Genomic DNA, 54,943 nt, shown 5'->3' on the forward strand with positions numbered 1-54,943 from the left:
GATCATGACCTTGCCCGGGCTTGGCCAGGTCGAGGCGAATGTGCTGCTGTCGGAGGAGCGGCTGCCGGGGCCGCTTGGCTGATTTTCAAATTGCCCGCTTTGTGGGCATGGCGCCATTCTGGCGGGCATTACGGCCTCGTGCCTTCGCCAGGGCAGAGGGTGCCGCAGGGCGCGGGATGGACCTTCCCGCACGCCGGGGATTGGATCGGGGCGAGAGGAAATGATGTTCGACACAGCCGGCCAGTCCCGCATGCAGCGCAGCCATGGCGAGGCCGCCGTGGCCTTTGATGGCGTGCGCCTGACCGGGTTGCGGCAGAAGGGCTCGGGCAAGGCGCTGCTGCCGCGGGTGCGCGGCGTGCCGGAGGTGGTGTTTCTCAACACCTCGGGCGGGCTGACCTCGGGCGATACGCTCTCCTATGCCGTGACACTCGAGGGCGGCGCGCGCGCCGTGACCACCACCCAGGCGGCCGAGCGCGCCTATCGCGCCAACGCCGGCCCCGCCCGTGTCACCGTGCACCACAAGGTCGGTCCGGGCGGATCGCTCGACTGGGTGCCGCAGGAGACGATCCTGTTCGAGGCGGCGAACCTTGCCCGCGAGACGGTGATCGAGCTTGCCCCCGATGCCTCCTGCCTGCTGCTCGAGGCGGTGGTCCTAGGCCGGGCTGCGATGGGCGAGACGGTAGAGACCTTGCAGTTTTCCGACCATCGCACCATCCTGCGGGCCGGAAAACCGGTGTTTTTCGAGCCTTTCGCGCTGAATTCGAACATTCTGGCCCGTGGGCCGCGTGCGGCGATCCTGGGTCCCGCCCGTGCCTTCGCGACGCTGGTGCTCTGCGCCCCGGGGGGCGAGGATGCGGTCGCGGCCGCCCGCGCGGCGCTGGCCGAACCCGGGGTTGAAGGCGCTGCCTCGGGCTTTGACGGCAAATGCGTGGTGCGGCTGCTGGCCCGTGACGGCTGGCCGCTGCGCCGACAGATCCTGAAGCTGATGGATGCGCTGCGCCGGGGTGCTGCCCCGCCGCGCGTCTGGCAATTGTAAGAGGGAACGATGAACCTGACCCCCCGTGAAAAGGACAAGCTGCTGATCAGCCTTGCCGCCATCGTGGCGCGCAACCGGCTCGAGCGCGGCGTGAAGCTCAACCACCCCGAGGCGATCGCGATCATCTCGGACTTCGTGGTCGAGGGCGCGCGCGCCGGCGTCTCGGTCGCCGAGCTGATGGAGACCGGCGCCCAGGTGCTGACCCGTGAGCAGTGCATGGAGGGCATCCCCGAGATGATCCACTCGATCCAGGTCGAGGCGACCTTCCCCGACGGCACCAAGCTCGTCACCGTTCACCATCCGATCCGCTGAGGTGCCGCGATGATCCCCGGAGAAATCTTCCCCGCCGAAGGCGTGATCACCCTGAACGAGGGGCTCGAGGCGATCACCCTCACCGTCTCGAACACCGGCGACCGGCCGGTGCAGGTGGGCTCGCATTACCATTTCGCCGAAACCAACCCGGGCCTCAGCTTCGACCGCGCCGCCGCGCGCGGCTATCGGCTGGACATCGCCGCGGGCACCGCGGTGCGCTTCGAGCCGGGCCAGACCCGCGAAGTGCGGCTGGTGCCCTATCGGGGCGCGCGCAAGGTGTTCGGCTTCAACCAGACCGTGATGGGGGACCTCTGATGCCCGCAACGATTTCCCGCGCCACCTATGCCGACATGTTCGGCCCCACCACCGGCGACCGGCTGCGCCTGGCCGATACCGACCTGATCATCGAGGTCGAGAAGGATCTCACCACCTATGGCGAGGAGGTGAAATTCGGCGGCGGCAAGGTGATCCGCGACGGCATGGGGCAAAGCCAGATCAGCCGTGCCGCGGGGGCGATGGACACGGTGATCACCAATGCGCTGATCGTCGACTATACCGGCATCTACAAGGCCGATGTCGGGCTGCGCTCGGGCCGGATCGCCGGCATCGGCAAGGCGGGCAACCCCGACACCCAGCCCGGCGTCACGCTGATCATCGGGCCGGGCACCGAGATCATCGCGGGCGAGGGCAAGATCCTGACCGCGGGCGGCATGGATGCGCATATCCATTTCATCTGCCCGCAGCAGATCGAGGATGCGCTGGCCTCGGGCGTGACGACGATGCTCGGCGGCGGCACCGGACCCGCGCATGGCACGCTTGCCACCACCTGCACCCCGGGGCCGTGGCACATCGGCCGGATGCTGCAAAGCTTCGAGGCCTTCCCGATGAACCTTGCCCTGGCCGGCAAGGGCAACGCCTCGCTGCCCGAGGCGCTCGAGGAGATGGTGAAGGCGGGGGCAAGCTCGCTCAAGCTGCACGAGGACTGGGGCACAACGCCCGCGGCGATCGACTGCTGCCTGTCGGTGGCCGATGCGATGGACGTGCAGGTGATGATCCACACCGACACGCTGAACGAAAGCGGCTTTGTCGAGAACACACTCGCCGCCTTCAAGGGCCGCACCATCCACGCCTTCCACACCGAGGGCGCGGGCGGCGGCCATGCCCCCGACATCCTGCGCGTCGTCTCGGCGCCGAACGTGATCCCGTCCTCGACCAACCCGACGCGGCCCTACACCAAGAACACGATCGAGGAACACCTCGACATGCTGATGGTGTGCCACCACCTCGACAACAAGGTGCCCGAGGACGTCGCCTTCGCCGAAAGCCGGATCCGCAAGGAGACGATCGCCGCCGAGGACATCCTGCACGACATGGGCGCGATGTCGATCATCAGCTCGGACAGTCAGGCGATGGGGCGCGTGGGCGAGGTCATCATCCGCTGCTGGCAGACCGCCGACAAGATGAAGAAGCAGCGCGGGCGGCTGGCCGAGGAAACCGGCGCCAACGACAACTTCCGGGTCCGCCGCTATGTCGCGAAATACACGATCAACCCGGCGATCACCCATGGCATCGCGGCACATATCGGCTCGGTCGAGGTCGGCAAGCGCGCGGATCTGGTGCTGTGGGATCCGGCCTTCTTCGGCGCCAAGCCCGAGATGGTGCTGATGGGCGGCATGATCGTCGCGGCGCAGATGGGCGACCCGAACGGCTCGATTCCGGCGCAGCCCTTCTACACCCGGCCGATGTTCGGCGCCTTCGGCAAGGCGCTGTCCGCGAGCTGCGCCACCTTCGTCTCCGAGGCGGCGGTGGCCGAGGGGGTGAGCGGGCGGCTTGGCCTCGAGAAGGACGTGATCGCGGTCAAGGGCACGCGCGGCATCGGCAAGGCGGACATGATGCTGAACACCGCGACGCCGATGATCGAGGTGAACCCCGAAACCTACGAGGTGCGCGCCGATGGCGAGCTGCTTGTCTGCGAGCCGGCGGAAAGCCTGCCGCTTGCGCAGCGCTACTTCCTGTACTGAGCGATCAGGTCAGGCTGAACCGGGTGAACAGCCTTGCGCGCGGCAATGTGCGCAGGGCGCCGGCAAGGTCGGGCAGGGCGATCGCCGGTCCCCGTTCCTCGGCCGTGCGGCGCGACGAGCGCAGCACGCGCGAGACCTTCTCGCGGGTATAGCCGGGGTCGAGGCGGATCTCGTCGGGCAGAAGCCGCGGGTCGAAGACCTGGCTGCGCTGCGTCACCACCTCGATCTTGTGCCAGCGGCCGACGGTCGGCAGGTCGGGACGGGTGAGGAACGCGGCGCGCAGTTCGGCCTCGCGTCGGCGCAGACGGGCAATCTCGGTCCGAATGGCGACCAGCTCGTCGGCAGGGGGTGTCAAATGCATCTTCGCCTCCCTCGCGAAGTTAAAGCACCAGCCTGCCCCGCCATCTTTAAGAAACGTCTAACAGCGAAGGTCCGAGATGACAGAACTTCCCCATGCGCAGTCCGTGGTGCCGAAGGGCCACTGGCAGGGCGCGGCCGATCACGTCGCGCTGGACTACGAAGGCCGTTTCCTGCGCCGCAAGCGGCTGGTGTCGGCGGGGGGGATCGCCTTCCTTATCGACCTGCCCGAGGTGGTGAACCTGACCGGCGGCGAGGCGTTCCGGCTTGATGACGGGCGGCTGGTCGAGGTGCGTTGCGGGCTCGAGCCGGTGCTGAGCATCTCGGGCGACCTGGCGCGCCTCGCCTGGCATATCGGCAACCGCCACACGCCCTGCCAGATCGAGCCCACGCGGCTGGTGATCCGCGCCGACCACGTGCTCGAGGCGATGCTGCGCCAGCTTGGCGCGCGGGTCACCGCGACGGTCGAGCCCTTCGCCCCCGAGGGCGGCGCCTATGGCATGGGGCGGACGATGGGCCATGACCACGGCCATGCGCACGGGGCGGGGCATTCGCACGGGCCGGGGCAGTTCCATGTCCACCCCTGAGGCGCTTGGCCTGCTCAGTCTCGTGCAATGGCTGTCGCCGGCCTTCCCAACCGGCGCCTTTGCCTATAGTCACGGGCTTGAACAGGCGGTGGCGGAGGGCGACGTGCGCGACGCGCCGGCGCTGGCGGACTGGCTTGCCGACATCCTCGCCCATGGCGCAGGCTGGAACGACGCGGTGCTTCTGGCCTGCGCGCTGCGCGGCGAGGATCTGGCGCCGCTCGCCGATCTGGCCCGCGCGCTTGCCGGCAGTGCCGAGCGGCTGCATGAGACCGAGGCGCAGGGCGCGGCCTTCACCCGGGCGCAGGCCGAGATGACCGGCGTGCCGCTTGCCCCCCTGCCACTGCCGCTTGCGGTGGCCCGGGCGGCGCGCGGACTGGCCCTTCCGGCCGGGCAAGTGATTGCACTTTTCCAACATTCCTTCGCCTCGAACCTCGTCTCGGCGGGGGTCAGATTTATCCCTTTGGGACAATCGGCGGGGCAGGCGGTGCTGGCCGGCCTGCACCCGATGATCGCTGCGCTCGCCGCCCGCGCAGTCACGGCCGCGCGCGCCGATCTGGCCAGCGCGGCCTTCCGCGCCGAGCTGCAGGCGGCGGCGCATGAAACGCTTGACGTGAGGATCTTCAAGACATGACGAACGGACCGCTTCGCGTCGGCATCGGGGGCCCGGTGGGCGTGGGCAAGACCACGCTGACCGAACAGCTGTGCCGCGCCCTCGCCGGCCGCTGCTCGATGGCGGTGGTGACGAATGACATCTACACCCGCGAGGATGCCGAGGCGCTGATGCGCGCGCAGGTGCTGCCGGCCGAGCGCATCCGCGGCGTCGAGACCGGCGGCTGCCCGCATACCGCGATCCGCGAGGATGCCTCGATCAACCTCGCCGCCATCGCCGAGCTGAACGCGGCTTTCCCCGATCTCGACCTCGTGCTGATCGAATCGGGCGGCGACAATCTGGCCGCCACCTTCAGCCCGGAGCTGGCCGATCTGACGATCTATGTGATCGACACCGCGGCGGGGCAGGACATCCCGCGCAAGCGCGGCCCGGGGGTGACCCGCTCGGACCTGCTGGTGGTGAACAAGACCGACCTTGCGCCCTATGTCGGCGTCGATCCGGTGCTGCTTGAATCCGACACGCAGCGCGCCCGCGGCGCCCGGCCCTATGTCATGGCGCAGCTGCGCCAGGGCCGGGGCATCGCCGAGATCGTCGCCTTCCTCGAGCGCGAAGGGGGGCTCGAACTGGCGGCGATTCCGACCTGATTGGCAGAAAAACCGACAAATTGATCAAAATGGTGCCCGGGCGTTGCGCGACGCCCGGGCATTCGCCCAATTTTTGGCCGTAATTCACGAATTCGTGCGGGGGACGTGATCCTCCCGTGCGCCGCCGCTTGCCGCAGCGCGGCGTGCTGCGCTCTGCTGTCCTCAGCGGCACCGGAACCGGGCCGCGCCGCCGCAACCGGCGGCCGACAATCTGCCCGCGCATCGAACGACGGGCCGGAACAGGGGGATTTTCACGATGATGCGGTTTGGGACGCGGTTTGGGAGCCTGATGGCGGGCGCGGCGCTGGCCACGCTGTTCGCGGCGGGCGGTGCGCTCGCCGAGGGCGACACGATCAAGGTCGGCGTGCTGCATTCGCTGTCGGGCACGATGGCGATCTCGGAGACGACGCTGAAGGACACCGTCCTGATGCTGATCGACGAACAGAACAAGAAGGGCGGCCTTCTGGGCAAGAAGATCGAGCCGGTGGTGGTCGACCCGGCCTCCGACTGGCCGCTGTTCGCCGAGAAGGCGCGCGAGCTGATCACCGTCGACAAGGTGGACGTGATCTTCGGCTGCTGGACCTCGGTCAGCCGCAAGTCGGTGCTGCCGGTGCTCGAGGAGCTGAACGGGCTGCTGTTCTACCCGGTGCAATACGAGGGCGAGGAAAGCTCCTACAACGTCTTCTACACCGGCGCCGCGCCGAACCAGCAGGCGATCCCGGCGGTGGACTATTTCCTGAACGAGCTCGGCGTGCAGAAATTTGCGCTGCTTGGCACCGACTATGTCTATCCGCGCACCACGAACAACATCCTGACCGCCTATCTGAAGTCGAAGGGCATCGCCGAGAGCGACATCTTCGTCAACTACACCCCCTTCGGGCAGTCGGACTGGTCGAAGATCGTGGCCGACGTCAAGGCGCTTGGCGCCGATGGCAAGAAGGTGGGCGTGATCTCGACGATCAACGGCGACGCGAACATCGGCTTCTACAAGGAACTCGCGGCCTCGGGGATCACCGCCGAGGACATCCCCGTCGTCGCCTTCTCGGTGGGCGAAGAGGAGCTTTCGGGGCTCGGCGAGGGTGATCTGAAGAACCTCGTCGGCCAGCTGGCCGCCTGGAACTATTTCGAAAGCGCCGACACGCCCGAGAACAAGGCCTTCATCGAGGGCTGGCACAAGTATACCGGCAACGACAAGCGCGTCACCAACGACCCGATGGAGGCCACCTATATCGGCTTCAACATGTGGGTGAACGCGGTGACCGAGGCCGGCACCACCAATGTCGACAAGGTCGAGGATGCGATGATCGGGCAGAAATTCCCGAACCTCACCGGCACCACGGCCGAGATGCTGCCGAACCACCACCTGACGAAGCCGGTGCTGATCGGCGAGATTCAGGCCGACGGCCAGTTCGACATCATCTCGCAGACCGACCCGGTGCCGGGCGATGCCTGGACCGACTTCCTGCCCGAATCCGCCGTGCTCTCGTCGGACTGGAAGACGCTCAAATGCGGCATGTACAACACCGACACCAAGACCTGCGTTCAGTTGAAGTCGAATTACTGATCGGCTTCGGCACCCAGGAGGGGGCGTTCGCGCCCCCTCCGACGACCCTTGCAGGGAAACCGAGATGCGCAAATTCCTTCTGGCGCTGAGTGCCTCGCTGTGCCTCGCGTTGCCCGCCCTCGCGCAGGAAAGCGCTGCCCCCGCTCCATCCGAAACGACGATTGCCGCGCCGGCCCTCACCGGCCTCGCCGCGGTGATCGCCGGGAATGCCGAGGCGATCGCCAGGCCCTCGCGCCAGACCATCGGGCCTGTTGTGGCGGCGATCGTGGCCGCAGGGGAGGGCGCGCCCGCCTTCCTCGCCGCCTGGGCCGACAAGCGGCTGGGGCAACGCAAGTCCGACGGGGCGATCTTCGTGGTCGAGAAGCAGGGCGCCGGTTATGCGCTGAGCGACCCGGTCAGCGGCGCCCTGGCCGGCACCGCGGCGAAAGCCGAGATCGCCGAGATCAAGCCGAATTCCGGCGTGCGCGGGCTGATCGCCGGTGCGCTGGTGCAGTTCCAGCTCTCCGACCCCGACCCGGCCCAGCGTCGCGCCGCGCTCGAGGCGCTGGCCCGCGAGGGCGGGGCCGAGCATCTCGCCCCGCTCGCCGCCGCGATCGAGGGCGAAAGCGACCCGGTGATCCGGGCGCAGAAGGAGCGCCTGCTGGGCCTTCTGACCATCCGCTTCGGCGCGACGCCCGCCGCGCGCGTTGCCGCGATCGAAGGGTTCGGCGCCGACATGGGGCTTGATTTCCGCGCGGCGCTGAACCCGATCCTCGCCACCGCGCGCGCGGCCTTCGACGGCGCCCCTGCGGGCAATGTGGCGAAAGAGCTGCGCCCGGGGCAAGGCGGCTTCACCGCCGAGGAAGCCTATGCGCTGCTTGTCGCCCAGGGGCTCGCGCCGAAACGGCTCATCCGCGCCGACCTGCGCGCCGCGCTCGAGGCGCATGTGGAGAACGGCGCGGTCGGCGGCGTGCCGCTGGCCGCGCTCGACGACCCGGCAAAGCGCGACGCCGCCTATACTGCGCTCGAAGCGGCCGGTGCCGTTCCCGCCGCCGCCACCGATGACGAGGTCGCAAACGCCGTCGCCGCACACCGCTATGCCGAGATCTACGCCGAGCCCGAGGCCGCCGTCACCACGGCCGCCGCCGCGGCGCTGCAATCGGTCTCGCTCAAGGTCGACGCGATGCAGGGGATCGACCTCGGCCTCGACGCACTGTCGCTCGCCTCGATCTATTTCCTCGCGGCGATCGGCCTTGCCATCACCTTCGGCGTGATGGGCGTCATCAACATGGCGCATGGCGAGTTCATCACCATGGGCGCCTATACGGGCTATGTCGTGCAGCTCTGGATCCACGATTACACCGCCTCGATCCTCGTGGCCCTTCCCCTCGCCTTCGCCGTTACCTTCACCGCCGGCGTGGCGATGGAGCGGCTGGTGATCCGCCATCTCTACAAGCGCCCGCTGGAAACGCTGCTCGCCACCTTCGGTATCTCGATTGCGCTGCAGCAGCTCTTCAAGAACATCTTCGGCACCCAGGCCCGGCCGCTCACCGCGCCCGACTGGCTCGACGGCGCCTGGGTGCTGAACGACATCGTCGGCATCTCCTACATCCGCATCGCGATCTTCGTGCTGGCGCTGATCTTCCTCGGCCTCTACCTCTTCGTGATGAAGCGCACCCGGCTCGGCCTCGAGGTCCGCGCGGTGACGCAGAACCCCTCGATGGCGGCTTCGATGGGGATCAACCCCGACCGCATCAACATGCTGGCCTTCGGGCTTGGCTCGGGCATCGCGGGCATCGCGGGCGTCGCCATCGGCCTCTTCGCCAAGGTCACCTCGGAACTCGGCTCCGATTACATCGTGCAGAGCTTCATGACCGTGGTCGTCGGCGGCGTCGGCAATATCTGGGGCACGCTCGCGGGCGCCACCCTCGTCGGCTTCCTGCAAAAGGGGATCGAGGCGCTGAACCCCTCGAACACGCTGGCCGCGCAGACCTACATGATCCTCTTCATCATCATCTTCATCCAGTTCCGGCCGCGGGGCATCATCGCCCTCAAGGGCCGCGCGGCGGGGGATTGAGCATGACCCGGCACGCATCCCTCGCTCTGCATTCATCTTGCCCGAAATACCTCGGGGGGCCCGGGGGGTTGGCCCCCCGGCACGCCGCCGCAATCCGGGAGGCCCAGAGATGAAACCCGGCTTTCTCGCAAAGAACCCCTCGGTTCTCGCCTTCCTCGCGCTGCTTGCGCTCTTCACCCTCGCGGTGACGCTGCTCTCGACCGCCTACGGGGCCGAGATCGTCTCGACCTCGATGGTCAAGACGCTGGGCAAGACGCTCTGCCTGTGCCTCATCGCAATCGCGATGGATCTGGTCTGGGGCTATACCGGCATCCTCAGCCTCGGCCATTTCGCCTTCTTCGGGCTTGGCGGCTACATGATCGGCATGTGGCTGATGGTCGCCCGCACCCGCGAGATCGTGCTCGCCTCGGCCGCGGGCGTGCTGCCGATGACGGCGCAGGAGCTGAGCGACGCGATCGCCACACAGATCTTCGGCGTCGTGGGCTCCTCCGAGCTGCCGGCGATCTGGCATTTCGCCGGATCGCTGCCGATGCAGCTCCTGTTCGTCGTGCTGGTGCCGGGGCTCCTCGCCTTCCTCTTCGGCTGGCTCGCGTTTCGCTCGCGCGTCACCGGCGTCTATCTCTCGATCCTGACACAGGCAATGACGCTCGCGCTGTCGCTCTACCTGTTCCAGAACGACTCCGGCCTGCGCGGCAACAACGGGCTTTCCGGGCTGCAGAACATTCCGGGGCTTGCCGCCGATCAGGATCACCTGTCGGTGTGGTTTCTCTGGGCCTCGGCCGCGGCGCTCGGGCTCGGCTATCTGCTCGCCAGCTTCGTCACCTCGGGCAAGTTCGGCTCGGTGATGCGTGGCATCCGCGACGACGAGGCGCGGGTGCGCTTCCTCGGCTATTCGGTCGAGAGCTACAAGCTCTTCGTCTTCACCCTGACCGCGGTGATCGCCGCGATCGCCGGCGCGCTCTACTACCCGCAGGCGGGCATCATCAACCCGGCCGAGATGGCGCCGATCGCCTCGATCTATCTCGCGGTCTGGGTGGCGATCGGGGGCCGGGGCCGGCTTTACGGCGCGGTGATGGGGGCGGCCTTCGTCTCGCTCGTCTCGACCTGGTTCACCGGCGGGCGTGCGCCCGACCTGACCCTCGGGATCTACACGGTGAAATGGGTCGACTGGTGGCAGGTGCTCTTGGGCCTCAGCTTCGTCCTTGTCACGCTCTTCGCGCCGAAGGGGCTCTCGGGGCTTGTCGACCTGCTTGCCGGGCTGCGGACACCCTGGCGTGGCGGCACCCCGCTCGGCCCCGATGACGGCTCGCTGCGCGAAGAGGAGGCGGTGGAATGAAGGCGCTGCTCGAAGTCTCCGGCATCTCCGTCTCCTTCGACGGCTTCCGCGCGATCAACAACCTGTCCTTCTCGATCGGCCCGGCCGAGCTGCGCGCGGTGATCGGCCCGAACGGGGCGGGCAAGACCACCTTCATGGACATCGTCACCGGCAAGACCCGCCCCGACGAGGGCCGCGTGCTCTGGGGCGAGAAATCGGTCAACCTGCTGCGGATGAACGAGGCCCAGATCGCCCGCGCCGGCATCGGCCGCAAGTTCCAGCGCCCGACGGTGTTCGAGGACCAGTCGGTGGCCGAGAACCTGATGATGGCGCTGAAGGCGGCGCGCGCGCCCTGGAAGGTGCTGGTCTGGCGCCCGGGGCCGGCCGATCACGCCCGCGTCGCGGCGCTGGCGGCGCAGGTCGGGCTTGCCGACAGTCTGACGCGGAAATCCGGGGAATTGTCGCACGGTCAGAAACAATGGCTCGAGATCGGCATGCTGCTGGCGCAGGAGCCGCGGCTTTTGCTGGTCGACGAACCCGCGGCCGGGATGACCTTGGCCGAGCGCGAGCAGACCACCGCGCTGCTGGTCGATCTGGCGAAGACCCGCGCCGTGGTGGTGGTCGAACACGACATGGATTTCGTGCGCCGGCTGAACTGCCGGGTCACCGTGCTGCATGAGGGATCGGTGCTCGCCGAAGGCTCGCTCGATCACGTCACCGCCGACCGGCAGGTCATCGAAGTCTATCTGGGGCGCTGAAGATGCTGGAAACCAAGGGGCTTACGCTTCACTACGGCGGATCGCAGATCCTTTACGGCATCGACATGGTGGCGAAGGCGGGCGAGGTGACCTGCATCATGGGCACCAATGGCGTGGGCAAGACCTCGCTTCTGAAGGCGATCTCGGGCACCCATCCGCGCTCGGGCGGCACGCTTGTCCTTGATGGCGAGGAGGTGCCGCGGGTGGCGCCGCAGGGCATGGCGCGGCGCGGCCTCGGCTATGTGCCGCAGGGGCGGATGATCTTCCCGCTGCTCACCGTGCGCGAGAACATGGAAACCGCCTTCGCCGTGCTGCCGAAATCCGAACGCTTCATCCCCGACGAGATCTATGATCTGTTTCCGATCCTGAAGGAATTCCTGCATCGGCGCGGCGGCGATCTGTCCGGCGGGCAGCAGCAGCAGCTGGCGATTGCGCGGGCGATGCTGATGAAGCCGAAGATCCTGCTGCTCGACGAGCCGACCGAAGGGATCCAGCCCAACATCATCCAGCAGATCGGCCGCGTCATCGCCTATCTGCGCGCGCGCGGCGATATCGCGATCATCCTTGTCGAGCAGTATTTCGACTTCGCCCATGACCTCGGCGACCGCTTCTATGTGCTCAAGCGCGGCGCGGTGGCGATGGAGGGCACCAAGGTGTCGCTGACCCGCGAGGCGCTGCGCGAGGTGGTGAGCGTGTGAGGGGCGCTGCCCCTCTTGCCCCTGCGGGGCAATTCACCCCGGGATATTTGCGGCAATTGGAAGCCGGGAGCCGTCCTGTGCTTCCAATTGCGCCAAATATCCCGGGGGGTGAGGCCGCAGGCCGAGGGGGGCAGCGCCCCCCTTTTTCTTCAGCGCACGCCAAGCCCCGCCCGCATCAGCGTCTTGCGCACCGGCTTGAGCGAATAGAGCGCGCCCAGAACCCCCGCGCGCAGGTCGCGCAGCGGTTGCGGCGCGACCATCGAGGCGCGGTTGAGGAAGTCGATGCCGATCTCGCGCGCCTTCACCTCGGGCCAGCGCCGGCGGTTATAGGCGGCAAGCATCGCCGGTTCGCCGAGATGCGCCGGGTCCTTCTCGGCCAGCCGCAGCAGGCAGGTCAGATCGGCAAGCGACATGTTCAGCCCCTGCGCCCCGATCGGCGGGATCACATGCGCGGCCTCGGCAATGAGCGCGACGCGCTCGGCCGCGAAGCGCGCGGCGATCTGCGTCATCATCGGCCAGACCGAGCGGCGGGTGACGAGGGTGAGCGGGCCCAGAAGCCCGGTCGAGCGCGCGTTCATCGCCGCCTCGAACTCCGGCACCGGCAGGGCGGCCAGACGCTCGGCCTCGGCGCCGCGTTCCATCCAGACGATGGCCGAGCTGTGCAGCCCGTCGCGGTCGGGCAGCGGGATCAGCGTGAAGGGGCCGCCCGAGCGGTGGATCTCGGTCGAGACATCATTGTGCGGCAGCGGGTGGGTGACGGCGAAGGCGAGCGCCTTCTGGCCATAGCGGGTGGTCTTCACCGGGATGCCCGCGGCCTCGCGGATGAAGGAGTTGCGGCCGTCGGCGGCCACCACCAGCTTCGCGCGCACCCGGCTGCCGTCCGACAGCGTCACCTCGGCCCCGCTTTCGCGGGTGACGAGGCCGGTCGTGGCGACGCCCGGGCGGAAATCGACGAGCGGCAGTTCGGCGAGCCGCGCCACCATCTCGCGCCGCAACAGCCAGTTCGGGAAGTTCCAGCCGAAGGGCTCGTCCGACAGATCGGCCGCGTCGAAATCGCGGGTGAGGCGGGCGACGGGCTCGGCCCCGCCCGCGTCGATGATGCGCATGATCTGCAGGGGGGCCGCATAGGGGGCGAGCCGCGCCCAGAGCCCCGCGCCCTCGAGCACGGCGCGCGAGGGGTGCAGGAAGGCGGTGGTGCGCATGTCGGCGCCGGCCTCGCCCTCGGCGGTGACGGGCGGCTGCGGGTCGACGCAGATCGTGGTGAAACCGGCCGCCCCGAAGGCCGCCGCGGCAGTCAGGCCGGCGACACCGCCGCCCGAGATCAGGATGTCGGTCGTGCGCAGGGTCTGTTGCTCCATCTCGGGCCTCCGTTACAGCGCGCCCAAGATGCCCCGGCGGGCGGCGCGTTGCAATCGGGTGCGGCGATCGGTCCGCGCCGCGGAAGCGATCGGCCTTGCACATAACCGGAAACGGCCCGGAGCCGGGGGCTCGGGCCGTGTGGGCCGTGTCGGTCGTGCCGTGCCGGCTCAGCCGCCCGCGGTCATCACCACGAGGAAGGCCAGCATGATCCAGGTGGCCACAACGGCCCAGAGGATCAGCCCGCCGAGCCCCATGAAGGCGACGAGGCCAACGGCGATGCCGATGATCACGAGCGCCAGAAGGTACATCTGGGCGGAATTGTCTTTGGTGTCCGCGTGCTCGGCGGTCATGGCAGAATCTCCCTTGGCTGTCTCCCTGACAGTCCGGCCTGCATAGCGGCTGGCGTCGCGCATGGGAACCGCGCCACGTTGTCGCAGGGGCAAAATGGCTCAGCTGTGACGCGGATGCCGCAGCGCGGCAAGGAATCCCGTGAGGTCGTTGGTGTGATGCTGGATATGCGCCGCGGGGGCGGGATCGGCCGCCACATGCACGGTGCGCATCCCCATCGCATGGGGCGCGGCAAGGTTGCGCGGGTCATCCTCGAACATCGCGGCCTGCGGCGGGCGGATGCCGGCCTTGGCAAAGACCGTCTCGAAGGCCTGCGGCTCGGGCTTGGGGTGGAACTCGGCATCCTCGACGCCGAACACCCCGTCGAAAAGCCCGCTCAGCCCGCGCGCCGACAGCACCCGCTGCGCATAGGGGGCCGAGCCGTTGGTGAAGACGATCTTGCGCCCGGGCAGGTCGTCGATGGCGCTGCGCAGCGCCGGGTCGGGGCTGAGCGAGTCGAAGGAGATGTCGTGCACCTCGGCCAGATAGGGCATCGGGTCGAGCCCGTGCTCGTGCATCAGCCCGGCGAGCGTGGTGCCGTAGAGCCGCCAGTAATGGTCGCGCAGCCGGTTCGCCTCGCCGCGGTCGACGCCGAGCGTGCGCATGACATATTCGGTCATCTTCACCTCGATCTGGGCAAAGAGACGGGCTTCGGGCGGGTACAGGGTGTTGTCGAGGTCGAACACCCAGTCGGTGACATGTGCGAAATCTGCGGCTGACATGGCGCGGACCCTATCCCGCCCGTCGGGCGGGGGAAAGGGGGAGGGATCCTTTTGTCGGCTTGTCAGGCGGCGGATGCGCTCTTAAGTCTTGTGCGCAACCGAGAGAGGGCCAATGCAGAAAGACGCTTACACGCTGATCCTCGAGGCGATCGACGCCGGGGTCTACCGGCCGGGCGACCGGCTGGTGGAATCGGAACTCGCCGAGCGGTTCGGCGTATCGCGCACGCCCGTGCGCGAGGCGCTGCAACGGCTCGAGACGCAATCCATGCTGGCGCGCGATGGCCGCTCGCTGATCGTCGCCTCGCTCGATCACAACCAGCTGGCCGAGCTTTACGTCGTGCGCTCGGAACTCGAGGCGCTGGCGGCGGCGCTGGCGGCCAAGCATGCCGCGCCCGAGGAGGTGCGGGTGCTGCAGGAGATGGTCGACGAGGATCGCGCCCGCACCCGCGACCCGATCGCGCTGTCACAGGCGAACAAGCGCTTCCACCGGCAGATCCATCTGGCCTCGCACAACCGCTATCTGGTGCAGCAGCTCGATCTCGTGCACCGCTCGATGGCGCTTCTGGCGACCACATCGCTGGCGGCCGAGGGGCGGGGCGAGACGGCGCTTGCCGAGCATCAGGCGATCGTGGACGCGATCCGCAAGGGTGACGAGGACGGGGCCGCGGCGGCGCTGCGGGCGCATATCTCGAAGGCCTTCGAGACGCGGCTGAAGCTCGATGCCCAAGGCGGGCACAAGGGCGTGGCCGAGGGGCGCTAGTCGATCTGCGGCGCCCGTGGCGGCCGGGCGGGCTCGACGGGGGCCGGGGCGAGGGCCGGGGCCGGCGTTGCCGGCGCCGCGACGCCGTGCAGCGCATCGAACAGCCCGTGCGCGGTCTTGTCCCAGTAGAACGGCCGGGTGATGACCTCGTAGATCGCCTTCCAGCCGGCGAGCGCGCCGAGCGGGAAATAGAAGTGCAGCGTCGGCACCCAGGGCAGCAGGTGGCGATGGCGGGGGCCGCGCACCGCCCAGATCCCGACCGCGAGATTGACGATCTCGGCCAGCGCGAAGACGCTCAGCAGCGCCGTTTCGCTTCCGGCCGAGAGCAGGTCGCGCACCGGATGCCAGACCCCGAGGAAGATGAGCCAGCAGCTCCACAGCAGCGGCGCCAGCAGGTATTGCGAGAGCGCGCCGAGGAACATCACCTGCAGGCCGAGAAAGCGCCAGGCGCCCAGCTCGCGCCACAGCTGACCAGGCGCGCGCATGTGCACCCCCCAGGTCATCGCATAGCCCTTGAGCCAGCGCGAGCGCTGCTTGACCCAGGGCAGGGGGCGGCAGTTCGCCTCTTCGCGGGTCACGGTGGCGAGCAGCTCGGTGCGCAGGCCGCGTCGCGCGAGGCGGATGCCCAGATCGGCATCCTCGGTGACGTTGAAGGCATCCCAGGCGCCGACCGCCTCAAGGAGGTCGCGGCGGAAGAACAGCGTGGTGCCACCCAGCGGCACGGCCAGGCCGAGCCGCGCGACGCCGGGCAGGACGGCGCGGAACCAGACCGCATATTCGACGGTGAAGCAGCGCGCGAGCCAGTTCGTGCGCGGGTTGTAGTAATCGAGCACCCCCTGCAGGCAGGCGACCTCGGGCGGGGCCTCGGCAAAGCGGCGGGCGACGGCGTGCAGCTGGTCGGGGTCGGGCATGTCCTCGGCATCCCAGACCCCGACGATCGAGCCGCGACAGAAGTTCAGCGCGAAGTTCAGCGCCCGCGGCTTCGTCCGGATCGGCCCGTCGGGCACGGTCACGACGCGCAGCCAGCGTGGCAGCGTCGCCCCGGCCAGCGCGTCGCGGGTGGTGCTGTCCTCCTCCTCGACCACCAGCAGCACGTCGAGCAGCTCGCGCGGGTAGGTCAGCCGGCCGAGCCGGCGGACCAGCCGCTCGGCGATGTCGTGTTCGCGAAACAGCGGCACCATCACCGAGATCACCGGCAGGCGGATCGGCGCCGTGACCCGGGCCGGCGGCAGGGTCGAGGCAAAGCGCTGCAGCTCGGCAAGCCAGGCCAGAAGCTTGAGCGCCATGCTCAGCACGAGCGTGGCGACGGCCCAGCCGAAAAGCAGCGCGAAGACCGCCACCGGGGCCAGCAGCAGCCCGAGCGCCATCCCGGCCATCATTCCGAGCGCGAGGCGCGAGGCGCGCTCGCCGTCGTGGCTGCGGCAGCTTTCGGCGGCGGCGACGCGGCATTCGGCGCGGCGGATCAGGGCAGTCTGGCGGCGGGAGAGCAGTGCGTCATGCACGGCCCGCTCGGGGGCGAGCACCATCCGGTAGGGGGCGAACTCGACGGGCAGGGCACCGCGCAGGCGGGTGAACTCCTCGGGCCGTGCGGTGGCGATCACCGTGGTCGCGCCAATCCGCCGCCACGGCACCATCGCCTCCTTCAGGCACAGCTCGGGGCCGAGGGCGTCGATCAGCCGCGGGTCGGGCGGTTCGGCGGCCAGATCGACGCGCGCGGCCTGCCATTGCTCGGCCAGCGCCGCCATCAGCGCCGCCTCGCTCACCCAGCCATGGGTCAGCAGGATGTCGCCAAGCCGGACGTCCTCGCGCTCGCGCAGGGCAAGGGCCGTGGTCAGGTCGCCCGGCGTGATCGCGCCGTGATCGAGCAGGATCCGGCCGAGCGGCCGGCGTCCGCTGACCGGGCGGGGCGTGCGGGAGCGGCGTGCGGTGATGCCGATGCGCCCGCTGGCGGCAAGCCCGGCAAGCCCCGGGGTGCCGTCTGCCGCCGCTCCGTCGATCCGGCCCCCGTCGTCCGAGATCATGCCGCCCCCGCTGCGCTGGTGTTGCGGGAAGCAGGATTCCAGATCGAGGTTAACGCAAAGTTAATCTGGGTCCCGGCGCCGGGGCTGGGCGGAAACGAAAAGGGGCGGCCCGGTGTCCCGAAGCCGCCCCCGCATGTCCTGCCTCGACGCGCTCAGCCGGCGCGGCGGGCGCGCATCGCCTCGGCGAAGCGCTCGAAGAGGTAATAGCTGTCCTGCGGGCCGGGGCTCGCCTCGGGGTGATACTGCACCGAGAACACCGGCCGCCCCGCCATCGCGATGCCGCAGTTCGAGCCGTCGAAGAGCGAGACATGGGTCTCCTGCACGCCCTTCGGCAGGGTCTGCGCATCGACGGTGAAGCCGTGGTTCATCGAGGTGATCTCGACCTTGCCGGTGGTCAGGTCCTTGACCGGGTGGTTGGCGCCGTGGTGGCCGTGGTTCATCTTGATCGTCTTCGCGCCAAGCGCGAGGGCGAGCATCTGGTGGCCGAGGCAGATGCCGAAGAGCGGCAGCTCGGTTTCCAGAATGCCCTTGATCATCGGCACGGCATAGGCGCCGGTCGCGGCCGGGTCGCCCGGACCGTTCGACAGGAACACGCCCTCGGGGTTCAGCGCGAGCACGTCCTCGGCGGTGGCCGAGGCGGGCAGCACGGTGACCTCGCAGCCGGCCGAGGCGAGGCAGCGCAGGATGTTGCGCTTCGCGCCATAGTCGATCGCGACGACCTTCAGGCCGGGGCCCTCGCGGCGGCTGTAGCCCTCGGGCCAGGCCCACCGCTTCTCGTCCCAAGTGTAGCTTTGCGCGCAGGTCACGTCCTTGGCGAGGTCGAGGCCGACAAGGCCCTTCCACTCGCGCGCCTTCTTCACCAGCGCCTCGATGTCGAAGTTGCCTTCGGGATCGTGGGCGATGGCGACATGCGGGGCGCCCTGCTGGCGGATCGCGCGGGTCAGGCGGCGGGTGTCGACGCCGCCGACGCCGATCCGGCCCTTCTTCACCAGCCAGTCGACAAGGTCATCGGTGGCGCGCCAGTTCGAGGGATCGGTCGGGTCCCATTTCACCACGAGGCCGGCGGCGACCGGCTCGGCGGTCTCGTCATCCTCGGTGTTGACGCCGACGTTGCCGACATGCGGGAAGGTGAAGGTGACGACCTGACCGGCATAGCTCGGGTCGGTCATGATCTCCTGATAGCCGGTCATCGCGGTGTTGAACACCAGCTCGGCGACGGTGACGCCGGCGGCGCCGAACCCCTTGCCGTAGAACAGTTGCCCGTCCGCAAGCGCGATCAGCGCGGTGGGCTTTTCCGATGACTGGTTGATTGCAGGCATGGCGCGACTCCCCGGGGCAAAATCTGCTGGAACCTACGGGGGCGGGGCTGCCGGGTCAAGGCCCTTGCGGCAAAAGATGTTGTCGTTTGAAATCAATAAGTTACGTCGCTTGCGCCGAGGCGTTGGCAGGGGTATCCTGACGCCCTTGGGTCAGATGAGGACAACGTGATGCAGATGCGCGAGCGGCTTTCCGCGGCATTGAAAGAGGCGATGAAGGCGAAGGATGCCGCCCGTCTCTCGACGCTGCGGCTGATCAATGCGGCCATCAAGGATCGCGAGATCGCGATGCGGACCGAAGGCGAGGCGGTGTCGATCGGCGATGCCGAGGTGCTGGGCATCCTCGGCAAGATGGTGAAGCAGCGCCAGGAATCGGCGCGCGCCTATGAAGAGGGCGGCCGGCTCGAACTGGCCGAGAAGGAACTCGCCGAGGTCAAGGTGATCGAGGAGTTCCTGCCGCGCCAGCTGACCGCCGAGGAAGTCACCGCCGCGGTCGATGCGGCGATCGCCAAGGTCGGCGCCAGTTCGATCCGCGACATGGGCCGCGTGATGGCCGAACTGAAGACGAAATACACCGGGCGGATGGACTTTGGCGCCGTCGGCCCGATGGTGAAGACCCGGCTCGGCTGAGCCCGCGCCGTGCCGCCGCGCGCGTCCGGACGGATGGCGCGGGGCGGCCCGCATCTTTTCCCGACAGTGGTGACGCGAGCGGCCCCGGCCGCGATTCGTCCGCGCCCTTGAAAGCGGCGCGGCGGCGGCATTTGGCGCGACGATTCGACCTCCGCCAGCCTCGCGCGGTTGACGCGACGTCTGCCGTCGCGGCGGGGGCCGTTGTCGCGATGCCTCGAAAATGGACAGTCTGACGCAGGAGGCAGGTCGCGCTTTGAGGCTAGTGCGCCGCTTTCTGACGGTTCGGTGACAGGGGGTCGGTCCGTTTCGGTCCCATTTTGTCGCGACGGGTTTTCCGGGTTGAAATCCGATTGCCCGCTTGCTTAAGCTTCCCTCACGGGAGCAAACGAACCAAAAAAACGACAGGGGAGCCCGAATTTGACGACTGCAGCGACCGACGAAGGTTTCGTCGTATTCGATCACGTCCAGAAGAGCTATGACGGCGAAACTCTGGTTGTGAAGGACCTTAACCTCTCGATCGGCAAGGGCGAATTCCTGACGATGCTCGGCCCGTCCGGCTCGGGCAAGACGACCTGCCTGATGATGCTGGCGGGGTTCGAGACCGCGACGCACGGCGAGATACGCCTTGGCGGGACGAACATCAACCACCTGCCGCCACACAAGCGCGGCATCGGCATGGTGTTCCAGAACTATGCGCTTTTCCCGCACATGACGGTGGCCGAGAACCTGTCCTTCCCGCTCGAGGTGCGCGGCATGGGCAAGTCCGACCGCGAGGAGAAGGTGAAGCGCGCCCTCGACATGGTGCAGATGGGCAAGTTCGCGAACCGTCGCCCGGCGCAGATGTCGGGCGGCCAGCAGCAGCGCATCGCGCTGGCCCGCGCCCTCGTCTTCGATCCGGAACTCGTGCTGATGGACGAGCCGCTCGGCGCGCTCGACAAGCAGCTGCGCGAGCACATGCAGTTCGAGATCAAGGCGCTGCACGAACGTCTGGGCATCACCGTCGTCTATGTCACCCACGACCAGGGCGAGGCGCTGACCATGTCGGACCGCGTTGCGGTGTTCAACGATGGCCGGATCCAGCAGCTTGCCCCGCCCGACGAGCTTTACGAGCGGCCGAAGAACAGCTTCGTCGCCCAGTTCATCGGCGAGAACAACAAGCTGCCCGGCACCGTCGAGAGCCTCGAGGAGGAGACCTGCACGGTGCGGCTGCAGACCGGGGAGCTGATCAACGCGACGCCCGTCAACATACGCCACGTCGGGCAGGAGACGCTGGTCTCGATCCGCCCCGAGCGCATCGAGTTCAAGCCCGAGATGATGCCGCCGGGCGCCCACATGATCGACGCCGAGGTGCTCGAGGTGATCTACATGGGCGACATCTTCCGCACCCGGATGCGGGTTGCCGGGATCGACGATTTCGTGATGAAGTCGCGCAACACGCTCGGCCAGACCAAGCTGCATCCGGGCGAGAGGCTGAAGATCGGCTGGCATCCGCAGGATGCGCGCGCCCTCGACCCGATGTGATCCGGGCGCAACTCAAAAACACGGGCGGCGGAACCGTCGCCCGACAGAAATGACGACAAGTCAGACAAGACCAACAGGGGAGTAAACCATGAAGAAACTTTTGATCCTCACCACGGCTCTGGTGGCGACGGGCTACGCGGCCTCGGCGCAGGAGCTGAACGTGGTGTCGTGGGGCGGGTCCTATACCGTCTCGCAGGTGGAGGCCTATCACAAGCCCTTCACCGAGATGACCGGGGTCAAGATCAACTCGATCGACGCCGACAACCCGGCCACGCCGCTGAAGGCGCAGGTCGAGGCCGGCAACGTCTCGATCGACCTCGCCGACATCGAGCTCTCCGACGCGATCCGGTTGTGCGACGAAGGCCTGCTCGAGCCGATCGACCCGGCGATGCTGCCGCCGGCGCCCGATGGCACCCCGGCGACCGAGGACTTCGTGCCGGGCGCGATCCAGGACTGCGCCGTGGCGAACATCGTCTGGGGCACGGTCGTTGCCTATGACAAGACCAAGTTCCCGGGCAACGAGCCCTCGACGCTGGCCGATTTCTTCGACACCACCAAATACCCGGGCAAGCGCGGCCTGCTGAAGACCGCCAAGCGCACCATGGAAATGGCGCTGGTCGCCGACGGCGTTGCGCCCGACAAGGTCTATGAGGTGCTCGGCACCGACGAGGGCGTGGCGCGTGCCTTCAAGAAGCTCGACAGCATCAAGAAGGACATCGTCTGGTGGGAAGCCGGCGCGCAGCCGCCGCAGCTGCTGGCCGATGGCGAAGTGGTGATGACCACCGGCTACAACGGCCGCTTCTTCGCCGCCGAAGTGGGCGAGGGCAAGCCCTTCGGCACGATCTGGGACGGCGAATACATGGACTATGACCTCTGGGCGATCCCGAAGGGCGCGCCGCATCTTGAGGACGCGAAGAAGTTCCTGGCCTTCTCGACCGACACCCAGCGTCTGGCCGATCAGGCGAAATACATCGCCTACGGCCCGGCCCGGAAATCGTCGAACGCGCTGATCGGCATGTACAAGGACGGCAAGACCGAGATGGCCCCCTACATGCCGACGAACCCGGAGAACATGAAGAACCCGATCTGGACCGACCCGACCTTCTGGGCGGACCACGATGCGGAACTGGCCGAGAAGTTCAACGCCTGGCTCGCCAGCTGATCGTCTGCCAGCTGATCGCCTGATCGTCTGACTGCGGAGGACGGGGCAGCCCCGTCCTCCCTCTCCCCCCGCGCCGCCGCCTTCGCCGCGGTGGCCCCGACGCGCATTCCGAAGGGGAACCGAATGACCGACGCGACCTCCCAAATGATCACCACCGCCGACGGCAAGCCGCTCAAGGCCGCGCTTGCCGCCTCGCTTGCCGTGCGCCGCCGCCGCGCTTTCCTGCTTGTCGCGCCGCTCTTTCTGTTCATCCTGATCTCGTTCATCGTGCCGATCGGGCAGATGCTGTTCCAGTCGTTCTACAACGACACCTTCAGCAAGAACGCTCCGGCGCTGGTCGAGTGGTTCTCGACCCATCCCGAAGGATCGGAGATCGACGAGAGCGCCTATGCCGCGCTCGCCGCAGACCTTGCATTGATGAAGACGAACCGCAGTGCCGGCGAGGCGGGCACGCGCATCAACTATGACGTCTCGGGCACCCGCTCGATGTTCACCTCGACCGCGCGCGGCGCCGACAAGTTCCAGCCGCCCTTCAAGGAGGCGATCCTGAAGGTCGAGAAGAAATGGGACAATCCGAATGTCTGGCGCGCGATGCGCTCGGCCTCGAACCCGTTCACGCTCGACTTCTACCTTGCCGCGAACGACCTGACCCGCGACGAGACCGGCAAGATCGTGCCGGTGGCCGAGGGCCAGGCGATCTATAAGAAGCTGATGGGCCGCACGCTGATGCTCTCGCTCGAGATCACCGCGCTGTGCCTGCTGCTGGGTTTCCCGATCGCCTTCCTGCTGTCCTCGCTGCCGATGCGCAAGGCGATGCTGCTGATGATCCTGGTGCTGCTGCCGTTCTGGACCTCGCTCCTGGTGCGCACCACCGCCTGGATGGTGCTGCTGCAAAGCCAGGGCGTGGTGAACGACCTGCTGGTCTGGCTTGGCTTGGTGCGCGACGATCACCGCATCCAGATGATGTACAACGAGACCGGCACGATCGTGGCGATGACCCACATCCTGCTGCCCTTCACCATCCTGCCGCTCTATTCGGTGATGAAGACGATCCCGCCCAGCTATGTGCGCGCGGCGCGCTCGCTTGGCGCCACGTCCTGGACCGCCTTCCGCCGGGTCTATCTGCCGCAGACGCTGCCCGGCATCGGCGCAGGGGGGCTTTTGGTCTTCATCCTGGCGATGGGCTATTACATCACCCCGGCGCTTGTCGGCGGCGCCGATGGCCAGATGATTTCCAACATGATCGCGATGCACATGCAGAAGACGCTGAACTGGTCGCTGGCCGCGGCGCTGGCCGCCGAGCTGCTGGCGATCGTGCTGATCTTCTTCTGGATCTACGACAAGCTTGTCGGCATCGACAAGATGAAGCTCGGCTGAGGAGAGAGGACCCATGGCGCTTCCCGTCTACGCAAGCCCGCTCGAAAGGCTGTGGCATTACACTTACCTGGTGATCTGCGCGCTGATCCTGCTGTTCCTGATCGCGCCGATCATCATCGTGATCCCGCTCAGCTTCAACGCCGAGCCCTACTTCACCTTCACCCACAAGATGCTGACCTTCGACCCGTCCGGGTATTCGATGCGCTGGTATGACAAGCTCATCACCTTCGGCATGCAAAATCCCGAGGCCGAACGCGGCTCGGCCTTCTGGTGGGATTTCTGGAACAACGCCACCTGGATGCAGGTGACGAAGAACTCGATCATCATCGGCGTCTGTGCGACGCTGCTGTCGGCGGGCCTCGGCACCATCGCGGCGCTCGGTCTGACCCGGCCCGAGATGCCCTTCCGCAAGCAGATCACCGCGGTGCTGATCTCGCCGATGATCGTGCCGATCATCATCTCGGCCACCGGCATGTTCTTCTTCTACTCGGGCCAGTGGCTGCCGATCATCAGCCTGTCGGGCGGGGCGCACATGGAATGGGGCCGGCTTGCCGGCACCTATGCGGGCATCATCCTCGCCCATGCGGCGCTTGGCATTCCCTTCGTCATCATCACCGTGACGGCGACGCTCTCGGGATTTGACCAGTCGCTGGTGCGGGCGGCGGCCTCGCTTGGCGCGAACCCGCGCACGGCCTTCTTCCGGGTGGTGATGCCGCTCATCCTGCCGGGCGTGGTCTCGGGCGGCCTCTTCGCCTTCGTGACCTCGTTCGACGAGGTGGTGGCGGTGCTCTTCATCGCCAACCACGATCAGCAGACGATCCCGCGGCAGATGTGGAACGGCATCCGCGAACAGATCTCGCCGGCGATCCTCGCGGTGGCGACGATCCTCGTGGTGATCTCGATCGCGCTTCTGGCCACGGTCGAGCTGCTGCGCCGCCGCTCGGAACGGCTGCGCGGCCTCAGCCCGCGCTGAGCGGGCCCCCGGAACCGGACGACGCAGGCAGGGGGGCTTCGGCCCCCCTGTCGCGTTGCGGAGGCTGGCATTCGGGGGGCCGGGCGCGGCGGGCCTGTTCGCGCAGGTTCACCCCAAGCGCCATCAGTGCCGGCCACAGCATATAGGCCTCGATCTCCAGGTTCTCGCCGAAGGAGAGCAGCAGGATCGTCATCATCACGCCAAGGGGCAGCCGCCCCGCGGCGCCCCGCCCGGCCTCGAGCAGCGCGTTCAGGGTCTGCAGCACCATCGGCACCAGAAGCCCGGTGAAGCCGACGATGCCCTTGACGAACAAGAGCCCCCACCAGGTGTGATGGCTGCCGATCGGCATGTGCTCGACGACATGACCGCCCGGCGCGACGGTGCCATGGCCGAACCAGAAGGCCTCGGCCCGCCAGCGCTCGCCGGCGATGCGCTGCAGCGTCTCGCGCACCCGGGTGCTGTCGGCGCGCGCGCCCTTGAAGGCTGCGACCGCATCGCCCATGAGTCGCGCAAGCGCCGGGCCCAGAACGGCAAGCGAGGCCGCGAGCCCCGCAAGCGTCATCCAGACCGCACTGCGGGCGACGAGCGGCACCATCCGCGGCCCGATCGTGCAGGCGACAAGGCCGATCATCCCCATGCGCGATTTCGACAGCACGATCATCGCCAGCCCGCCCGCCAGCCCGGCGATCCGCCAGCGCCTCTCTTTCTCCTCCAGCGCGAAGACCACCATGAGGACGCCCAGAAGGGCGGCAAAGGGCGACCAGGGGGCATAGAACTGCCAGCGCGGGGTCCAGCTCGCCGGGTCATAGGTGAAGAGATAGACGCTGAAATACTCGGGCCCCGGGCCGCCGATCGCCTTCAGCGGCGAGGTGAAGATCTTCTCGGGCAGATGCAGGATCGGGGCGAGGAACAGGAAGGGCGTCAGACAGGCTGTCCACAGCCCGACGACGCATTGCCCGCGCACCAGGATCTCGCGCCGCACCGGCAGCACCGCGCCGGCGAGCAGGAACAGCGGGATCAGCGCCCAGCCCTTCATCCAGCCGATCGTCGACTTGATCGTGGCGCCCGTGCCAAGGCCCCAGTCGAGATGCCCGACCCAGAGCGCGATCAGCAGCACGGCCATGCCCGCGAACCAGACCAGCACCAGCCCCGGCACCGGGCCGGTGGCGCGCAGGTCGGGCCGGATCGCCGGGCCGAGGTAGAGCGACAGTGCCGCCAGCATCGCCAGCGTCCAGCCCAGCACCGGCCCCGCGACATAGAGGGCGCCGAGGAAGTAGAGCGGCCAGGTCCAGACCTGGGCCTTCCACACCATCGCCTCGGCCGGGTTGGCGGGGGCGAGTGGCGCGGTCATGGCGCGGCGGTCGCGACCGGGCGCGGCGCCAGAAGCCGGCCGATCAGCGGCTTGCGCACCCAGCCGAGGGTCAGCCCGATCAGCAGGAAGATCGTCGCCGCACCGCCCGCCGCAATCGCCAGCCCGCGCCGCGGCGAGGAGGGGGCATCGGGCAGCGACGGGTCCTCGAGCACCTGCACCAGCGGGTAGGAGGCGTAAAGATCGGTCTTCGCACTGCCCGAGCGTGCCATCGCCGAGGCGAGAACCGTTTCCGCGACGCGGAAGTTGCGCTCGCCATCCTCGAGCCGCGCGGCAGGCGCGCGCAGCGCCTCGACGCGGGTCTCCATCGTCGCGAGCCGCGCGCGCTGGCTCGCACGTTCCGCCGCGAGCCCCGCCCGCGCCGTCTCGGCCGCGACGAGGTCGCGCAGCAGCCCGGCGCGCTCGTCCGCGCGGGTGAGGTCGAGCGTGGCAAGCTGCGCCGCCTCAAGCCCGGTCAGCGCCTCGGCATGGGCGAGCATCCGGGCGCGCGCCGCGGCAAAGCCCGCCTCGGCGGTGCGCCGTTCGGGATGGCCGGGGCCGAGCCGCGACAGCGGGGCGAGCGCCGCCGCCGCCTCGGCCGCCGCGGTGGCAAGGGCCGCGTGCTGCGCATCGGCCTGCAGCTTGAGCAGCGCCGCCGCGAGTTCCGGGGTGACGCCCAGCCGGGTCTCGAGGCTCGCCTCGGCCTCGGTCCGGTCGTCAAGCTGCGCCGACAGATCCGCCACGCGGGCGCGCAGGGCGTCGGTTTCGCTGACCAGCCCGGCATATTGCGCGGCCGAGGCGAGGCCACTTTCGCTCTGCAGTCGTGCCACCTCGGCCCGGGTGGCGGCGACGGTGGCGCGGTATTCCTCGATCGCGCGATCCTCGCTGCCGCGCCGCTGCGCCTGCTCGTCATGGCGCAGCGCATCAAGCGCGCTGAAGAAGGCCGCAAGCAGCGCGCCGGCGCGCGCCTGCGCCTCTTCGGGGCTGGGACCGGTCAGGTCGAGCTGGATCAGCCCAGTCTGATCGACCAGCTCGATCCGCGGCTTGCCGAAGTCCCGCGGCGCCATCCCCCGGCGCGCGGCGGCGGCGGCAAGGATGCGGTCGGCCGAGAGCAGCCGCTTGTAGGTCTCGGTCGGGCTGACGGTGCTTGACGAAAACGGCGAGGGCGCCGCCGAGGAGGCCTGCCCGAGTTGGTCGAGATTGACCGAGGCAGAGCTGCCCGAGCCCGGCAGGATCAGCGACAGTTCGGAGCTGTAGCGCAGCGGCGCCTTCGCCAGATAGGCGCCGATCGGCGTCCAGATCGCCGCCGCGCCCAGCAGCGCAATCACGCCATAGCGGGGCAGGCGGCCGGCATCATCGAGCCGACCGCCGCCGACGAGCCGCAGCCACGAGAGCTCGCGCCACGTCCGTCGCTTGAAGAGGAGACGCCCGCCGCGACCGCTCGCCGTGCTGAGAGTGGTGGCTTCGGCGCTTGCAAGCGGCGTGTCATTCAACATCATGGCCAGCGCCTCCTCTCCTTCCTTCTAGCGCAGCGCGCCGGCGAATGCCGCCGCGAGGAGGGATCGGCCGGGGGCGCGATGGGAGAGGGCGACCTATCCGTCCGGATAGGTCAGAACAGCCCCGCGTCGCGCGCGATCATCGCCGCCTGGGTGCGGTTATGGGCGCCGATCTTCCGGTAGAGCGTCTTCACGTGCAGCTTGACCGTGGGCTCGGTCACCTCGAGATCGCGGGCGATCTCCTTGTTCGACTTGCCCTCGACGAGGCCCTCGAGCACCTCGGCCTCGCGCCGGGTCAGCCGTTCGCGCAGCGGGTGGGCGGGTTCCTCGGCGGCGCCGCGCAGGAAGTCGAGCGGCGCATATTGCTCGCCCATGGCCATGAAGCGCACCGCATTGACCAGCGATTTCGCGGCAAGCGTCTTCGGCACATAACCCGCCGCGCCAAGCGCCAGCGCGCGTTCGGCAAGCTCCGGCGTGCCGGTGCCCGAGATCAGCGCCACCCGCTGCCCGCCGTCGAGCGCAAGGATCTGCTCGAGCCCCTCGAGCCCGTTCATTCCCGGCATCGCGAGGTCGAGCAGCACGAGGTCATAGGCCGGTCCGCGCCGGATCGCGGCGATGGCCGCGGGCAGGTCGGCGACGGTCTCGGCCACCATGCCGCCCTCGCTTTCGAGGAACAGCACCAGCGTGTCGCGCAGCAGGTCGTGGTCGTCGGCGATCAGGACGCGCAGGGGCGCCCCGGGGCCGCCGGCCGGTCTCGTGGTCACGGCTGCTCTCCTCCCGGTTGATTCGCCTGGCGGATATGGTTGCATGTTGCGGCCCTCCCGTCGCTTTCATTGCATCAGATCATGGCGATTTTGGGGTGGGCTGCGGGATAGGGGGACCTATCCGGTCGGATGGGACAGCCTGTCGCGGCGGGGCAGAGGGCCGCTGCGGCGGGACAGCGGCCTATCCCGGGGCGGGGTGCGCCCCTCCCGCCGCGTGCTGGAGCGGGCAGGGGCAGGGCAGGCAGGTTGGGGGCAGATCCATGCTTCCGGAGACCCGCCATGACCTTCCCGCTTCCCTCCGCCGCCTTCACCGCCTCTGCCCCCGTCTCCGCCGCCGCGCCGCGCAGTGCCGGCCTGCCCGCGATCCGGCTGTTCGGGCTCGACCTTGTCGATGCCAGTGCCGATGCCGCGATTGCGGCGATGCTCGCCCCCGGCCGGCGCCGCGTGGCTTTCCTGAACGCGCATTGCGGCAATGTCGCCGCGCAAGATCCGGCCTATGCGGCGGCGCTGGCCTCGGCGGACCTCGTCCTGCCCGACGGCATCGGGGTCGAGCTTGCGGCGCGCATGCAGGGGCAAAGCTTCACCGCCAACCTGAACGGCACCGATCTGGTGCCGGCGCTTCTGCACGAGGCGGCGCTGCGCGGGCTGTCGGTGTTCCTGTTCGGCGCGGCGCCGGGCGTGGCCGAGGCCGCGGCCGCGGCGCTGACCCGGCGGATGCCCGACCTGCGCATCGCCGGCACCCGCGACGGCTATGAGGGCGCGCGCGACAGCGCCGCGGCGATCGCCGCGATCAACGCCTCGGGCGCCGATCTGCTGATTGTCGCGCTTGGCGTGCCGGCGCAGGACCTGTGGCTGGCCGAGCATGCCGAGCGGCTTGCGCCGCGGCTGACGCTCGGCGTGGGCGCGCTGATCGACTTCCTCGCCGGCCGGCAGCGGCGGGCGCCGGCGCTGGTGCGCCGGGTGCGCGCCGAATGGGTGTGGCGGCTGGCGATGGAGCCGCGCCGCATGGCCCGCCGCTACCTCGCCGGCAATCCCGTCTTCCTCGCCCGCGCCGCGACCGAGGCACTGCGGCTGCGCGGCGCGATCGGGGTGCAGCGCCGGCTGCTCGATCTGGCCGTGGCCGGGGGAGCGTTGCTTCTGCTTGCTCCGCTCTTTGCCCTGATCGCGCTGGCGATCCGGCTCGAGTCGCGCGGCCCCGCACTCTTCTGCCAGACCCGGATCGGCCGCGACGGCCGCCCCTTCACGGTGTTCAAGTTCCGCTCGATGCACGCCGATGCCGAGGCGCGGCGGGACGCACTTCTGGCCAGTTCGGACCGCGCCGGGATCTGCTTCAAGGCCCGCCATGACCCGCGCGTCACCTGCGTTGGCCGGCTGCTGCGCCGGTTTTCGCTCGACGAACTGCCGCAGGTGTTCAACGTGCTGCGCGGCGAGATGTCGATCGTCGGGCCGCGCCCGGCCCTGCCCGAGGAGGTCGCCGCCTATCCCGCCCATGCGCGCGAGCGGCTGGCGGTGAAGCCGGGGCTGACCGGGCTTTGGCAGGTCTCGGGCCGCGCCGAGATCAGCTTCGAGCGGATGGTCGAGATGGACCGCGTGCATGCGCGCGCGGCCACGATCGTGCTCGACCTCGTGGTGATCGCGCTGACCTTCCGGGCGCTGGTCACCGGGCGCGGGGCCTGCTGAACGGACAGATAGGCTGACCTATCCCATCGGATAGGTCAGCTGTGCCGATGTTCCCGCAGCTGCGCACGGCAAACGTGTTAGCCTGATCTCAACCGTGGCGGGAGATTCTTCCGCCATGCCTTCCGCAACCCTGTCCGACCCCGGGGATCCCATGACCAGACGTTTTCATCCGCTCCTTTCGCTCGCCCTTGCCGGCTGCCTGTTCCTGACCGGGCCGCTGCCGGGCCTTGCCGGCACCGACACCTCCGGCGCCGAGGTGCTGGCGCAAAAGCCCACCGGCACCGTGCTGCTGACCATCACCGGGTCGGTCGCCGGCGCCGCCGCGCCGGTGACGGTGCAGCTCGATCAGGCGATGCTGGCGGCGCTGCCGCAGGCAAGCTTCACCACCACCACGATCTGGACCGAGGGGCCGCAGACCTTCACCGGCGTGCCGCTCTCGGCGCTGCTGGCCGCGACCGGGATGACCGGCCGGGCGATCCTCGCCCGCGCGATCAACGATTATTCGGTCGAGATCCCGGTCGAGACATGGCCCTCCGATGGCCCGATCGTCGCCTATCTGCGCAACGGCAAGCCGATGTCGGTGCGCGAGAAGGGGCCGCTGTGGATCGTCTATCCCTATGACGCGCGCGCCGACTATCGCAGCGAGGTGGTCTATTCGCGCAGCATCTGGCAGCTCGACCGGCTGGAACTGAAGCCCTGACGGGCGGGAGGCGGACCGATCGTGTGGCAGGTCGAGGCAGAGAGCGCGCAGCCTGACAGTCCCCGGCGCAGCCGGTTGCGATGGCTGCGCCCCGGGCTGATCGTCCTGGTCTTCGCGCTGGCGCTCGGGCTGATCGCGGTGATGAGCGTCAGCGTGATGGGGCAGATGCGCGCGCTGCGCACCGCCTCGTCCGACAACCTGCAATGGACGCTCGCCCAGGTCGACACCGAATTCCTGCGCTATCACCACGCGATCGAGGAGGCGCGGATCGACAGCATGCAAGGCATGCTGAGAACCGCCGACCTGGCCCAGCTGCGCACCCGCTTCGACATCTTCTACAGCCGCATCGACACCTTCCGCGCCACCGGCACCTATGCCAAGCTGCGCGATGACGCGGAATTCTCCCGCGCCTTTGCCGACACCAGCGCGGCGCTTGCGCAGATGATGCCGGCGATCGACGGGCCGGATGACGCGCTGGAGGCCAGCCTGCCCACGCTCGATTCCGCGGCCGAGCGGGTGGCGCCGACGGTGCGCTCGCTCTCGCTGATCGGGCTTGCCGAATTCGCCCGGCAGTCGGATGCCGGCCGCGTCGCCGTCACCACCATGCTGATGCGGCTCGGCGGCGTCGCCTCGGTGCTGTTCGTCGCGATCTCGCTGCTCGCGGTGTCGCTGCTGCGGCTGTTCCGGCTGAGCGAGACCCGCGCGGATGAACGTGCCGTCACCGCCGCGCGGATGCGCACGGTGATCGAGACCTCGCTCGACGGCATCATCCTGTGCGATCGTCGCGGCCGGATCATCGAGTTCAGCCCGGCCGCCGAGACGATCTTCGGTCATACCGCGGCCGAGGCGAAGGGGCGCGACATGCTGGGCCTGATCCTGCCGCCGGGGGCCGAGACCGCGCCGGGCGGCCTTGCCCTTGCGGCCGAGCTGCGCGACCCGCTGCCCGGCGCGCATGACCGGATCTATCTCGACGGGGTGCGGCGCGACGGCACCACCTTCCCGGCCGAGGTCTCGGTGCGGCTCGCCGATGCCGGCGGGCGGCGGCTGTTCGTGCTGTTCATCCGCGACATCTCGGTGCTGAAACAGGCCGAGGCGGCGCTGACCGAGGCGCGCGACCGGGCCGTGGCCGGCGAGAAGGCGAAGGCCGATTTCGTCGCGGTGATGTCGCACGAGATGCGCACGCCGCTGAACGGGCTTCTCGGCTCGATCTCGCTGTTGCGCGACACCGGGCTCGATGCGCGTCAGCGCCGCTATGTCGACACGGTCGAGCTGTCGGGGCGGTTGCTCAGCGGGCTGGTCAACGACGTGCTCGACCTGTCGAAGTTCGAGGCCGGGATGATGGTGCTCACGCGCGCGCCGTTCCAGCTGTCGCGGGTGCTCGACGACGTGGTGTCGAACCAGCGTGAACTGGCGCGGGCGCATGGCAACCGGCTGGGCTGGAGCTGGTGCGGCGCGCCCTTCGATCCCTGCATGGGCGATGCGGCCAAGCTGCGCCAGGTGCTGCTGAACCTCGTCAACAACGCCACCAAGTTCACCACCGACGGCGAGATCCGGATCGAGGTCGAGGCGATGCCGGGCGAGGGCGGGCTGCGCGAGGTCGAGTTCCGGGTGATCGACACCGGCGCCGGCATCGCCGAGGCCGATCAGGAGCGGATCTTCCGCGATTTCGAGATGGTCGACAGTTCCTATGGCCGGCAGGGCGGCACCGGGCTCGGGCTTGGCATCGCGCGGCGGCTGGTCGAGCTGATGGGCGGCGAGATCGGCGTCGAGAGCACGCCGGGCGAGGGCAGCCTGTTCTGGCTGCGCCTGCCGCTCGAACGGGCCGAGACCGCGCCTTCCGAGGCCCGCAGCCCGCGCCGCGCGCCGCGCAAGCGGGCGCCGGCGCAGCGGCTCTCTGTGCTGGTCGTCGAGGACAACGAGATCAACCGCACGCTCCTGCGCGAGATGGTCGAGGCCGAGGGCCATATCGTCACCGAGGCGGTGAACGGTCGCGAGGGAGTGGAGCGCGCCGCGGCGGCCCGGTTCGATCTGATCCTGATGGATGTCTCGATGCCGGTGCTGGACGGTCGCGACGCCACGCGCGAGATCCGCGCCGGCCGCGGCGCCTCGCGCGATGTGCCGATCGTCGGCGTCACCGCCCATGCCCTGCCCGAGGAGCTGGCCGCCTTCCGCGAGGTCGGAATGACCGACATCCTGAAGAAGCCGATCGACCGGCCGGCGCTGGTGCGGCTGCTCGCCGGCACGGTGCGGGCGATGGAGGCGGCGGTTCCGGCTGTGCCGGCGGCTCCGGCCCCCGAGCCGCTCTTCGATCCCGAGCGCTTCGGCGGCATGGTTTCCGGTGCGGCGCTGCAGGGGCTGTTCGAGCGCTTCGTGACGCAGGGGGACGGGCTGCTGGGCGACCTTGCCGGCGGCGCCTTCGGGCCGATGACCGAGGCGACAGCGCGCGCGGCGGCGGTGGCGGCGGTGCATCGCTGTGCGGGCTCGGCCGGCGCGCTTGGCGCGCTGCGGCTGCAGGCGGTGTTGCAGGCGATCGAGACGGCGGCGAAGCGCGGCGATGACGCGCCGCTGGCCGGTGCGGCGGAGACGCTCGCGCCGCTCTGGGCCGGGACCCGGGCCGAGATCGAGGGCTGGCTTGCGGCGCAGCGCGCCGGGCAGGCGGCGGGGCAGGTGGCGGGCTAGAACCCGCCGGCCACCGCGCCGATCACCCGCGCCACGTCGGCGATGTTGGTGACCGTGCTGTCATAGCAGGCCAGCGCATCGCCCGGCAGCAGATAGGGGTCGTAATCGTCGCGGTCGGCGCGGGTCATCATGTCCTCGAGCCGCCGCTCGACCACGACCGAGACGCCGGTGAGCGGATTGCGCGACAAGAGCGCGGCCGAGCGGTGCCCGCTGGTCGCCAGCGCCCCGCCGACGCAGTTCGCGTTGATCGCCGCCTGCAGGAAGCGCGTGCCATAGGGCACCTGCCGGGTCTCGGCGCCATTGGCCGAGGGGGCGTTGCCGGTGGCGGGCTGGGTCAGGTTCGACAGGAAGAGCGACACGCCCGGCGGGCTGACCGGGCTCGGCACCATCAGCGCCTCCTGGAAGCAGCCGCGCGAGGGCACGGCGACGGTATCGCCCGCGATCAGCATCACGTCGTCGAAGGCGGTGCCCTCGATCGCGCCGCGCATGTCGATCGAATAGCTGCGCCCGGCCCGCGTCAGCCGCACCGCCGACAGGTCGGCGTCGGGCCGGATGCCGCCCGCGGCGCGCAGCGCGGCGGACAGGTTGCGCCCCTCGGTCGAGCCGCCAAGCGCCTCCTGCCGGCGGGTGTCGATCGTGTCGCCGCGCAGGCCGAGCTCGATCACATGCGGCTCGAACACCGCGCCCGAGACGCCGACGCGGACCGAGCCGAAATCGGAGACCAGCACCGAGACCTCGGGTGCCTCGGGGTAGTGCCCGCCGGCGACGAGCCGCGCGTCGATGTCCTTGGCGACCGACCCGGCGCCGCGCCCGGCCGCCGGCACCGCGCCGAGGAAGGGCAGTTTCACCGTGCCGTCGCGCGACACCTCGTAGGCGCCGCTGAAGGTGGTGTCGCCGAAGATCCGGATGTCGAGCAGATCACCGCGCGAGAGCGCCTCGCCGCCCAGGCCTGCGGGGGCGTGCGCGGCGCGGCCGGTGCCGCCCGCCGGCGCGCGGCAGGTCTCGGCATTCATCGCGGCCGAGCGCAGCGCCACTGCCTCCTTCGGCTTCGGTCCGGGGGTGCGGTATTGCGCCTGAAAGCCGCCGCCCGTCGCCGCCGGTTCGAGGTTGTCGGGCCGGCGTTCCGGCGCGCAGGCGACGGCAAGGGCAAGCGACAGGGCAAGGGCGGAAGAGGTCCGGAGGGCGGCGGGGCGGATGGGGCGCAAGCTTTGCTCCGTGAAAGACATGGGGCGAATACGGGCAGAGTATCGGATGGCCGGGCGGGCGTCTACGCGCGCGGCGGGGGTGGGCGACCCTCTCCCTTCGGATAGGGGGACATCCCTTGGCGTCGCCCGGCTCTCCGGGGGCTCCCGCGACGGCGGGGCAGGGGGCGCGGTAAAACGGGGACATGACCTAACGGCATTTCGCCCCAGACCGGACCCGACACCATGCGCACGCCCCGTTTCCCCACCGCCGGCAGCTTTGCCTCGCACCTGATGGCGCTTGGCCTGTCCGACGTGGCGCAGCGCGCCTCGCGCCTCGCCGTGGTGGTGGTGGTGGCGCGCAATCTCGACGCCGGGGCGATCGGCCTTGCGGCCGGCGCCATGGCCGCCTCGGACCTGCTGAAGGCGCTGACCGAGAACGGTGTGAACCAGCGCATCATCGCCGCGCCCGAGGCCGATCTCGAGGCCGCCTGCATCACCGGGCGCAAGATCCACCGCGCCTGGTGCCTGGGCCTTTTCGCGCTGCAGGTGCTGGTTGGCGCCGGGGTCTGGGCGGGCACGGGCGATGCGCTCGTCTTCGGGATGATCGTGCTGCTCGCCGGCGAATATCTGGTGATGCCGGCGGGGCTCATTCACTGCGCGCTTGCGATGCGCGAGGGGCGGCTGGCCCGCACCGCGGCGATCGGCGGCATGCAGGTGGTCTTCGCGAACCTGCTCACCGCGGTGCTGGCGCTGGTGCTGGCCGGGCCGCTGGCGCTCGTGTTGCCGCGGCTGATCGCGGCGCCGGTGTGGCTGATCGGCATGCGCCGGCTGCGGCCGTGGCGCCCGGTGCCGGGCCTCGAGGGCCTGCCGCTCGGCCACTTCACCGGCTATGGCGCCGCGGTGCTGGGCGTCGAGGTGGTCAAGGCCGCCCGGCTGCAGGCCGACAAGCTGGTGATCGGCCTGATCCTCGGGCCCGAGCTGCTGGGTGCCTATTTCCTCGCCTTCAACGCCGGGCTCGGGCTGGCCAGCTCCTTCGCCAATGCCTTCGGGGTGGCGCTGTTCCCGGCGCTGTGCCGGGCCGAGGACCGGGCGCAGGCGCTGCGCCGCGCGCTTCTGCTCTCGGTCGGGCTGATCGCCCCGGTGGTGGTGGTGCAGGCGCTTCTCGCCCCCTGGTATGTGCCGATCCTCTTCGGTGCGAAATGGGCGGGGATGAGCGCCATCGTCTCGACCCTGTGCCTGGCCGCGATCCCGGCGCTGGTCTGGACCGCCGCGGCGCAATGGCTGCGCGCCGAGGGCCGCCCGGCGCTCGAGTTCCGCGTCACCCTGGCGATGACCGTGCTGTTGATCGCCAACACCGCGCTGACCGCCCCCTTCGGGCTCGGCGTGACCGCGGCGGGCTATCTCGCCGTCGCTTCCCTCACCCAGCTTGGTGCGGCGCTGCCCGCCCTTGCCTCCGCCCTTCGCCTGCCGCGCCGCCCGGCGCTGCGTCTTGCCAACGCCTGACCGACAGAAAGGCCCCGCCATGCCCCGTTTCTCGATCATCATCCCCTGCCGCAACGCCGCCGCCACCCTGCCGGCCACGCTCGAAAGCCTCGCCGCGCAGACCCTGCCCGACTGGGAGGCGCTGCTGGTCGACGATGCCTCGACCGATGCCACCGCCGCGCTGATCGCCGCGGCCGCGGCCGCCGACCCGCGCATCCGCGCCGTGACCGCGCCGCGCCGCGGCCCCTCGGCCGCGCGCAACCACGCGGCCCTTGCCGAGGCGAAGGGCGAGATCCTTGCCTTCTGCGATGCCGACGACCTCTGGGCGGCGGAAAAGCTCGCCCGCTTCGATGCGGCCTTCGCCGATCCGGCGGTGAGCGCGGTCTATGCCCGCGTCGCCTTCTTCCGCGCCGATCCCGACCGCCCGAGCACCGCCTCCGAGATTGCCGAGGTGCCGCTGACCATCCTCGACCTGCTGGGCGAGAACCCGGTCTGCACGATGTCGAACCTGGCGATCCGCCGCGCGGCCTTCGAGGCCACCCGCGGCTTCGACGAGGAGCTGGTGCAGAACGAGGACCTCGAATGGCTGGTGCGGCTGGTGGGGGGCGGTGCGGTGGTGATCGGCATCGACGCGGTGCTGACCTTCTACCGCACCAGCGTCAGCGGGCTGTCGGCCGACCTGCCGGCGATGCAGGCCGGGCGCGCCGCCGCGGTCGAAAGCGCCGCGCGCTATGGCGAGACCCCGGATCCGCGCCACGAGGCGGTGTTCCTGCGCTATCTCTCGCGCCGGGCGCTGCGGCTTGACCAGCGTGGCGGCTCGGCGCTGCGCCTGGCGCTTGCCGGCATCGCGGCGAGCCCCGGCGGTTTCTTCGCCCCCCCGCGCCGCGGTGCGCTGACGGCGGGGGGCGCGCTGCTCGCCCCGCTGCTGCCCGGCTCGCTGCGCCGCATCCTCTTTGCCTGACCTGTTCCTTTTCCCCGGAGTGCCCACCATGCCCCACGCCTCGATCATCGTGCCCGCCTTCAACGCCGAAGCCACGCTGGACGCGACGCTGCGCAGCCTGCGCGCGCAGACCTTCACCGATCTCGAGATCATCGTCGTCGATGACGGCTCGAGCGACCGCACCGCGCGGATCGCCGCGGACCATGCCGGCGAGGATGGCCGGGTGCAGCTGGTGATGCAGGCGAACCGCGGCCTTGCCGGCGCGCGCAACAGCGGCATCCAGGTTGCCCGCGGCGCGATCATCGGCTTTTGCGACGCCGACGACCTGTGGCGCCCGCACAAGCTGGCCGCCCATGTCCGGCATCTGGCCGAGGCGCCGGCGGTGGGGCTCAGCTTCTCGGGATCGGCGCTGATCGACGGGGCCGGGCAGCCGCTCGGCCTCGCGCAGCGGCCGCGGCTCTGGGGGATCCGACCCGATCACGTCTTCCTGCGCAACCCGGTCGGCAACGGTTCGGCCGCGGTGCTGCGGCGCGCGGCGCTCGATGCCATCGCCTGGCGTCCGGCGGGCGAGACGGTGCGCGACTGGTGGTTCGACGAGCGCTTCCGGCAGTCGGAGGACATCGAATGCTGGCTGCGTCTGGCGCTGACCACCGACTGGCAGATCGAGGGGGTGCCGGGCGCGCTGACTGCCTATCGGGTGAATCCGGCGGGGCTGTCGGCGGCGGGCGGGCGGCAGCTTGCCGCCTGGGAGCGGGTGGTGGCGAAACTCGCGCCGCTCGCCCCCGATTTTTTCGCCCGGCACACGCCGGCGGCGCGCGCCTATCAGCTGCGCTATCTCGCGCGGCGCGCGGTCTCGGCGGGCGACGGGCGCGAGGCGCTGCGCCTTGTGCTTGCCAGCCTGCGCCTGTCGCGCCACCCGCTGGTGAACGAGCCCACGAAGACCCTGGTCACGCTGGCCGCCGCGCTGGCGCTGCGGCTCTTCGGTGCCGCCGTGCTGCCCGCCCCCTTCGCCCGCCGTTCCGCCTGATCCCCCGATCCCCTGATCCCGGAGACCCGCCATGACCCAGATCCTCCCCGCCGCTGCCCCCGCCCGCCTGCGCGTCGTCCACCTCGTCGATGACGGGAACTGGGGCGGCGTCACCCGCGGCATGAAGTTCCTCGGCCGCGATGCCGACCTGGCCGCCTCGGCACAGCATTCGGTCGTCACCGTCAGCCGCAGCGCGCTGTCCGCCCCGGCGCTCGAGGCCGATGTGATCGTCTCGCATCTGGCGATCAGCTGGCGCGCGCTGCCCTTCCTGACCGCGCTGCGCGCCCGCTATGCGCATCTGCCGATGGCCCATGTCGAGCACAGCTATTGCGAGGGCTTCGTGGCCGGCAACGTGCTGCACCGGCTGCGCTTCCAGACCCTGCTGCGCAGCGCCTTCGCGATGTTCGACCGGATCTGCTCGGTCAGCGCGGCGCAGGGCGAGTGGCTGGTGGCGCGCGGTCTGGTCGGGCGCGAGCGGCTGCAGGTGCTGCGCTCCTGCGGGGGCGTCGCCGATTTCCTCGACCTGCCGCTGGCCGAGGGCGCGCCGCGCGCCTTTGGTGCGATCGGCCGTTTCGACCGGCAGAAGGGGTTCGACCTGCTGATCGAGGCGTTCCGCCGGGTCGCGGTGCCGGGCGCGACGCTGACGCTGGTGGGCGACGGGCCCGAGCGCGGCCGGCTCGAGGCGCTGGCCTCGGGCGATCCGCGCATCGGTTTCGCCGGCTATTCGGCCAGCCCCGCGACGATGATGCGCCGCTTCGATGCGGTGGTGATGCCCTCGCGGTGGGAGGCCTATGGCCTTGTCGCGCTCGAGGCGATGGCGGCGGGGCGGGATCTGCTGGTCTCGGGCGTCGACGGGCTCGCCGATCACGTGGGGCGCGGCGCGCGGCTGTGCCGGGGGCGGGCGGCTGCGGACTGGGCCGCGGCGCTCACCGATCTCGCGGCGCAGGATCCGGCGCAGGCCTGCACGCGCCGGCTGGCCGGCCGTGCCGCGGTGGCCGGCGCCGAGGCCGAGTTCCGCGCGGGCTATGACCGGCTGGTGCGCGGCCTGACCGTGGCGCCCGAGCTGGCGCGGGCGGTCTGAGCGCTCAGGGCAGGATCGCGAGCCAGGCCCAGATCGTCAGCACCGACATCGCGGTGGCGACCAGCACCGAGGAGGCGGCGACGCGTTTCGCCGCGCCATACATGTTGGCGAAGATGTAGGTGTTGACGCCCGGCGCCATCGCCGCGCTCATCACCACCGAGCGCAGCCCCGCCGCCGGCAGGTGGAACACCCATTGCGCCAGCACATAGGCCACCGCCGGATGCACGACGAGTGACAGCGTGGTGACCATGGCAATCGCTCGGCCGTCGCCCGCGGGCTTGTAGCGCATCAGCACGCCGCCAAGCGCGAAGAGCGCCGCCGGCAGCGCCGCGCGGGCCACCATGTCGATCGCCGCCCAGCCCGGCTCGGGCAGGTCCTGTCCGGTGAGCGCGGTGAAGCCGCGGATCGCGAAACCGCACAGGATGCCGATCACCATCGGCGTGGTCAGCACACCGCGGATCGCGTTCACCGCCACCGTGCCCAGCCCCGCGCCCCGCGAGCGCGTGGCCTCCATCGTCAGGATGCCGGCGGTGAACAGCAGCGGCGAGTGGATCGAGATGATCGCGAAATTGCCGTCGAGCGCGTCGTGGCCATAGGCGCGCTCGGTGATCGGGATGCCGAGCAGCAGCGCGTTCGAGAACAGGCAGCAAAAGCCGATCGCCGCCGCGTCGACGGGGGTGCGGTCGAGCCAGAGCCGCGACAGCGCGATGCCGAGGCCGAAGGCGACGAAGGCCCCGACATAGAACGAGATCATCAGCCCCACGTCATAGCTGGCACCAAGGTCGAGCTTGGCGATCGAGCGCGCCAGAAGCACCGGGATCGCGAAGGTCTGCGCAAAGCGCATCACCCCGTCGATCGCGCTTTCCGAGATCAGCCGGCGCCAGGCGGCGAGATAGCCGAAGCCGAGGACCAGGAAGACGGGCAGGACGACGTTGACGAGGCCGCTCATTCGGCGGCGAACTCCAGCACCATGCCGTCATAGGCGGCGCGGATGTTCTCGGGCGTCTCGGCCTCGACCGCGTCGTGGTCGAGGTCGATGTGCATGTTGGTCAGCACCCCCGAGGCCGCGCCGGAGCGTTCGATCCATTCGAGCGCGAGGGCTAGGTGGGCATGGGTCGGGTGCGGTGTGCGGCGCAGCGCGTCAAGCACCCAGCAGTCGAGCCCGCCGAGATGGCGCCAGGCCTCTTCGGGAATGTCGCTGACGTCGGGCAGATAGGCGAGCCCGCCGATGCGGAAGCCGAGCGCGTCGATATTGCCGTGTTCGACCCGGAACGGGGTGAAGCGGATCGGCCCGCCGGCGCCGTCGATCTCGAACGGGCCGTGGATCGCGCGCAAATCGCAGATCGGGTGATAATTGCTGTCCGGCGGCTGCACGAAGGCATAGCCGAAGCGGTTGATCAGCGCCTCCTGCGTGTCGCTGTCGGCCCAGACCGGCAGGCGGCGGCGCATGTTGAAGGTGATCTGGCGCAGGTCATCGAGGCCGTGCACATGATCGGCGTGGCTGTGGGTATAGACCACCGCATCGAGCTCGCCGACCTCGGCGCGCAGCAGTTGCTCGCGCATGTCGGGCGAGGTGTCGATCAGCACCCGGGTGATGCCGGTGGGCGCCACCCGCTCGACCAGCATCGAGCAGCGGGTGCGGCGGTTCTTCGGGTTCTCCGGGTTGCACTCGCCCCAGATGCCCCCGAGGCGCGGCACGCCGCCGGAGGAGCCGCAGCCGAGGATGGTGAAACGCATGCGGGTCATCGGGCGGCCTTCGTGAAGAGACGGTCGAAATTGGCGGAGGTGGCGGCGGCGAAGGCGGCATAGTCGAGGCCGAAGACCTCGGCGCCGACGGCCGCGGTCATCGCGGTATAGGCGGGCTCGTTGCGCTTGCCGCGCTTGGGCTTGGGCGCAAGATAGGGGCTGTCGGTCTCGACCAGGATCCGGTCGAGCGGCGCGGCGGCGAAGATGTCGCGCACCTCCTGCGATTTCGGGAAGGTCGCGATGCCCGACATCGACAGGTAGAAGCCAAGATCGATCGCGGTGCGGGCCAGCTCCGGGCCGGACGAGAAGCAATGCATGACGCAGCTGAAGGGTTTCTCCTTCATCCCCGCGGTCAGGATCGCGGCGGTGTCCGCGTCGGCGTCGCGGGTGTGGATGATCAGCGGCAGGCCGGTCTCCTGCGCCGCGGTGATGTGGACGCGCAGCGAGACCTTCTGCACCTCGGCGCTGTCCGGGGTGTAGTGATAATCGAGCCCGGTCTCGCCCAGGCCGACGAATTTCGGATGGCGGGCGAGGGCGATCAGCTCGTCCACCGTCGCCATCGGTTCCTCGGCCGCGCTCATCGGATGGGTGCCGGCGGCATAGAAGACGCCGTCATAGGCCTCGGCGATCGCCCGTACCGCTGGTTCCGAGCGCAGACGGGTGCAGATCGTCACCATCCGGGTGACGCCGGCGGCGCGCGCCCGCGCGATCACCTCGGGCAGTTCCTCGGCGAAATCGGGGAAATCGAGGTGGCAGTGGCTGTCGACGATTTCGGAAATGGGGGGGATTTCGGAAATGAGGGTATTGTCAGCCACGGGCCTTGTCCTTTCGGCGCGGTGCCGTCAGGCGGCGGCCGCGGTCATCTCCAGAACCATATCCATCACGAGGGCGGCAGGGTCAAGGTTGACCCCCTTGCCGTGACGGGCGCGGGCGCCGAGGCTTTGGTGAAGTGACGCCCATTTCATCGCCGCCGCCCCGTCGGGGGCAAGCCGCGCCATCAGCTCGGCCTCGCCCGGTGCGCCCTCGGGCATGGGCGGGCCGACCAGCCCGGCGCGGGCAAGGCGGGCCAGGAAGAGCTCGATCAGCCCCAGAAGCAGGTCATAGCGCGGTTCGTTCGCCTTGCCGGTGATGCTGTCGGCCAGCGCAATCGCCTTTTGCCGGTCGAGCCGGGGCAGGGTGGCGAAGAGCGCGACGAGCGCCGCATAGGTCTCGAGCCCGCCGAGGTTCAGAAGCCGGATCGCCTCGCCGACCGAGCCGGAGGCGAGCGCCGCGAGTGCCTGTTCCTCGCCTTCGGTCTCGGCGCCGGCGGCGGCAAGCGCGCGCGCCATGTCGGCAGGGGCAAGGGTGGCGAGCCGCAGCTCGCGGCAGCGCGAACGGATCGTCGGCAACAGCCGCGCCGGCTGATGCGTGACGAGGAGGAAGGTCACCCGCTCGGGCGGTTCCTCGAGCAGCTTCAGCAGCGCGTTCGCGGCCTGGGTGTTCATCTCGTCGGCGGCATCGACGATCACCACGCGCCGCCCGCCCTCGGCCGCCGAGAGCTGCAGGAAGTTCTTCAGCTTGCGCACCTCGTCGACGCGGATGTCGAGCGAGAGCGCGCTTTCGGTGGCGTTCGGGCCGCGTTTCAGCACGAAGACCCCGGCCTCGGAGCCCGCATGGATGCGCCGGCACACCGGGTCGTCGGGGGCGGTGTCAAGGTTCGTGGGCGGTTCGGGCGCGCCGAAGAGGCCCGCGGGCTCGGCTGCGCCGCGGGTCAGCAGGAAGCGGGTGATGCGCCAGGCAAGCGTTGCCTTGCCGGTGCCGCGCGGGCCGGTCAGCATCCAGGCGTGGTGCAGCCGGCCGGTGGTGAAGGCGGTCAGGAAATCGGCCTCGGCGCGCTCCTGCCCGAACAGGGCCAGGGTGTCGCGCGGGTGGGGGGCACCTTCGACCTGTGTCGGGTCGGGCAGGTCCTCGGCGCTCATGCCCGCGCCCCGAGCGCCGCGCGCGCGGTCGCAAGGATCGCGGCCGAGACCTCGTCCTTCGGCGCGGCGCCGTCGAAGATGCGGAAGCGCGGTGCGAATTCGCGGGCAAGCGCCAAGAAGCCCGCGCGCATCCGCACCTGCAGATCGAGACCGAAATCCTCGAAGCGTTCCTCCTTGCCCTGCCGGCCCTTGGCGCGGGCAAGGCCCACTTCGGGCGGCAGGTCGATGAGGAAGGTCAGGTCCGGCTCGCGCCCGATCATCAGGCTGTGCAGCTGGTCGACGAGGCCGCGCAGGTCGCCGCGGCTGAGGCCCTGATACATCCGCGTGGAATCGGCGAAGCGGTCGCAGATCACGATCCGGCCGGCGGCGAGCGCGGGCGCGATGGTGCGCTCGAGATGGTCGCGGCGGGCGGCGGTGAAGAGCAGGATCTCGGTCTCTGCCGACCAGCGGTCCGGGTCGCCTTCAAGGACAAGGCGGCGGATCTCCTCGGCGCCGGGCGAGCCGCCGGGCTCGCGCGTCAGCACGACGTCATGGCCCTCGGCCGTCAGCGCCTCGGCCAGCAGCCGCGCCTGCGTGGATTTCCCCGATCCGTCAATGCCTTCGAAGGTGATGAACATCCGGCCTCAGCTGTTCGCGCCGGAGGCGGCCTGGAAGGCGCGGGCCGAAAGCCGGCCGATCGCCGTCTTCATCCGCACGAGGAAGCCGCCCTCGGCGACATCGGCGGTGGCGACAAGCGGCACCGTCGTCGGCTCGTCAAGGCCCGGGATGTGGATCACCAGCTGGCCGAGCGCGTCGCCCGCCTTCACCGGCGCCTGCACCGGACCGTTGAACACCGCCTCGGCCTTCACGCCTTCCTTGGCGCCCGCGGGCAGCAGCAGCGTCACGTCCTCGGCCGGCGCCAGGCCGACCTTCGGCGCGGCGCCGAGCCAGACCGGCGCCTCGGCGAGCTGCGTGCCCTTCGTCGCCATGGTGTTCAGCACGAATTGCCGGAACGCCCAGTTCGCCACCGCCTCGGCCTCCTGCGCGCGCTCGGTGTCCGAGGCCATGCCGGACAGCACGAAGACGATGCGCCGCTCGCCCATCACCGCCGAGCCGACAAGGCCGAAGCCCGCCTCTTCGGTGTGGCCGGTCTTCAGCCCGTCGGCGTGCCAGTCGGCGGCCGAGATCTTCAGCAACGGGTTGCGGTTATGCGCGTTCGCCGGGGCGCGGTCCTTGTAATTGTAGGTCGTTTCCGAGAACAGCGGGTAGTATTCCGGGAAGGTGGTGATGATGTGGGCGGCGAGCACGCCGAGGTCGTGCATCGACATGCGCTGGCCCGGGTCCGGCCAGCCCGAGGCATTGGCGAAGGTCGAGTCGGTCATGCCGAGTGCGCGGGCGCGTTCGGTCATCAGCCGCGCGAAGGCCTCTTCCGAGCCGGCGAGCCCCTCGGCCACCACGACGCAGGCGTCATTGCCCGAGTTGATCGCGATGCCCTGCATCAGCTCGCGCACCGAGGGGCGGTCGAGCTCGTTGAGGAACATCGTCGAGCCGCCCATCTGCTTGGCCCGGGTCGAGACGGCGAAGGTGGTGTCCATCGTCACCCGGCCGTCGCGCAGCGCGTCGAACAGCAGTTCGAGCGTCATCAGCTTCGACATCGAGGCGGGGGGCAGTGGCACGTCCGCGTTCTTCTCGAGCAGCACCGTGCGGGTCGTCATGTCGTAGACCCAGGCGGAATTGGCCCGGGTCTCGAAGGCGCGCGCGGGAAGCGCTGCAAGCAGCGCGAGGGTCAGGACGGCGGCGAGGCGGAGAAACGGCATCGGGACGGGACTTCCTTATTTCGTGACGGCGTAGGCGTCGGGATAGCCGAGGCCCTGGATCTTCTTGAGCAGCGCATCGCGCTCGCCCGCGCCCGAGGCGGGGCCGGCGACGACGCGCCAGAAGGTCTTGCCCTGGCTCTGTTCGGTGCGCACGGCGGCGGGCACGCCCGCCTTCTTGATCTGCTCGGCGGCGCGCTTGGCGTTCGCCTCGACCGAGAAGATGCCGATCTGCACATAGACCTTTCCGGCCGGCGCCTTGGCGGCCGGCGCGGCGGGTTTTGCCGGCGCGGCGGGGGCCGCGGCGGCGGGTTTGCCTGCGGCGGCGGGCGTGGCCGGGGCAGGGGCGGGCTTTTCGCCCGGTTTCGGCGGCTTCGCGCCCTTGTCGGCAAGCGGCTGTGCCGCGATCGGTTCCGGGGCGGCGATCACCGGGTCGGTGACGATCGGGGCGGTGCCCTCGGCCGGGGCCTCCTCGCGGCGCAGCGCGACGACCGAAAGCTTCGCCGGCGCGCCGGCAAGCAGGCCAAGCGCCGCCGCGGCGTCCGAGGACACCTGCAGTTTCGGGCCGGGGTTGTCGCGCTCGCGCCGGAACAGCGCGCCGATCACGAACTTGCCGTTCGCGGTGTTGCGGATGATCACCCGTTCGGGGTCCTTCACCGTCGGATGGGCGACCCAGACGCCACCGAGCGAGGGGCGGCCATCCCACAGGCCTTCCTCCTCGACGGAGAAGGCCTGCGGCGCCTCGACGTCACGCTCGACCAGCCGGGCAGAGGTGGCGGGGGCGACATCGGCGGCGGTGCCGTCTGCGGCGGCCTTCGGGGCGGATTTCAGGAAGCCGAAGGGCTGCGTGCCCTCCTGGCAGCCCGCCAGCGCGAGCGCCGCCCCCAGCATCAGACCAAATCGCTTGCCCGGGTGTTTGCCCTGCGTCGTGTCGCCCATCATGCCCCTCTTCGCGCGGGCTGTTCCCGCGTCCGTTGCGGGCCCTGCGGCCCTTGTCCCACCGGCGCGGCCCCCCGCGCAGTCGCGCCGACTGTAGCGTTTCGGGCGTTGCAAGGAAAGCATCCGGGAGCGTCCGGGGCGGAAATCGGCGGCGGGTGGCTTTCAGAATCGCGTGAAGCCCGCTAGGCGGAGCGGGCCGGAAGCGTGGCCGAGTGGTTTAAGGCTCTGGTCTTGAAAACCAGCGTGGGGGAGACCCCACCGTGGGTTCGAATCCCACCGCTTCCGCCAATTTTCGTGGACCTCATCGAACTGCGGCTCCGGCCGATCATCGGGCGTCACGACCGCAACAGGACTGAGATAAGCCTTGGTGCGGCTGGCCGGCAGCCGACGGGAGTGCAGCGCAAGCTGTGCTGTGACCTGACCGCCTGCATGACCTCGGGGCTGGCACGTTGAGCCCGGAGTGATCCGCTCTCGGGCTCGCTTCGCGATGACTTTTGCCTGAGAGGCGCTGCACCTCCGCCATCTGAGGAGGTGCGAGCGTGAGCCCCAAGCTCTTCCTGCCTGGTCAACTCGGGCAGGTGTTCAGGCCAGCTCGTCGGTCAAGGGCTCTTTCTCGAGCCTGGGGGATGTCTGCGGGCTCGCTTCAACGCGTCATGAATCTGGGGGCAAGTTCTCTTTTGACAAATGCGCCAAAGTCCTCGTTTCCAAATACCTCCGGAGGCAGATAGACATAGCTTCCGAGGCTGAGGATCTTAACGGCAGAGATATCCCAGAACATGAAATCATGGTTTGTTATGTTGAAGCCGCTCGTGGTGACCCGTGAAACCACACTTTGTTCAATTGGTATGACGGCAATGTCGAATTTTTCAAACGCATAATCGTAGTCCCACCTGTTGTGCCCGACTGGTCCAAATTTGACATCAGTTCGTGCAATGTGCGGATCCGCTTTGCCGAGGAAGTCAACTATGTGAAAGTCGGCGAAATGATATCCGGCCCCGAGGTAGTGCAGGCCGATTGATCCTTCGTCTGGGCTCATCGCATCATTTACCTTCTGACTTATTCTGATCTGCTCGATATTTTCTGAGCTGTGGAGCCAGAAGATGTCGTTGATAACATTCTTGGAGTTCCATGCGATGACGGAGATCATGAGGAGAGATGGAATTACGATTGCGGAACCTTGAGACAGGTTCGGTCGAACGCGCTCGTCGATCTCATTGAGCAATGTGGCTGTGAGCGTCGGCAGCATGACCAGGAAGAACCTGCCATCCGGGAAAACATCGCCGCCACTTAGGAGGACATAAGCGAGATGGGCGATGCAGGTTGCGATTACAAGTCTCGGGAAAAATCCGCGTGGCCTGAGAATTATGAGGGTGAGAAGGAAGGCGGGAAATAGCCCGGAACGATACGGGTTCATGATGTAGGATCCCCCGGACCGCAGGGATGCCCAGAATCCAAGGTTTTTCAGATGGGCAGTATTGGGGGCAAGATCTCCATAAAAGTGATTCATCAGGAGAAGATATAGTGCTGGAAAAGCCAAGAGAGCAGCGCCAAGCGCATATGTTCTCGGCTTCTTGTAGTCTTCACCTGATGCAATCCACGCCGCGCCAACGGCAACGATGATGAATGCAGAATCCGGCCGTGCAAGAAAAGATATTGCAATCAATAGAATGGTCGTGAACTTTATGCCTTTCCCCGCTTGGACATCCAAGTATGCAATGTAGAACGCGGTGGTGACAAGAAAGGTTTGAGGGATGTGTTCCCAGCCGGTTGCTCCGTAACGGAGGAATGTTGGGCTCATGGCTAGAAAGACGGCAGCGGCAATCTTGAGCGGGAGATTCTTAATGAAGAGCGTTGTGATGGCGATGGTGCAGGCAGATAGCGCGCAACTCAGTATTATGTTGACGATGACGGCCTTGTTGAGGCCCCAGAAGAAAATCGTCGATCCGAGAAATAACGGCCAGAAGAGACTGGTGTTGGCTGCGACCGCTTCGTTGCGGTTGTAATATGGGACGCCATATTCCGAGAAATTTCTGGCAACGCGCATGGTGATCATGTGGTCATCTGCCGTGTGCACATATGTCGTGCCGTCAATTCGTATGAGTTCGAAGTTTCCGGTGTAAATCAGCACCAGGAACGCGGATGCCAAGATTGACAAGAACACCGACAAGTTGAGCATCCTTGCGGAGATTTTTGATTCTTGATGATTTTCCAAGCGCCTCGCTCCTCGCGTCAAATGCTGGATCTCTTGAATATCCGTTCCGGAATTAACAGAATGATCGCCATGATAAGTCACCATGCTCCGCGCACATATATGATGTCGCGCCGCCGCCGGACGGCCTGCAAAATCGCCGCGGCCACCTCCTCGGGCTGCGCTGTGAGCCAGGCGGGCAGGTCCATGCCTGCGGTCATCCGGGTCGCGACAAAGCCCGGCAGCACCGTCACGACATGCACACCCCGCCCGGCCAGCCGGTTGCGCAGACCCGACAGGAAGGCGGTGAGGCCCGCCTTGGCCGAGCCATAGACGTAATTCGCGGCGCGGCCGCGGTCTCCGGCGACGGAGCTGATGCCGACGAGGGTGCCGGCTCCTCGCGCCTCGAAATGGTTGGCGAGCACGGCGAGGATGCTTGCGGGGCCTTCGTAATTGCTTCGCATCACCCGGAGCGCGGTGGCGATGTCACTCTCGTTCTGCGCCTGCTGCCCCATCGATCCGACCGCACAGACGGCGATCTGCGGCAAACCGGGCAAGGCGCGGACGAAGGCTTCGTGCGTCTCGGTGGCCAGCGCGTCGAACTCGTGCACGGTGACCGGGACGCCGTGGCGCATCGCGATCTCCGTCCGCTCGGCAGCGAGGGAGGCGGCGTTGCGGGCCGCCAGCTGGACGGGATGACCGAGCGCGGCAAACCCCTCGGCCACCGCTCTGCCGATGTCCGAGCGCGCGCCGAGAATGAGGACCGGCGGTCTTGTCGCGGGCCCGGCCCTCATGTCGGGGCCGCCAGGCGCGTGTCGCAGAACACGAAGCGCCGATCCAGGTGGTATTTGACGATATAGCCGACGGCGAGGCCGAGGATCGCGCCGATCTCGCGCATCATGTCGGTCTTCCAGAGCAGCCAGAACCCCGTTTCGGCCCCCCAGAAGATCGCCGTGGTGACAAGCCCCATCGCGGTGTAGACGGTGAACTTGCGGCTGTGGTTCCTCACACCGGTTTCGACGTCGTGAAAGATCCAGCGCTTGTCGAGCAGATATTTGAGAACCAGCCCGACCAGTGTTCCCGCCCCGACGGCGGCGGCGAAATGCGGGCCCGTCTGCCCGAACTGCAGCACGATCCGTTGCATGGCAAGATTGGCGAGTGTCGCGATCGCGGCAAAGCTGCCATAGCGCAGGATGAGCGTGCCGAGCGTCACGTCAGCGCTCCGGCAAGGACGAAGAGGAGGATCACCAGAAAGCAGATCTGGCTGATCCGGTCCTTGGCGGCATAGACGACCGGGTCGTCGTGCATGTTGCCACGATGGGCGACCATGACCGTGCGCGTGATCCAGTAAAGCAGGACGGCGCAGACCCCCCACAGGGCTTCGGGATGGGCATAGATTTCGACGACGGCCGGGGAGTTGACGTAGAGTGTCAGCACCAGCACCGAAACATAGCCCGAGGCAATCGGGATCATCGTGATGATCGGCAGATCGTCGACGGTGTATCCCCTCCCGCTTGGCTGCAGATTGCCGCGCTCGGCGCTGTCGATCAGCTCAGCCTGCCGTTTGACCGCGGCCAGCGCGAGGAAGAAGAAGACCGAAAAGGCGAGCAGCCAGACCGACAGCGGAATCCCGGTTGCGACGCCGCCGGCGACGATCCGGGCGGTGTAAAGCCCGGCCAGAACACAGATGTCGATGACCATCCGGCGCTTGAGGTTGAGGGAATAGGAGGTGGTGAGGGCATAATAGGCGATCATCGTCAGCACAAAGGCCGGGCTGATGCTCATCGCGAGCAGGCCTCCCAGAAGAAGCAGGCCCGCCGCCATCCAGGTGCCGTGGGCAATCGGGATGCTGCCCGAGGCGAAAGGGCGCATCCTCTTGCGCGGATGGGCGCGGTCGGCCGCGAGATCGAGCAGGTCGTTCAGCACGTAGACGCTTGAGGCGACCAGGCTGAAGCAGACAAAGGCGAGCAGCGAAAGAACGGCTGTCTGGCCGTCGAACTGATGGGCCGCCAGCATTGGCAGGAAGACCAGCAGGTTCTTCAGCCACTGATGCGGGCGCACCGCCTTGATGTAGGGTTTGACCGAGCGCGTTTCGGTGACAAGGTGTTCGACCCTGCCGCAATCGCGCTCGGCCTCCCGGCGCAGCGCCGCCGGAGCGTTGACGGTTATGGCCCCGGCGGCCCGTTTCCAGATCGCCAGATCGGCCTTGTTGTCGCCCATGTAGGAAAAGCCCTGCGCTCCGAACCGCTCCTCCAGAAACTGCCCCTTGCGGTCTCCCTTGAGATTGAGCCGGCCATCCGACCCGTATGCCTCGTCGAAGAGACCGAGATGAGCGGAAATCGCCTCGGCGAAAGCGCTGTCGCTGGCGGTGACGAGCGCGGTCTTCCCGCCAGCGTCGCGCCAGGATTGGATGAAGGCAAGGACCTTTTCGTCATAGGGCAGGGTGGAGGCCTCGACCGCCGAGGTCGACGCCAGATGGCGTTTCAGCGCCGCCCGGCCCGCCAGCAGCGCCGCAACCGAAAGGAATGGGCTGCGCCAGTCCTTGCTGAATGCGGACCAGAAGCTTTCAAACAGCATGTCGCTGCGAAGCAGCGTTCCGTCGAGATCGACGACGAGTGTTTCGCGGGCATTCAAAATCATGAACGGCCTGTCTATACCTGTTCGGAGTGACGCGGCATCTGCTCCGATAAAAAAATATACCCTGCACCGAATTGATCCGGTGCAAGCAAAGTCCCGGATGTTTCCGCCAGCCAAATTTCTCGCGGCTATTTAATCAGAACGGCGATGCGGGCTCGTTTCAATCTGGACGTTGCGCAATTCGTGCAGAAAATCGGTCGGTCGGGGTGAATGGGCTTTTCGCGCAACAGAAACAGGGCGAATTGCGGCCATTTCCATCATCGGGAGAAAAGATGAGCGAGATTCATCGCGGCGCATTTTGATTCCCGGGGACCGGCGAACCCGTTTCCCGAAATGGGCACGGGCCCGATCCTCCGCCTCGTCAGGGCCGCGCCATCGGTTCAAGGTGCGCCTTCAGGTCGGCAACCAGCGCATCGGCCACAGCCCGCACCCGCGGTGCGCGGCGCATGTCGGCGTGCAGGATCAGATAGAGCGGCCGGCTGAAGGCGGGCTGGCGCGCCGGATAGGCGCAGAGCGCCGGGTCCGTCGCGCCCAGAAAATGCGGCAGCAGCGCCAGCCCGAGCCCGGCGCGTGCCGCCTGTGCCATCGTCGCCATGTCGTTGCTGCGGATCGCGGGCTCGGCGCCCGCCATCTCGGCCTCGAGCCAGCGTTTCTGCGCCAGCCCCGGCAGGCTGTCGTCGAAGCCGATCCAGCGGCGCGGTGCCGGCCCCTCGGGCAGGCCGGGCGCGCCGTAAAGCCCGTATCCGATCTCGGCGATGCGCCGCGCGATCAGGTCGCCGGTTTCCGGCAGGCCGATGCGCAAAGCGATATCGGCCTCGGCGCGCATCATGTCGGCCTCGCGCCGGCTGCCCTCGAGGTCGATCGTCAGCCCGGGATGCGCCGCGCTCAGCGCCGCGACGGTGGGCATCAGAAGTTCGGCAAGCAGCACCGGCGGCGCCGAGATCCGCACCCGCCCCGCCATCGGGTCCTGCTCGCGCGCGATGCGGGCAAGGCCGAGGATCTGCGCTTCGACCGCGCCGGCCTTCGCCAGCAGCTCCTCGCCCTCGGCGGTCAGGCTCCAGCCGCTGGCGAGCCGGTCGAAAAGGCGCAGCGCCAGTGCGGTTTCAAGGCTGGTGACGCGGCGCGCGACGGTCGAATGTTCGACCCGCAGCGCGCGCGCCGCCCGCGACAGGCTGCCCGCGCGGGCGAGCGCCAGGAAGAAGCGGATGTCATCCCATTGCAGCGCGGCAAGCTCGTCCATGTGCCCCTCGGTCGGTATCGTGGATGACAGAAAGCAGGGATCGGCCGCAAGGCCAACCCCTGCCGGCCCCGTCAGGTGCGGGCCCGGGTCAGCGCGTCGCTGTCCTCGTAGAAGTGATAGAGCGTCAGCTTGCCGCCCTCGACCCGGGTGATGAGCGCCCAGTCACTTGCGAAGGGCTTGCCGGTCGCGCGCACGGTGTGGCGGAACTGGCCGTAAAGGGCGGCGTGGTGGTCATCGCCGAAGGCCGCCTCGACGGTGAAATCGCCCGGTTCCAGCAGCGCGCCGAACCCGCCGAAGAAGGCCTTCGCGCCCTCGGGGCCGACGAAGGTGCCATGCAGGGGGTTCGCCGCGCTGTCGCGCGGGCTGACCGAGATGAAGCGCGCCTCGGGGGCGGTCAGGGCGAGGGCCTCCTCGAGTTGGCCGGAAAACACCGCGCCGAGGAAGGATTGGGTCAGGTCGACGGCAGACATTCGTATCTCCTTGTCTTGTCGGGAATTTCAGAAGCCGGAAAGGACGATCTTGCCGATCGTGCGGCCGCTCTCGATGCGGCGGTGGGCCTCGCGCAGGGTGTCGGCCGAGATCGGCGACAGCGTCTCGGTGCCGGTCGGGCGCAGCCGGCCCTCGGCTGCCATCTGCGCGACGCGGGTCAGGATCTCGCCCTGCCGGGCGCGGTCCGGGGTGGCGAACATCGGCCGGGTGAACATGAATTCCCACACCAGCCCCGCGCTCTTGCGTATCAGCGCGCCGATGTCGGGGGGGCTTGTGAAGGGCACAATGCAGCAGATCCGGCCGCCGGGCGCGATCAGCCGGGCGAGGGCGGGGAAATGCCGGTCGGGGTCGTTCGCCAGCAAGACGAGAGCGGGCGGCGCCAGGCCGAGGTCGGCGATCTGCGCCTCGAGGTCGGCGAAATGGTCGATCACCGCATCGGCACCAAGCGACAGGCACCACGCGCGCGATTGCGGCCGCGAGGCGGTGGCGATCACGGTCAGGCCGGGGACCAGCCGCGCGAGCTGGATCGCCATCGAGCCGACGCCGCCCGCACCGCCGACGATCAGCAGGCTGCGCGGCTCGGGCGCCGCGCCGGGCGTCAGGCCGAGCCGGTCGAAGAGCGCCTCCCAGGCGGTGAGCGCGGTGAGCGGCAGGGCGGCCGCGGCGGCGGGGGCGAGCGTCTCGGGGCGGCGCCCGACGATCGCGCGTTCGACCAGGTGGTATTCGCTGTTCGCGCCGGGGCGGGACAGGTCGCCCGCATAGAGCACGGGGTCACCCGGGGCGAAATCGCGCACGCTCGCGCCGGTTGCCACCACCTCGCCCGCCACGTCCCAGCCCAGCACCGCAAAATGGCCGTCGTCGGTCTTGCGCAGCCGGGTGCGGATGTCGGCCGGGTTGACCGAGATCGCCGCGACCCGCACCAGAAGGTCGTCGGGGCCGGGCACCGGCACCGGGATCTCGCGCTCGACGAGCGCCTCGGGGTCGTCGGCGGGCAGGGCCTTCCAGATGCCGATCGCTTTCATCTTGCGCCTCCGTTGCTGCGGTGGGGCACAGATACGGCGGGCCGGCGCGCGCGGGCAGGCGCAGAAAATCGCCGGGGGCCGGGCGAAAACGCCCGGGGGCGGCCAGGGGCGCCGGTCATTGCCCCCGCCGGCGCGAGGCGCGATGATGGCCCGGCATCGACGGAAGGACATCATGGACAGGCTGCGCGACTTCTACCCCGAGATCGAGCCCTACGAGACCGGCTTTCTCGACACCGGCGACGGGCACCGGGTCTATTACGAGCGGGTCGGCACGCCCGGGGCAAAGCCCGCGGTCTTCCTGCATGGCGGACCGGGCGGCGGGATCCATCCCGATCACCGGCGCTTTTTCGACCCCGCGCGCTATGACGTGCTGCTTTTCGATCAGCGCGGCTGCGGCCGCTCGACGCCGCATGCTTCGCTTGAGGCGAACACCACCTGGCATCTGGTCGCCGACATCGAGCGGCTGCGCGCGCGCGTCGGTTGCGACAGCTGGCTGGTCTTCGGCGGCTCCTGGGGCTCGACCCTGGCGCTTGCCTATGCGCAGACCCATCCCGAGCGGGTCAGCGCGCTGATCCTGCGCGGCCTCTATACCGTCAGCCGGGCCGAGATCGACTGGTATTACCGTTTCGGCGTCTCCGAGATGTTCCCCGACGCCTGGGAGAACTTCGTCGCGCCGATCCCCGAGGCGGAGCGCGGCGACCTGATCGTTGCCTTCCGCAAGCGGCTGACCTCGGAGGACGAGGCCGAACGGCTTGCGGCGGCGCGGGCCTGGGCGATCTGGGAGGGCACGACGATCACCTTGCTGCCACAGGGCGAGGTCGAGGCGCACTATGGCGATGCGCAGTTCGCGCTGGCCTTCGCGCGGTTGGAAAACCACTATTTCCTGCATGATTGCTGGCTGCGGCCGGGGCAGTTGCTGGACGACGCGCCAAAGCTGGCCGGCATCCCGGGCGAGATCGTCCATGGCCGCTATGACATGCCCTGTCCCTTGCGCACGGCATGGGAGCTGAACCGGCGCTGGCCGGGCTCGACGCTGCATATCGTCGAGGGGGCGGGTCATGCCGCGACCGAGCCCGGCATCCGCGACCGGCTGATCCGCGCGACCGACCGCTTCGCCGCCGGCCTCTAGGCGCCGCCCCGGTCGGCGCGGACGAGGGCGCGATACTCGGCGGGGGTGCGGCCGGTCCGGGTGCGGAAGGTGCGGGTCAGGTGGCTCTGGCTCGAAAAGCCGCAGGCCGCCGCCACCGTCGCGATCGGCATCGTCCCGCCAAGCAGCGCCTGCGCCCGCGCGATGCGGCGCGCGGTGACCCAGGCATGCGGGGCGCTGCCGCGCGAGAGCTGGAACATGCGGTGGAAGTGATAGCCCGAAAGGCCCGTCAGCGCCGCCAGATCGTCGAGGTGGATCGCCTCCTCGAGATGCGCCTCGATCCAGTCGTCGACCCGGCGCAGCTGCGCCGCCGTCAGCCCGCCGCGCAGCTGCGGGTGCTGGCGCGCAAGCCCGCCGATCAGCCCCGCGACCGCCGCCTCGGCCAGGAGCACATCGCCCGCCGTCGCCGCCGCGGCGAGCGTGCGCAGGCCTGCGGCCAGCCGGGCGTCCTCGGCGAAGGTGCTCTCGCGCAGATCCAGCAGCCGCGCGTCACAGTCGTGGATCGCCGAAAACCCCGCGCGCAGCCGCGCGTCCGACAGGTAGAGATGTACGAAGCGGAAGGGCGCGGTGATCTCCCATTCCGAGCCGCAGCCCTCGGGCATCACGCAGATCGCGCCCGGATGCCCGGCAATGCCCCCGGCATCGAGCCGCCGGGTGCCGGTGCCGCCCTCGAGATAGAGGCTGAAGGTGTGGTTCTGCGGCGTCTCGTACCGAATCCGGTCGTCGTGGTTGTGCCAGATCGCCACCGCGCAGCCCGCCCCGAGATCGAGGCGCGCGGTGCTCTGCGCAACGGCGGAGCGGCCGAGGAAATCATGGACCGTGGGGCGCATGAGACATCGGTAGCGCCGCGCCCCGCGCCGCGAAAGCCCCGCGCGCGATTTCACCGCAAGAACGTGCAAAACAACGGGGGCGCGGATGCGCTAGAGGCAGGGCATGAACACGCTTTTCCTCTTCGCCGCCACCGTCCTGATCTGGGGCACCACATGGATCGCCATCGCCGCGCAGGTCGGGCCGGTGCCGCTGATCGAGTCGATCTTCCTGCGCTTTGCCGTTGCGGGGCTTGTCATGCTGGCCGGGCTGGCGGCGCTTGGCCGGCTGCGGCGGCCGGTGCACTGGCGCTTTGTCGTGGTGCAGGCGCTGTGCCTGTTCTGCTTCAACTTCATCGGGCTCTACAATGCCGCGGCGCTGATCCCCTCGGGGCTGGTGTCGGTGGTGTT

At 69.0% G+C, this 54,943-nt stretch carries 53 protein-coding genes and 1 tRNA gene (2 of these 54 cut by a window edge); 29 read left to right on the top strand and 25 right to left on the bottom strand.

What is annotated here, in order from left to right:
• The 5 genes from AC0QTQ_RS05640 to ureC form a co-directional block, all read left to right on the top strand.
• Positions 1-82, top strand: partial view of an Lrp/AsnC family transcriptional regulator gene (locus AC0QTQ_RS05640; RefSeq protein WP_121530366.1) — the 3' end only. The gene continues 377 nt to the left of window position 1, outside the view; only the last 82 of its 459 coding nucleotides appear in the window; its start codon lies off the left edge, out of view; it ends in the stop codon at positions 80-82.
• Positions 83-223: 141 nt separating this feature from the next.
• Positions 224-1,036, top strand: coding sequence for an urease accessory protein UreD (locus AC0QTQ_RS05645; protein ID WP_480258651.1), 813 nt, complete (start codon positions 224-226; stop codon positions 1,034-1,036).
• Between the two features lie 9 nt (positions 1,037-1,045).
• Positions 1,046-1,348: an urease subunit gamma gene (locus AC0QTQ_RS05650; protein WP_121530367.1), complete on the top strand. Its 303-nt coding sequence runs from the start codon at positions 1,046-1,048 to the stop codon at positions 1,346-1,348.
• A gap of 9 nt (positions 1,349-1,357) precedes the next feature.
• Positions 1,358-1,663, top strand: coding sequence for an urease subunit beta (locus tag AC0QTQ_RS05655; RefSeq protein WP_113900914.1), 306 nt, complete (start codon positions 1,358-1,360; stop codon positions 1,661-1,663).
• Entirely contained in the window at positions 1,663-3,369 is a 1,707-nt protein-coding gene (gene ureC / locus AC0QTQ_RS05660) for an urease subunit alpha (protein ID WP_480258652.1), read from the top strand. Before AC0QTQ_RS05655 ends, ureC begins: the two co-directional genes overlap by 1 nt.
• A gap of 4 nt (positions 3,370-3,373) precedes the next feature.
• On the opposite strand, the gene AC0QTQ_RS05665 is transcribed toward ureC, so the two are convergent.
• Positions 3,374-3,730, bottom strand: a complete 357-nt coding sequence (locus tag AC0QTQ_RS05665; RefSeq protein WP_480258653.1) for a hypothetical protein — start codon at positions 3,728-3,730, stop codon at positions 3,374-3,376.
• Between the two features lie 76 nt (positions 3,731-3,806).
• Between AC0QTQ_RS05665 and AC0QTQ_RS05670 the strand changes: the two genes are divergently transcribed.
• From AC0QTQ_RS05670 to urtE, 8 genes are all read left to right on the top strand, one after another.
• Positions 3,807-4,313: an urease accessory protein UreE gene (locus AC0QTQ_RS05670; protein ID WP_480258654.1), complete on the top strand. Its 507-nt coding sequence runs from the start codon at positions 3,807-3,809 to the stop codon at positions 4,311-4,313.
• Positions 4,300-4,944 (top strand): urease accessory protein UreF, encoded by a 645-nt coding sequence (locus tag AC0QTQ_RS05675; protein ID WP_480258655.1) that lies wholly within the window; start codon positions 4,300-4,302, stop codon positions 4,942-4,944. Before AC0QTQ_RS05670 ends, AC0QTQ_RS05675 begins: the two co-directional genes overlap by 14 nt.
• A complete protein-coding gene (gene ureG, locus AC0QTQ_RS05680; protein ID WP_121530372.1) occupies positions 4,941-5,567 on the top strand; it encodes an urease accessory protein UreG in 627 nt (208 codons plus the stop codon). Before AC0QTQ_RS05675 ends, ureG begins: the two co-directional genes overlap by 4 nt.
• 289 nt (positions 5,568-5,856) lie before the next feature.
• Entirely contained in the window at positions 5,857-7,131 is a 1,275-nt protein-coding gene (urtA, locus tag AC0QTQ_RS05685; protein ID WP_121530471.1) for an urea ABC transporter substrate-binding protein, read from the top strand.
• 64 nt (positions 7,132-7,195) lie between these two features.
• Entirely contained in the window at positions 7,196-9,187 is a 1,992-nt protein-coding gene (gene urtB, locus AC0QTQ_RS05690) for an urea ABC transporter permease subunit UrtB (RefSeq protein ID WP_480258656.1), read from the top strand.
• A gap of 109 nt (positions 9,188-9,296) precedes the next feature.
• The gene (gene urtC, locus AC0QTQ_RS05695; RefSeq protein ID WP_480258657.1) at positions 9,297-10,523 is read left to right on the top strand and encodes an urea ABC transporter permease subunit UrtC; all 1,227 of its coding nucleotides are present in this window, start codon (positions 9,297-9,299) and stop codon (positions 10,521-10,523) included.
• Complete coding sequence (urtD, locus tag AC0QTQ_RS05700; protein ID WP_480258658.1) at positions 10,520-11,260, top strand: urea ABC transporter ATP-binding protein UrtD; 741 nt, start codon at positions 10,520-10,522, stop codon at positions 11,258-11,260. The genes urtC and urtD overlap by 4 nt, the downstream gene beginning before the upstream one ends.
• Before the next feature lie 2 nt (positions 11,261-11,262).
• Positions 11,263-11,958 carry an urea ABC transporter ATP-binding subunit UrtE gene (gene urtE, locus AC0QTQ_RS05705; protein ID WP_480258659.1) on the top strand — a complete coding sequence of 232 codons (696 nt, stop codon included), beginning with the start codon at positions 11,263-11,265 and terminating at the stop codon, positions 11,956-11,958.
• A gap of 149 nt (positions 11,959-12,107) precedes the next feature.
• On the opposite strand, the gene AC0QTQ_RS05710 is transcribed toward urtE, so the two are convergent.
• The 3 genes from AC0QTQ_RS05710 to AC0QTQ_RS05720 all read right to left on the bottom strand — a co-directional run bounded on the left by AC0QTQ_RS05710 (position 12,108) and on the right by AC0QTQ_RS05720 (position 14,426).
• On the bottom strand, positions 12,108-13,316 hold the full coding sequence (locus tag AC0QTQ_RS05710) for a UbiH/UbiF family hydroxylase (protein ID WP_121530377.1): 1,209 nt from the start codon (positions 13,314-13,316) through the stop codon (positions 12,108-12,110).
• A 168-nt stretch (positions 13,317-13,484) separates the two neighbouring features.
• A complete protein-coding gene (locus AC0QTQ_RS05715) occupies positions 13,485-13,667 on the bottom strand; it encodes a hypothetical protein (protein WP_128147574.1) in 183 nt (60 codons plus the stop codon).
• Between the two features lie 99 nt (positions 13,668-13,766).
• Entirely contained in the window at positions 13,767-14,426 is a 660-nt protein-coding gene (locus AC0QTQ_RS05720; protein WP_480258660.1) for a pyrimidine 5'-nucleotidase, read from the bottom strand.
• A gap of 112 nt (positions 14,427-14,538) precedes the next feature.
• On the opposite strand from AC0QTQ_RS05720, the gene AC0QTQ_RS05725 reads away from it, so the two are divergent.
• Entirely contained in the window at positions 14,539-15,186 is a 648-nt protein-coding gene (locus AC0QTQ_RS05725; protein ID WP_480258661.1) for a GntR family transcriptional regulator, read from the top strand.
• Here the strand turns inward: AC0QTQ_RS05725 and AC0QTQ_RS05730 are convergent.
• Together AC0QTQ_RS05730 and carA are read right to left on the bottom strand one after the other, a co-directional pair.
• Entirely contained in the window at positions 15,183-17,207 is a 2,025-nt protein-coding gene (locus AC0QTQ_RS05730) for a glycosyltransferase (RefSeq protein ID WP_480258662.1), read from the bottom strand. The two genes, AC0QTQ_RS05725 and AC0QTQ_RS05730, sit on opposite strands and share 4 nt — an antisense overlap.
• 152 nt (positions 17,208-17,359) lie before the next feature.
• On the bottom strand, positions 17,360-18,526 hold the full coding sequence (carA, locus tag AC0QTQ_RS05735; protein WP_480258663.1) for a glutamine-hydrolyzing carbamoyl-phosphate synthase small subunit: 1,167 nt from the start codon (positions 18,524-18,526) through the stop codon (positions 17,360-17,362).
• A 168-nt stretch (positions 18,527-18,694) separates the two neighbouring features.
• Between carA and AC0QTQ_RS05740 the strand changes: the two genes are divergently transcribed.
• The 5 genes from AC0QTQ_RS05740 to AC0QTQ_RS05760 all read left to right on the top strand — a co-directional run bounded on the left by AC0QTQ_RS05740 (position 18,695) and on the right by AC0QTQ_RS05760 (position 24,186).
• Positions 18,695-19,153: a GatB/YqeY domain-containing protein gene (locus AC0QTQ_RS05740; RefSeq protein WP_480258664.1), complete on the top strand. Its 459-nt coding sequence runs from the start codon at positions 18,695-18,697 to the stop codon at positions 19,151-19,153.
• A 417-nt stretch (positions 19,154-19,570) separates the two neighbouring features.
• Positions 19,571-20,674, top strand: a complete 1,104-nt coding sequence (locus AC0QTQ_RS05745; RefSeq protein ID WP_480258665.1) for an ABC transporter ATP-binding protein — start codon at positions 19,571-19,573, stop codon at positions 20,672-20,674.
• An 88-nt stretch (positions 20,675-20,762) separates the two neighbouring features.
• Positions 20,763-21,836, top strand: a complete 1,074-nt coding sequence (locus AC0QTQ_RS05750; protein WP_480258666.1) for an ABC transporter substrate-binding protein — start codon at positions 20,763-20,765, stop codon at positions 21,834-21,836.
• Between the two features lie 123 nt (positions 21,837-21,959).
• Positions 21,960-23,213, top strand: a complete 1,254-nt coding sequence (locus tag AC0QTQ_RS05755; RefSeq protein ID WP_480258667.1) for an ABC transporter permease — start codon at positions 21,960-21,962, stop codon at positions 23,211-23,213.
• Positions 23,214-23,226: 13 nt separating this feature from the next.
• A complete protein-coding gene (locus AC0QTQ_RS05760; RefSeq protein WP_480258668.1) occupies positions 23,227-24,186 on the top strand; it encodes an ABC transporter permease in 960 nt (319 codons plus the stop codon).
• Here the strand turns inward: AC0QTQ_RS05760 and AC0QTQ_RS05765 are convergent.
• From AC0QTQ_RS05765 to AC0QTQ_RS05775, 3 genes are all read right to left on the bottom strand, one after another.
• Entirely contained in the window at positions 24,173-25,537 is a 1,365-nt protein-coding gene (locus AC0QTQ_RS05765; RefSeq protein ID WP_480258669.1) for an O-antigen ligase domain-containing protein, read from the bottom strand. The two genes, AC0QTQ_RS05760 and AC0QTQ_RS05765, sit on opposite strands and share 14 nt — an antisense overlap.
• Positions 25,534-27,033, bottom strand: a complete 1,500-nt coding sequence (locus AC0QTQ_RS05770) for a GumC domain-containing protein (RefSeq protein WP_480258670.1) — start codon at positions 27,031-27,033, stop codon at positions 25,534-25,536. Before AC0QTQ_RS05770 ends, AC0QTQ_RS05765 begins: the two co-directional genes overlap by 4 nt.
• A gap of 110 nt (positions 27,034-27,143) precedes the next feature.
• Complete coding sequence (locus tag AC0QTQ_RS05775) at positions 27,144-27,758, bottom strand: response regulator transcription factor (protein WP_480259197.1); 615 nt, start codon at positions 27,756-27,758, stop codon at positions 27,144-27,146.
• A gap of 315 nt (positions 27,759-28,073) precedes the next feature.
• On the opposite strand from AC0QTQ_RS05775, the gene AC0QTQ_RS05780 reads away from it, so the two are divergent.
• From AC0QTQ_RS05780 to AC0QTQ_RS05790, 3 genes are all read left to right on the top strand, one after another.
• Entirely contained in the window at positions 28,074-29,474 is a 1,401-nt protein-coding gene (locus AC0QTQ_RS05780) for a WecB/TagA/CpsF family glycosyltransferase (RefSeq protein ID WP_480258671.1), read from the top strand.
• 151 nt (positions 29,475-29,625) lie between these two features.
• Entirely contained in the window at positions 29,626-30,174 is a 549-nt protein-coding gene (locus tag AC0QTQ_RS05785) for a putative pterin-binding protein (RefSeq protein ID WP_480258672.1), read from the top strand.
• A gap of 21 nt (positions 30,175-30,195) precedes the next feature.
• Positions 30,196-32,853 carry a hybrid sensor histidine kinase/response regulator gene (locus AC0QTQ_RS05790; RefSeq protein ID WP_480258673.1) on the top strand — a complete coding sequence of 886 codons (2,658 nt, stop codon included), beginning with the start codon at positions 30,196-30,198 and terminating at the stop codon, positions 32,851-32,853.
• On the opposite strand, the gene AC0QTQ_RS05795 is transcribed toward AC0QTQ_RS05790, so the two are convergent.
• Positions 32,850-34,058 (bottom strand): polysaccharide biosynthesis/export family protein, encoded by a 1,209-nt coding sequence (locus tag AC0QTQ_RS05795; protein ID WP_480258674.1) that lies wholly within the window; start codon positions 34,056-34,058, stop codon positions 32,850-32,852. The two genes, AC0QTQ_RS05790 and AC0QTQ_RS05795, sit on opposite strands and share 4 nt — an antisense overlap.
• A gap of 222 nt (positions 34,059-34,280) precedes the next feature.
• Between AC0QTQ_RS05795 and AC0QTQ_RS05800 the strand changes: the two genes are divergently transcribed.
• The 4 genes from AC0QTQ_RS05800 to AC0QTQ_RS05815 are packed head-to-tail and all read left to right on the top strand — an operon-like array spanning position 34,281 to position 38,567.
• Positions 34,281-35,540 (top strand): oligosaccharide flippase family protein, encoded by a 1,260-nt coding sequence (locus tag AC0QTQ_RS05800; RefSeq protein ID WP_480258675.1) that lies wholly within the window; start codon positions 34,281-34,283, stop codon positions 35,538-35,540.
• 19 nt (positions 35,541-35,559) lie between these two features.
• Complete coding sequence (locus tag AC0QTQ_RS05805) at positions 35,560-36,480, top strand: glycosyltransferase family 2 protein (RefSeq protein WP_480258676.1); 921 nt, start codon at positions 35,560-35,562, stop codon at positions 36,478-36,480.
• 28 nt (positions 36,481-36,508) lie between these two features.
• A complete protein-coding gene (locus tag AC0QTQ_RS05810; RefSeq protein ID WP_480258677.1) occupies positions 36,509-37,486 on the top strand; it encodes a glycosyltransferase family 2 protein in 978 nt (325 codons plus the stop codon).
• A gap of 31 nt (positions 37,487-37,517) precedes the next feature.
• Positions 37,518-38,567: a glycosyltransferase gene (locus AC0QTQ_RS05815; protein ID WP_480258678.1), complete on the top strand. Its 1,050-nt coding sequence runs from the start codon at positions 37,518-37,520 to the stop codon at positions 38,565-38,567.
• 4 nt (positions 38,568-38,571) lie between these two features.
• Here the strand turns inward: AC0QTQ_RS05815 and AC0QTQ_RS05820 are convergent, their stop codons facing one another.
• From AC0QTQ_RS05820 to AC0QTQ_RS05850, 7 genes are read right to left on the bottom strand one after another with little or no spacing between them, the layout of a single operon-like run.
• Positions 38,572-39,516 (bottom strand): AEC family transporter, encoded by a 945-nt coding sequence (locus AC0QTQ_RS05820; protein ID WP_480258679.1) that lies wholly within the window; start codon positions 39,514-39,516, stop codon positions 38,572-38,574.
• The gene (locus tag AC0QTQ_RS05825) at positions 39,513-40,313 is read right to left on the bottom strand and encodes an MBL fold metallo-hydrolase (RefSeq protein ID WP_121530397.1); all 801 of its coding nucleotides are present in this window, start codon (positions 40,311-40,313) and stop codon (positions 39,513-39,515) included. Before AC0QTQ_RS05825 ends, AC0QTQ_RS05820 begins: the two co-directional genes overlap by 4 nt.
• Complete coding sequence (locus AC0QTQ_RS05830; RefSeq protein WP_121530474.1) at positions 40,310-41,110, bottom strand: TatD family hydrolase; 801 nt, start codon at positions 41,108-41,110, stop codon at positions 40,310-40,312. Before AC0QTQ_RS05830 ends, AC0QTQ_RS05825 begins: the two co-directional genes overlap by 4 nt.
• 45 nt (positions 41,111-41,155) lie before the next feature.
• Entirely contained in the window at positions 41,156-42,271 is a 1,116-nt protein-coding gene (locus AC0QTQ_RS05835) for a DNA polymerase III subunit delta' (RefSeq protein WP_480258680.1), read from the bottom strand.
• Positions 42,268-42,888, bottom strand: coding sequence for a dTMP kinase (gene tmk, locus AC0QTQ_RS05840; protein WP_480258681.1), 621 nt, complete (start codon positions 42,886-42,888; stop codon positions 42,268-42,270). The genes AC0QTQ_RS05835 and tmk overlap by 4 nt, the downstream gene beginning before the upstream one ends.
• Positions 42,889-42,894: 6 nt before the next feature.
• Complete coding sequence (locus AC0QTQ_RS05845) at positions 42,895-44,067, bottom strand: D-alanyl-D-alanine carboxypeptidase family protein (RefSeq protein WP_480258682.1); 1,173 nt, start codon at positions 44,065-44,067, stop codon at positions 42,895-42,897.
• A 15-nt stretch (positions 44,068-44,082) separates the two neighbouring features.
• Positions 44,083-45,006: an SPOR domain-containing protein gene (locus AC0QTQ_RS05850; RefSeq protein WP_480258683.1), complete on the bottom strand. Its 924-nt coding sequence runs from the start codon at positions 45,004-45,006 to the stop codon at positions 44,083-44,085.
• A gap of 195 nt (positions 45,007-45,201) precedes the next feature.
• Here AC0QTQ_RS05850 and AC0QTQ_RS05855 point away from each other — a divergent pair.
• Positions 45,202-45,291: transfer RNA gene (locus tag AC0QTQ_RS05855), tRNA-Ser, on the top strand.
• Positions 45,292-45,646: 355 nt separating this feature from the next.
• On the opposite strand, the gene AC0QTQ_RS05860 is transcribed toward AC0QTQ_RS05855, so the two are convergent.
• From AC0QTQ_RS05860 to AC0QTQ_RS05890, 7 genes are all read right to left on the bottom strand, one after another.
• Positions 45,647-47,299 (bottom strand): hypothetical protein, encoded by a 1,653-nt coding sequence (locus AC0QTQ_RS05860; protein WP_480258684.1) that lies wholly within the window; start codon positions 47,297-47,299, stop codon positions 45,647-45,649.
• The gene (locus AC0QTQ_RS05865) at positions 47,293-47,985 is read right to left on the bottom strand and encodes an SDR family oxidoreductase (RefSeq protein WP_480258685.1); all 693 of its coding nucleotides are present in this window, start codon (positions 47,983-47,985) and stop codon (positions 47,293-47,295) included. Before AC0QTQ_RS05865 ends, AC0QTQ_RS05860 begins: the two co-directional genes overlap by 7 nt.
• Positions 47,982-48,404, bottom strand: coding sequence for a GtrA family protein (locus AC0QTQ_RS05870; protein ID WP_480258686.1), 423 nt, complete (start codon positions 48,402-48,404; stop codon positions 47,982-47,984). Before AC0QTQ_RS05870 ends, AC0QTQ_RS05865 begins: the two co-directional genes overlap by 4 nt.
• The gene (locus AC0QTQ_RS05875) at positions 48,401-49,831 is read right to left on the bottom strand and encodes a UbiA family prenyltransferase (protein ID WP_480259198.1); all 1,431 of its coding nucleotides are present in this window, start codon (positions 49,829-49,831) and stop codon (positions 48,401-48,403) included. The genes AC0QTQ_RS05870 and AC0QTQ_RS05875 overlap by 4 nt, the downstream gene beginning before the upstream one ends.
• Before the next feature lie 358 nt (positions 49,832-50,189).
• A complete protein-coding gene (locus AC0QTQ_RS05880; protein WP_480258687.1) occupies positions 50,190-51,068 on the bottom strand; it encodes a LysR family transcriptional regulator in 879 nt (292 codons plus the stop codon).
• A 71-nt stretch (positions 51,069-51,139) separates the two neighbouring features.
• Positions 51,140-51,538, bottom strand: a complete 399-nt coding sequence (locus tag AC0QTQ_RS05885) for a nuclear transport factor 2 family protein (RefSeq protein WP_480258688.1) — start codon at positions 51,536-51,538, stop codon at positions 51,140-51,142.
• Between the two features lie 27 nt (positions 51,539-51,565).
• A complete protein-coding gene (locus tag AC0QTQ_RS05890; RefSeq protein ID WP_480258689.1) occupies positions 51,566-52,579 on the bottom strand; it encodes a zinc-binding alcohol dehydrogenase family protein in 1,014 nt (337 codons plus the stop codon).
• A gap of 172 nt (positions 52,580-52,751) precedes the next feature.
• Between AC0QTQ_RS05890 and pip the strand changes: the two genes are divergently transcribed.
• Positions 52,752-53,708, top strand: coding sequence for a prolyl aminopeptidase (gene pip / locus AC0QTQ_RS05895; protein ID WP_480258690.1), 957 nt, complete (start codon positions 52,752-52,754; stop codon positions 53,706-53,708).
• Here the strand turns inward: pip and AC0QTQ_RS05900 are convergent.
• Positions 53,705-54,556, bottom strand: coding sequence for a helix-turn-helix domain-containing protein (locus AC0QTQ_RS05900; protein WP_480258691.1), 852 nt, complete (start codon positions 54,554-54,556; stop codon positions 53,705-53,707). The two genes, pip and AC0QTQ_RS05900, sit on opposite strands and share 4 nt — an antisense overlap.
• A 103-nt stretch (positions 54,557-54,659) precedes the next feature.
• Here AC0QTQ_RS05900 and AC0QTQ_RS05905 point away from each other — a divergent pair, with 103 nt between their 5' ends.
• Positions 54,660-54,943, top strand: partial view of a DMT family transporter gene (locus tag AC0QTQ_RS05905; RefSeq protein ID WP_480258692.1) — the 5' end (the start) only. 577 nt of this gene lie beyond the right edge of the window; the window shows 284 of its 861 coding nt (coding positions 1-284); the start codon lies at positions 54,660-54,662; the stop codon falls past the right edge of the window.

The organism is Paenirhodobacter sp. YD-8 (assembly GCF_056590935.1).

What these genes read in the sequence shown, in the direction of transcription:
- AC0QTQ_RS05645 (WP_480258651.1), top strand. Translation starts at nt 224, where the DNA reads ATGTTCGACACAGCCGGCCAGTCCCGCATGCAGCGCAGCCATGGCGAG.
- AC0QTQ_RS05650 (WP_121530367.1), top strand. Translation starts at nt 1,046, where the DNA reads ATGAACCTGACCCCCCGTGAAAAGGACAAGCTGCTGATCAGCCTTGCC.
- AC0QTQ_RS05655 (WP_113900914.1), top strand. Translation starts at nt 1,358, where the DNA reads ATGATCCCCGGAGAAATCTTCCCCGCCGAAGGCGTGATCACCCTGAAC.
- ureC (WP_480258652.1), top strand. Translation starts at nt 1,663, where the DNA reads ATGCCCGCAACGATTTCCCGCGCCACCTATGCCGACATGTTCGGCCCC.
- AC0QTQ_RS05665 (WP_480258653.1), bottom strand. Translation starts at nt 3,730, where the DNA reads ATGCATTTGACACCCCCTGCCGACGAGCTGGTCGCCATTCGGACCGAG.
- AC0QTQ_RS05670 (WP_480258654.1), top strand. Translation starts at nt 3,807, where the DNA reads ATGACAGAACTTCCCCATGCGCAGTCCGTGGTGCCGAAGGGCCACTGG.
- AC0QTQ_RS05675 (WP_480258655.1), top strand. Translation starts at nt 4,300, where the DNA reads ATGTCCACCCCTGAGGCGCTTGGCCTGCTCAGTCTCGTGCAATGGCTG.
- ureG (WP_121530372.1), top strand. Translation starts at nt 4,941, where the DNA reads ATGACGAACGGACCGCTTCGCGTCGGCATCGGGGGCCCGGTGGGCGTG.
- urtA (WP_121530471.1), top strand. Translation starts at nt 5,857, where the DNA reads ATGGCGGGCGCGGCGCTGGCCACGCTGTTCGCGGCGGGCGGTGCGCTC.
- urtB (WP_480258656.1), top strand. Translation starts at nt 7,196, where the DNA reads ATGCGCAAATTCCTTCTGGCGCTGAGTGCCTCGCTGTGCCTCGCGTTG.
- urtC (WP_480258657.1), top strand. Translation starts at nt 9,297, where the DNA reads ATGAAACCCGGCTTTCTCGCAAAGAACCCCTCGGTTCTCGCCTTCCTC.
- urtD (WP_480258658.1), top strand. Translation starts at nt 10,520, where the DNA reads ATGAAGGCGCTGCTCGAAGTCTCCGGCATCTCCGTCTCCTTCGACGGC.
- urtE (WP_480258659.1), top strand. Translation starts at nt 11,263, where the DNA reads ATGCTGGAAACCAAGGGGCTTACGCTTCACTACGGCGGATCGCAGATC.
- AC0QTQ_RS05710 (WP_121530377.1), bottom strand. Translation starts at nt 13,316, where the DNA reads ATGGAGCAACAGACCCTGCGCACGACCGACATCCTGATCTCGGGCGGC.
- AC0QTQ_RS05715 (WP_128147574.1), bottom strand. Translation starts at nt 13,667, where the DNA reads ATGACCGCCGAGCACGCGGACACCAAAGACAATTCCGCCCAGATGTAC.
- AC0QTQ_RS05720 (WP_480258660.1), bottom strand. Translation starts at nt 14,426, where the DNA reads ATGTCAGCCGCAGATTTCGCACATGTCACCGACTGGGTGTTCGACCTC.
- AC0QTQ_RS05725 (WP_480258661.1), top strand. Translation starts at nt 14,539, where the DNA reads ATGCAGAAAGACGCTTACACGCTGATCCTCGAGGCGATCGACGCCGGG.
- AC0QTQ_RS05730 (WP_480258662.1), bottom strand. Translation starts at nt 17,207, where the DNA reads ATGATCTCGGACGACGGGGGCCGGATCGACGGAGCGGCGGCAGACGGC.
- carA (WP_480258663.1), bottom strand. Translation starts at nt 18,526, where the DNA reads ATGCCTGCAATCAACCAGTCATCGGAAAAGCCCACCGCGCTGATCGCG.
- AC0QTQ_RS05740 (WP_480258664.1), top strand. Translation starts at nt 18,695, where the DNA reads ATGCAGATGCGCGAGCGGCTTTCCGCGGCATTGAAAGAGGCGATGAAG.
- AC0QTQ_RS05750 (WP_480258666.1), top strand. Translation starts at nt 20,763, where the DNA reads ATGAAGAAACTTTTGATCCTCACCACGGCTCTGGTGGCGACGGGCTAC.
- AC0QTQ_RS05755 (WP_480258667.1), top strand. Translation starts at nt 21,960, where the DNA reads ATGACCGACGCGACCTCCCAAATGATCACCACCGCCGACGGCAAGCCG.
- AC0QTQ_RS05760 (WP_480258668.1), top strand. Translation starts at nt 23,227, where the DNA reads ATGGCGCTTCCCGTCTACGCAAGCCCGCTCGAAAGGCTGTGGCATTAC.
- AC0QTQ_RS05765 (WP_480258669.1), bottom strand. Translation starts at nt 25,537, where the DNA reads ATGACCGCGCCACTCGCCCCCGCCAACCCGGCCGAGGCGATGGTGTGG.
- AC0QTQ_RS05770 (WP_480258670.1), bottom strand. Translation starts at nt 27,033, where the DNA reads ATGATGTTGAATGACACGCCGCTTGCAAGCGCCGAAGCCACCACTCTC.
- AC0QTQ_RS05780 (WP_480258671.1), top strand. Translation starts at nt 28,074, where the DNA reads ATGACCTTCCCGCTTCCCTCCGCCGCCTTCACCGCCTCTGCCCCCGTC.
- AC0QTQ_RS05785 (WP_480258672.1), top strand. Translation starts at nt 29,626, where the DNA reads ATGACCAGACGTTTTCATCCGCTCCTTTCGCTCGCCCTTGCCGGCTGC.
- AC0QTQ_RS05800 (WP_480258675.1), top strand. Translation starts at nt 34,281, where the DNA reads ATGCGCACGCCCCGTTTCCCCACCGCCGGCAGCTTTGCCTCGCACCTG.
- AC0QTQ_RS05805 (WP_480258676.1), top strand. Translation starts at nt 35,560, where the DNA reads ATGCCCCGTTTCTCGATCATCATCCCCTGCCGCAACGCCGCCGCCACC.
- AC0QTQ_RS05810 (WP_480258677.1), top strand. Translation starts at nt 36,509, where the DNA reads ATGCCCCACGCCTCGATCATCGTGCCCGCCTTCAACGCCGAAGCCACG.
- AC0QTQ_RS05815 (WP_480258678.1), top strand. Translation starts at nt 37,518, where the DNA reads ATGACCCAGATCCTCCCCGCCGCTGCCCCCGCCCGCCTGCGCGTCGTC.
- AC0QTQ_RS05820 (WP_480258679.1), bottom strand. Translation starts at nt 39,516, where the DNA reads ATGAGCGGCCTCGTCAACGTCGTCCTGCCCGTCTTCCTGGTCCTCGGC.
- AC0QTQ_RS05825 (WP_121530397.1), bottom strand. Translation starts at nt 40,313, where the DNA reads ATGACCCGCATGCGTTTCACCATCCTCGGCTGCGGCTCCTCCGGCGGC.
- AC0QTQ_RS05835 (WP_480258680.1), bottom strand. Translation starts at nt 42,271, where the DNA reads ATGAGCGCCGAGGACCTGCCCGACCCGACACAGGTCGAAGGTGCCCCC.
- tmk (WP_480258681.1), bottom strand. Translation starts at nt 42,888, where the DNA reads ATGTTCATCACCTTCGAAGGCATTGACGGATCGGGGAAATCCACGCAG.
- AC0QTQ_RS05845 (WP_480258682.1), bottom strand. Translation starts at nt 44,067, where the DNA reads ATGCCGTTTCTCCGCCTCGCCGCCGTCCTGACCCTCGCGCTGCTTGCA.
- AC0QTQ_RS05850 (WP_480258683.1), bottom strand. Translation starts at nt 45,006, where the DNA reads ATGATGGGCGACACGACGCAGGGCAAACACCCGGGCAAGCGATTTGGT.
- AC0QTQ_RS05860 (WP_480258684.1), bottom strand. Translation starts at nt 47,299, where the DNA reads ATGGTGACTTATCATGGCGATCATTCTGTTAATTCCGGAACGGATATT.
- AC0QTQ_RS05865 (WP_480258685.1), bottom strand. Translation starts at nt 47,985, where the DNA reads ATGAGGGCCGGGCCCGCGACAAGACCGCCGGTCCTCATTCTCGGCGCG.
- AC0QTQ_RS05875 (WP_480259198.1), bottom strand. Translation starts at nt 49,831, where the DNA reads ATGATTTTGAATGCCCGCGAAACACTCGTCGTCGATCTCGACGGAACG.
- AC0QTQ_RS05880 (WP_480258687.1), bottom strand. Translation starts at nt 51,068, where the DNA reads ATGGACGAGCTTGCCGCGCTGCAATGGGATGACATCCGCTTCTTCCTG.
- AC0QTQ_RS05885 (WP_480258688.1), bottom strand. Translation starts at nt 51,538, where the DNA reads ATGTCTGCCGTCGACCTGACCCAATCCTTCCTCGGCGCGGTGTTTTCC.
- AC0QTQ_RS05890 (WP_480258689.1), bottom strand. Translation starts at nt 52,579, where the DNA reads ATGAAAGCGATCGGCATCTGGAAGGCCCTGCCCGCCGACGACCCCGAG.
- pip (WP_480258690.1), top strand. Translation starts at nt 52,752, where the DNA reads ATGGACAGGCTGCGCGACTTCTACCCCGAGATCGAGCCCTACGAGACC.
- AC0QTQ_RS05900 (WP_480258691.1), bottom strand. Translation starts at nt 54,556, where the DNA reads ATGCGCCCCACGGTCCATGATTTCCTCGGCCGCTCCGCCGTTGCGCAG.